General features: G+C 35.8%; 58 protein-coding genes (2 of these 58 cut by a window edge). 20 read left to right on the top strand and 38 right to left on the bottom strand.

Going from position 1 to position 57,671, the window contains the following annotated elements; translation table 11 throughout:
* On the bottom strand, positions 1–723 hold the 5' portion of the coding sequence (locus L1S35_RS08630; RefSeq protein ID WP_236399429.1) for an HU domain-containing protein. Its footprint begins 216 nt before the window's first position; only the first 723 of its 939 coding nucleotides appear in the window; its start codon is at positions 721–723; the stop codon falls past the left edge of the window.
* A gap of 101 nt (positions 724–824) precedes the next feature.
* Between L1S35_RS08630 and dprA the strand changes: the two genes are divergently transcribed.
* Positions 825–1,937 carry a DNA-processing protein DprA gene (gene dprA / locus L1S35_RS08625; RefSeq protein WP_236399427.1) on the top strand — a complete coding sequence of 371 codons (1,113 nt, stop codon included), beginning with the start codon at positions 825–827 and terminating at the stop codon, positions 1,935–1,937.
* A 2-nt stretch (positions 1,938–1,939) separates the two neighbouring features.
* Here the strand turns inward: dprA and trpS are convergent, their stop codons facing one another.
* From trpS to L1S35_RS08600, 5 genes are all read right to left on the bottom strand, one after another.
* Positions 1,940–2,917 carry a tryptophan--tRNA ligase gene (gene trpS / locus L1S35_RS08620; RefSeq protein ID WP_236399425.1) on the bottom strand — a complete coding sequence of 326 codons (978 nt, stop codon included), beginning with the start codon at positions 2,915–2,917 and terminating at the stop codon, positions 1,940–1,942.
* A gap of 120 nt (positions 2,918–3,037) precedes the next feature.
* Positions 3,038–3,985 (bottom strand): transglutaminase family protein, encoded by a 948-nt coding sequence (locus tag L1S35_RS08615; protein ID WP_236399422.1) that lies wholly within the window; start codon positions 3,983–3,985, stop codon positions 3,038–3,040.
* 4 nt (positions 3,986–3,989) lie between these two features.
* Positions 3,990–4,943, bottom strand: coding sequence for an alpha-E domain-containing protein (locus L1S35_RS08610; RefSeq protein WP_236399420.1), 954 nt, complete (start codon positions 4,941–4,943; stop codon positions 3,990–3,992).
* Positions 4,944–4,979: 36 nt separating this feature from the next.
* Entirely contained in the window at positions 4,980–5,156 is a 177-nt protein-coding gene (locus L1S35_RS08605; RefSeq protein ID WP_236399417.1) for a hypothetical protein, read from the bottom strand.
* Between the two features lie 28 nt (positions 5,157–5,184).
* A complete protein-coding gene (locus L1S35_RS08600) occupies positions 5,185–6,618 on the bottom strand; it encodes a circularly permuted type 2 ATP-grasp protein (protein WP_236399377.1) in 1,434 nt (477 codons plus the stop codon).
* Between the two features lie 261 nt (positions 6,619–6,879).
* Here L1S35_RS08600 and L1S35_RS08595 point away from each other — a divergent pair, with 261 nt between their 5' ends.
* Complete coding sequence (locus L1S35_RS08595) at positions 6,880–7,620, top strand: lysophospholipid acyltransferase family protein (RefSeq protein WP_236399374.1); 741 nt, start codon at positions 6,880–6,882, stop codon at positions 7,618–7,620.
* 87 nt (positions 7,621–7,707) lie between these two features.
* On the opposite strand, the gene L1S35_RS08590 is transcribed toward L1S35_RS08595, so the two are convergent.
* From L1S35_RS08590 to recA, 4 genes are all read right to left on the bottom strand, one after another.
* Positions 7,708–9,357 (bottom strand): porin family protein, encoded by a 1,650-nt coding sequence (locus L1S35_RS08590; RefSeq protein WP_236399372.1) that lies wholly within the window; start codon positions 9,355–9,357, stop codon positions 7,708–7,710.
* On the bottom strand, positions 9,354–9,905 hold the full coding sequence (locus tag L1S35_RS08585; protein WP_236399369.1) for an RNA polymerase sigma factor: 552 nt from the start codon (positions 9,903–9,905) through the stop codon (positions 9,354–9,356). The genes L1S35_RS08590 and L1S35_RS08585 overlap by 4 nt, the downstream gene beginning before the upstream one ends.
* 21 nt (positions 9,906–9,926) lie before the next feature.
* Positions 9,927–10,340: a hypothetical protein gene (locus L1S35_RS08580; protein ID WP_236399366.1), complete on the bottom strand. Its 414-nt coding sequence runs from the start codon at positions 10,338–10,340 to the stop codon at positions 9,927–9,929.
* A 104-nt stretch (positions 10,341–10,444) separates the two neighbouring features.
* Positions 10,445–11,449 (bottom strand): recombinase RecA, encoded by a 1,005-nt coding sequence (gene recA / locus L1S35_RS08575; RefSeq protein WP_236399363.1) that lies wholly within the window; start codon positions 11,447–11,449, stop codon positions 10,445–10,447.
* Positions 11,450–11,684: 235 nt separating this feature from the next.
* On the opposite strand from recA, the gene L1S35_RS08570 reads away from it, so the two are divergent.
* From L1S35_RS08570 to L1S35_RS08560, 3 genes are all read left to right on the top strand, one after another.
* Positions 11,685–12,419 carry a lysophospholipid acyltransferase family protein gene (locus L1S35_RS08570; RefSeq protein WP_236399360.1) on the top strand — a complete coding sequence of 245 codons (735 nt, stop codon included), beginning with the start codon at positions 11,685–11,687 and terminating at the stop codon, positions 12,417–12,419.
* 3 nt (positions 12,420–12,422) lie between these two features.
* A complete protein-coding gene (locus tag L1S35_RS08565) occupies positions 12,423–13,412 on the top strand; it encodes an acyl-ACP desaturase (RefSeq protein WP_236399355.1) in 990 nt (329 codons plus the stop codon).
* 74 nt (positions 13,413–13,486) lie between these two features.
* On the top strand, positions 13,487–14,131 hold the full coding sequence (locus L1S35_RS08560; protein ID WP_236399352.1) for an HD domain-containing protein: 645 nt from the start codon (positions 13,487–13,489) through the stop codon (positions 14,129–14,131).
* Positions 14,132–14,165: 34 nt separating this feature from the next.
* Here the strand turns inward: L1S35_RS08560 and L1S35_RS08555 are convergent, their stop codons facing one another.
* From L1S35_RS08555 to L1S35_RS08530, 6 genes are all read right to left on the bottom strand, one after another.
* Entirely contained in the window at positions 14,166–15,857 is a 1,692-nt protein-coding gene (locus L1S35_RS08555; RefSeq protein ID WP_236399349.1) for a hypothetical protein, read from the bottom strand.
* Between the two features lie 5 nt (positions 15,858–15,862).
* Positions 15,863–16,645 (bottom strand): enoyl-CoA hydratase/isomerase family protein, encoded by a 783-nt coding sequence (locus L1S35_RS08550; protein WP_236399346.1) that lies wholly within the window; start codon positions 16,643–16,645, stop codon positions 15,863–15,865.
* Positions 16,646–16,657: 12 nt separating this feature from the next.
* Positions 16,658–18,070 carry a sensor histidine kinase gene (locus L1S35_RS08545; RefSeq protein WP_236399825.1) on the bottom strand — a complete coding sequence of 471 codons (1,413 nt, stop codon included), beginning with the start codon at positions 18,068–18,070 and terminating at the stop codon, positions 16,658–16,660.
* A gap of 129 nt (positions 18,071–18,199) precedes the next feature.
* Positions 18,200–18,742 (bottom strand): CopD family protein, encoded by a 543-nt coding sequence (locus L1S35_RS08540; protein ID WP_236399344.1) that lies wholly within the window; start codon positions 18,740–18,742, stop codon positions 18,200–18,202.
* 6 nt (positions 18,743–18,748) lie between these two features.
* Positions 18,749–19,762, bottom strand: a complete 1,014-nt coding sequence (hemH, locus tag L1S35_RS08535; RefSeq protein ID WP_236399341.1) for a ferrochelatase — start codon at positions 19,760–19,762, stop codon at positions 18,749–18,751.
* A gap of 54 nt (positions 19,763–19,816) precedes the next feature.
* A complete protein-coding gene (locus tag L1S35_RS08530) occupies positions 19,817–20,689 on the bottom strand; it encodes an AraC family transcriptional regulator (protein WP_236399338.1) in 873 nt (290 codons plus the stop codon).
* Between the two features lie 229 nt (positions 20,690–20,918).
* Between L1S35_RS08530 and hemA the strand changes: the two genes are divergently transcribed.
* From hemA to L1S35_RS08485, 9 genes are all read left to right on the top strand, one after another.
* Positions 20,919–22,178, top strand: a complete 1,260-nt coding sequence (hemA, locus tag L1S35_RS08525) for a glutamyl-tRNA reductase (protein ID WP_236399335.1) — start codon at positions 20,919–20,921, stop codon at positions 22,176–22,178.
* 11 nt (positions 22,179–22,189) lie between these two features.
* Positions 22,190–23,116 (top strand): hydroxymethylbilane synthase, encoded by a 927-nt coding sequence (hemC, locus tag L1S35_RS08520; RefSeq protein WP_236399334.1) that lies wholly within the window; start codon positions 22,190–22,192, stop codon positions 23,114–23,116.
* A complete protein-coding gene (locus L1S35_RS08515; protein WP_236399330.1) occupies positions 23,116–23,784 on the top strand; it encodes a uroporphyrinogen-III synthase in 669 nt (222 codons plus the stop codon). Before hemC ends, L1S35_RS08515 begins: the two co-directional genes overlap by 1 nt.
* A gap of 42 nt (positions 23,785–23,826) precedes the next feature.
* On the top strand, positions 23,827–24,852 hold the full coding sequence (hemE, locus tag L1S35_RS08510) for a uroporphyrinogen decarboxylase (RefSeq protein ID WP_236399327.1): 1,026 nt from the start codon (positions 23,827–23,829) through the stop codon (positions 24,850–24,852).
* 66 nt (positions 24,853–24,918) lie between these two features.
* A complete protein-coding gene (hemF, locus tag L1S35_RS08505) occupies positions 24,919–25,827 on the top strand; it encodes an oxygen-dependent coproporphyrinogen oxidase (RefSeq protein ID WP_236399324.1) in 909 nt (302 codons plus the stop codon).
* A gap of 116 nt (positions 25,828–25,943) precedes the next feature.
* Positions 25,944–26,939 (top strand): porphobilinogen synthase, encoded by a 996-nt coding sequence (hemB, locus tag L1S35_RS08500; RefSeq protein ID WP_236399321.1) that lies wholly within the window; start codon positions 25,944–25,946, stop codon positions 26,937–26,939.
* A gap of 159 nt (positions 26,940–27,098) precedes the next feature.
* A complete protein-coding gene (locus L1S35_RS08495) occupies positions 27,099–27,479 on the top strand; it encodes a c-type cytochrome (protein WP_236399318.1) in 381 nt (126 codons plus the stop codon).
* Between the two features lie 60 nt (positions 27,480–27,539).
* Positions 27,540–28,010 (top strand): methylated-DNA--[protein]-cysteine S-methyltransferase, encoded by a 471-nt coding sequence (locus L1S35_RS08490; protein WP_236399316.1) that lies wholly within the window; start codon positions 27,540–27,542, stop codon positions 28,008–28,010.
* A gap of 66 nt (positions 28,011–28,076) precedes the next feature.
* On the top strand, positions 28,077–28,790 hold the full coding sequence (locus tag L1S35_RS08485; protein ID WP_236399313.1) for a 3'-5' exonuclease: 714 nt from the start codon (positions 28,077–28,079) through the stop codon (positions 28,788–28,790).
* Between the two features lie 38 nt (positions 28,791–28,828).
* Here L1S35_RS08485 and L1S35_RS08480 read toward each other — a convergent pair whose 3' ends face one another.
* Positions 28,829–31,780: a S8 family serine peptidase gene (locus L1S35_RS08480; RefSeq protein ID WP_236399312.1), complete on the bottom strand. Its 2,952-nt coding sequence runs from the start codon at positions 31,778–31,780 to the stop codon at positions 28,829–28,831.
* Positions 31,781–31,973: 193 nt separating this feature from the next.
* Here L1S35_RS08480 and L1S35_RS08475 point away from each other — a divergent pair, with 193 nt between their 5' ends.
* From L1S35_RS08475 to L1S35_RS08465, 3 genes are read left to right on the top strand one after another with little or no spacing between them, the layout of a single operon-like run.
* Positions 31,974–33,413 (top strand): spore maturation protein, encoded by a 1,440-nt coding sequence (locus tag L1S35_RS08475; protein ID WP_236399309.1) that lies wholly within the window; start codon positions 31,974–31,976, stop codon positions 33,411–33,413.
* 8 nt (positions 33,414–33,421) lie between these two features.
* A complete protein-coding gene (locus L1S35_RS08470; RefSeq protein WP_236399306.1) occupies positions 33,422–34,192 on the top strand; it encodes a hypothetical protein in 771 nt (256 codons plus the stop codon).
* A 32-nt stretch (positions 34,193–34,224) separates the two neighbouring features.
* Positions 34,225–34,614, top strand: a complete 390-nt coding sequence (locus L1S35_RS08465; RefSeq protein WP_236399303.1) for a hypothetical protein — start codon at positions 34,225–34,227, stop codon at positions 34,612–34,614.
* Here L1S35_RS08465 and L1S35_RS08460 read toward each other — a convergent pair.
* The 5 genes from L1S35_RS08460 to L1S35_RS08440 all read right to left on the bottom strand — a co-directional run bounded on the left by L1S35_RS08460 (position 34,604) and on the right by L1S35_RS08440 (position 40,237).
* Entirely contained in the window at positions 34,604–35,263 is a 660-nt protein-coding gene (locus tag L1S35_RS08460) for a 3-oxoacid CoA-transferase subunit B (RefSeq protein ID WP_236399301.1), read from the bottom strand. The two genes, L1S35_RS08465 and L1S35_RS08460, sit on opposite strands and share 11 nt — an antisense overlap.
* Before the next feature lie 2 nt (positions 35,264–35,265).
* The gene (locus L1S35_RS08455; protein WP_236399297.1) at positions 35,266–35,967 is read right to left on the bottom strand and encodes a CoA transferase subunit A; all 702 of its coding nucleotides are present in this window, start codon (positions 35,965–35,967) and stop codon (positions 35,266–35,268) included.
* Positions 35,968–36,122: 155 nt separating this feature from the next.
* Positions 36,123–38,432: a penicillin-binding protein 1A gene (locus L1S35_RS08450; protein WP_236399294.1), complete on the bottom strand. Its 2,310-nt coding sequence runs from the start codon at positions 38,430–38,432 to the stop codon at positions 36,123–36,125.
* A 4-nt stretch (positions 38,433–38,436) separates the two neighbouring features.
* Complete coding sequence (locus L1S35_RS08445; RefSeq protein ID WP_236399290.1) at positions 38,437–38,922, bottom strand: gliding motility lipoprotein GldH; 486 nt, start codon at positions 38,920–38,922, stop codon at positions 38,437–38,439.
* Positions 38,906–40,237 (bottom strand): PSP1 domain-containing protein, encoded by a 1,332-nt coding sequence (locus L1S35_RS08440; protein WP_236399288.1) that lies wholly within the window; start codon positions 40,235–40,237, stop codon positions 38,906–38,908. Before L1S35_RS08440 ends, L1S35_RS08445 begins: the two co-directional genes overlap by 17 nt.
* A 167-nt stretch (positions 40,238–40,404) precedes the next feature.
* On the opposite strand from L1S35_RS08440, the gene L1S35_RS08435 reads away from it, so the two are divergent.
* Positions 40,405–40,818 carry a lipocalin-like domain-containing protein gene (locus tag L1S35_RS08435; RefSeq protein WP_236399285.1) on the top strand — a complete coding sequence of 138 codons (414 nt, stop codon included), beginning with the start codon at positions 40,405–40,407 and terminating at the stop codon, positions 40,816–40,818.
* Positions 40,819–40,857: 39 nt separating this feature from the next.
* Here L1S35_RS08435 and trhO read toward each other — a convergent pair whose 3' ends face one another.
* The 12 genes from trhO to L1S35_RS08375 form a co-directional block, all read right to left on the bottom strand.
* Positions 40,858–42,216, bottom strand: coding sequence for an oxygen-dependent tRNA uridine(34) hydroxylase TrhO (gene trhO, locus L1S35_RS08430; protein WP_236399282.1), 1,359 nt, complete (start codon positions 42,214–42,216; stop codon positions 40,858–40,860).
* 212 nt (positions 42,217–42,428) lie between these two features.
* Positions 42,429–42,839, bottom strand: a complete 411-nt coding sequence (locus L1S35_RS08425) for a BrxA/BrxB family bacilliredoxin (protein WP_236399280.1) — start codon at positions 42,837–42,839, stop codon at positions 42,429–42,431.
* Between the two features lie 132 nt (positions 42,840–42,971).
* The gene (hisIE, locus tag L1S35_RS08420) at positions 42,972–43,565 is read right to left on the bottom strand and encodes a bifunctional phosphoribosyl-AMP cyclohydrolase/phosphoribosyl-ATP diphosphatase HisIE (RefSeq protein WP_236399278.1); all 594 of its coding nucleotides are present in this window, start codon (positions 43,563–43,565) and stop codon (positions 42,972–42,974) included.
* A complete protein-coding gene (gene hisF, locus L1S35_RS08415) occupies positions 43,562–44,314 on the bottom strand; it encodes an imidazole glycerol phosphate synthase subunit HisF (RefSeq protein ID WP_236399275.1) in 753 nt (250 codons plus the stop codon). The genes hisIE and hisF overlap by 4 nt, the downstream gene beginning before the upstream one ends.
* Entirely contained in the window at positions 44,308–45,021 is a 714-nt protein-coding gene (hisA, locus tag L1S35_RS08410) for a 1-(5-phosphoribosyl)-5-[(5-phosphoribosylamino)methylideneamino]imidazole-4-carboxamide isomerase (protein ID WP_236399272.1), read from the bottom strand. Before hisA ends, hisF begins: the two co-directional genes overlap by 7 nt.
* Positions 45,018–45,596, bottom strand: a complete 579-nt coding sequence (gene hisH / locus L1S35_RS08405) for an imidazole glycerol phosphate synthase subunit HisH (protein WP_236399269.1) — start codon at positions 45,594–45,596, stop codon at positions 45,018–45,020. The genes hisA and hisH overlap by 4 nt, the downstream gene beginning before the upstream one ends.
* A complete protein-coding gene (gene hisB, locus L1S35_RS08400) occupies positions 45,593–46,684 on the bottom strand; it encodes a bifunctional histidinol-phosphatase/imidazoleglycerol-phosphate dehydratase HisB (RefSeq protein ID WP_236399266.1) in 1,092 nt (363 codons plus the stop codon). The genes hisH and hisB overlap by 4 nt, the downstream gene beginning before the upstream one ends.
* Positions 46,681–47,694 (bottom strand): histidinol-phosphate transaminase, encoded by a 1,014-nt coding sequence (hisC, locus tag L1S35_RS08395; protein ID WP_236399264.1) that lies wholly within the window; start codon positions 47,692–47,694, stop codon positions 46,681–46,683. Before hisC ends, hisB begins: the two co-directional genes overlap by 4 nt.
* Positions 47,687–48,976, bottom strand: coding sequence for a histidinol dehydrogenase (gene hisD / locus L1S35_RS08390; protein ID WP_236399260.1), 1,290 nt, complete (start codon positions 48,974–48,976; stop codon positions 47,687–47,689). Before hisD ends, hisC begins: the two co-directional genes overlap by 8 nt.
* 14 nt (positions 48,977–48,990) lie before the next feature.
* The gene (hisG, locus tag L1S35_RS08385) at positions 48,991–49,848 is read right to left on the bottom strand and encodes an ATP phosphoribosyltransferase (RefSeq protein WP_236399257.1); all 858 of its coding nucleotides are present in this window, start codon (positions 49,846–49,848) and stop codon (positions 48,991–48,993) included.
* A 252-nt stretch (positions 49,849–50,100) separates the two neighbouring features.
* Positions 50,101–51,237: a lycopene cyclase family protein gene (locus L1S35_RS08380; RefSeq protein ID WP_236399254.1), complete on the bottom strand. Its 1,137-nt coding sequence runs from the start codon at positions 51,235–51,237 to the stop codon at positions 50,101–50,103.
* Positions 51,238–51,978, bottom strand: a complete 741-nt coding sequence (locus L1S35_RS08375) for a transporter (protein ID WP_236399251.1) — start codon at positions 51,976–51,978, stop codon at positions 51,238–51,240. It lies immediately after the preceding gene.
* A 76-nt stretch (positions 51,979–52,054) separates the two neighbouring features.
* On the opposite strand from L1S35_RS08375, the gene L1S35_RS08370 reads away from it, so the two are divergent.
* Together L1S35_RS08370 and L1S35_RS08365 are read left to right on the top strand one after the other, a co-directional pair.
* Entirely contained in the window at positions 52,055–53,926 is a 1,872-nt protein-coding gene (locus tag L1S35_RS08370; RefSeq protein ID WP_236399248.1) for an Nramp family divalent metal transporter, read from the top strand.
* Between the two features lie 75 nt (positions 53,927–54,001).
* Positions 54,002–54,655: a metal-dependent transcriptional regulator gene (locus tag L1S35_RS08365; protein WP_236399245.1), complete on the top strand. Its 654-nt coding sequence runs from the start codon at positions 54,002–54,004 to the stop codon at positions 54,653–54,655.
* On the opposite strand, the gene L1S35_RS08360 is transcribed toward L1S35_RS08365, so the two are convergent.
* The 4 genes from L1S35_RS08360 to L1S35_RS08345 form a co-directional block, all read right to left on the bottom strand.
* Complete coding sequence (locus tag L1S35_RS08360; protein WP_236399242.1) at positions 54,652–54,777, bottom strand: FeoB-associated Cys-rich membrane protein; 126 nt, start codon at positions 54,775–54,777, stop codon at positions 54,652–54,654. The two genes, L1S35_RS08365 and L1S35_RS08360, sit on opposite strands and share 4 nt — an antisense overlap.
* On the bottom strand, positions 54,777–56,882 hold the full coding sequence (feoB, locus tag L1S35_RS08355) for a ferrous iron transport protein B (protein WP_236399239.1): 2,106 nt from the start codon (positions 56,880–56,882) through the stop codon (positions 54,777–54,779). Before feoB ends, L1S35_RS08360 begins: the two co-directional genes overlap by 1 nt.
* A gap of 6 nt (positions 56,883–56,888) precedes the next feature.
* On the bottom strand, positions 56,889–57,125 hold the full coding sequence (locus L1S35_RS08350) for a FeoA family protein (protein ID WP_236399236.1): 237 nt from the start codon (positions 57,123–57,125) through the stop codon (positions 56,889–56,891).
* Positions 57,126–57,195: 70 nt separating this feature from the next.
* A protein-coding gene (locus tag L1S35_RS08345) for an SCO family protein (protein WP_236399823.1) crosses the window boundary here: on the bottom strand, positions 57,196–57,671 show its 3' portion. Its footprint extends 202 nt past the window's final position; 476 of the gene's 678 nt are visible here — the last part of the coding sequence; the start codon falls outside the window, past its right edge; its stop codon occupies positions 57,196–57,198.

The following is a 57,671-nucleotide window of genomic DNA, read 5'->3' as shown; positions in this document are numbered from 1 at the left end:
AACGACACAATAAGGCATTTTTTCAGAGGCAACTGTTAGTGTAACTGCGGGTAACGGATTTGAAATATAAAAAGTAGCTTCCTGAATTTTTTGATTTACTTTTTTCTGAACATTGGCTTGCACCATAAGCGTTTCCTGCTCAATTTGATTTTCATAATATTTATAACCAAAAGTTCCGGTAATTCCCGCTGACAATAAGAAAACAGCAGCATATTTTAAAATGGAATAATTTTTCTTTTTCTCTGGTGTGAAAGCAATTGGTGCTTTTTCTTCCAGTTGTTCAACTTGTTTTTTATAAACTTCACGCTTAACAGAAGGCGAAACAAAAGAACTCAATCCGAAAGAAGCAGTTAGATAATTGATTTGATCTACCGGAACAAAAACAATATTCTTCTCAGAATTCAATGTAAAATCACCGACATTTTTTACCGAAAAACTTCCGAATTCCTGAATTTTAGTTTTCCAATGTGATACTTCGTTTTGAATAATATTTACTGCAATTTCATAAGATATTTTCTCAGCTTCCGCCAAATGATTTGCCAACAATCCATCGTTGTTTTTAATAAACGGATTAAAAGAAACCATCTTTTTTGGAGGATAAAACGAATGCGAGTTTTCGTCCAATTGTGCCGACTGAAATTCAGTCAGAAACGCACCAAATCCTGGTACGGTAACACATTGATAACGATATAATAATTGGGAAATGTATTGTTCAATCTTCATATCAACAAATTTAGATAAACAATAACACTATCAAAAAATTATTCACAATATTTATTAACAATCCCCACAAAAAATAATTATTTTTGTAGTAAAATGAGCACATGAATTCAACAGAACTTTTTAACCTTTTAGCACTATTAAAAGTAGATGGCGTTGGAGATGTTGTTGCCAAAAAACTCATAAATCATTGCGGTTCAGCTGAAAATGTGTTTAATGCTAAATCAAATCAGTTAAAAGCAATTGATGGGATTGGTTCGGTTTTGATTAAGAATTTAAAGGATAAGACCGTTTTCGAAAAAGCAGAGCAGGAATTGCGGTTTGTAGAAGAGGAGAAAATAGCCGTTTTGAATTATCAAAATGAAGATTATCCAAACAAGTTAAAACATTGCAGCGATGGACCTGTTTTGCTTTTTGGCTCGGGAAATATAAACTTAGAAAACAGAAAAATAATCAGCATCGTTGGTACGCGTGAAGTCACGTCACATGGCGCAGATTTTTGTAGAAAACTAATAGAAGATTTAGCTGTTTTTAATCCAATAATTGTTAGCGGTTTTGCCTATGGTGTTGATATTGTTGCGCATCAGGCAGCGATTGAAAACAAGCTGCAAACCATTGGAGTTTTGGCTCATGGTTTAAATCAGGTTTATCCAAAACCGCACAAAAAATACGTTGCCAAAATGGAAAATAACGGTGGATTTCTAACTGAATTTTGGAGCAATTCCAATCCCGAAAAGGAGAATTTTGTGCGTCGCAATCGCATCGTTGCAGGAATGAGCGAAGCTACAGTCGTCATTGAAAGTGCCGAAAAAGGCGGTTCTTTAATTACTGCAATAATGGCAAATGAATACAATCGCGATGTGTTTGCTGTGCCGGGAAGAGTTTCGGATAAATACAGTCAGGGATGCAATACTTTAATTAAAACTCAACGGGCAAATTTGATGACATCCGCAGCCGATTTGATTTATATTCTGAATTGGGAGATTGCCTCGCAAATTCGCAATGACAAATCGGTTATTCAAAAACAATTGTTTGTCACTCTTGATAATGAGGAACAAAAAGTCTATGATTATCTGCAAAAAAACGGAAAGCAATTGTTAGACATCATTGCTCTCGATTGTGATTTCCCGATTTTTAGAATTTCCTCCTTACTCTTGAATATGGAATTAAAAGGCGTTATTCGACCTTTGCCTGGAAAATTGTTTGAAGCGGTTTAGGTTTATTCAAATCCCAATTTCACTCTGACTTTTTTCAAAACAACATCGGCAATTGATCCGGCTTTTGCGGCACCTTGTTTTAGTAACGCATCAACTTCCGGAAGATTATTCATGTAGTAATTGTACTTTTCTCTTTCGGTTTTGAAGTTGGAAACGATTAACTCAAACAATTCCTGTTTGGCATGACCATAACCAAAATCTCTGTTGAGATTGGCATATTTGGTTTTCATTTGAGCAATTTGAGTTTCGTTTGCCAACAATTTATAAAGTCCAAATATTTTGCACGTATCCGGATTTTTTGGTTCTTCCAATGGTGTGCTATCTGTTTCAATGCTCATGATTTGTTTGCGCAACGCTTTATCATCCAGAAAAATATTGATGATGTTTCCACGTGATTTGCTCATTTTCTGTCCATCAGTTCCGGGAACATACATAGTGTTTTTTTCAATTTTTGCTTCCGGAATTACAAAGGTTTCTCCCATTTGATGATTAAAACGGGAAGCGGCATCACGCGTAATTTCAATATGCTGCAATTGGTCTTTTCCAACCGGAACAAAATTCGCATCATACAATAAAATATCAGCAGCCATAAGCATTGGATACGAAAATAAACCCGCATTCACATCTTCCAATCTATCGGCTTTGTCTTTAAAAGAATGTGCCAATGTCAAACGTTGAAAAGGGAAAAAGCAACTCAAATACCAAGACAATTCAGCAGTTTGAGGCACATCGCTCTGACGGTAAAAAATCACTTTATTGACATCCAATCCACAAGCTAACCAAACCGAAGCAGTGCTATACGTGTTGTGGCGAAGTTCATCTCCGTTTTTAATTTGTGTAATTGAATGCAAATCGGCAATAAATAAATACGATTCGTTACTTGGATTTTTTGACAGTTCAATGGCTGGTAGAATAGCGCCTAATAGATTTCCTAAATGTGGCGTTCCTGTGCTTTGAATTCCGGTTAGTATTTTTGACATGGTTTTTTTTCTTGCCAACAAAGTTCGCAAAGTTTATAGAGATTTTAGCAAAGTTTGTAAAGTTTTTATGCAGTACAAATTAAGCGCAGCCAAAAGGAGTGTTTTTGCTAAAATTATTTATTACTGCTGTTGCTGATGAAGTAGTTCCATGCTGTCTAATTGTTCCTGAAATTCTACCGAAACTTCCTGTAGCTGCACATCATTTATCTCTTCAAATTGGCGACCGTCTTCATAACCTATTGAAACGCAAACGGAAAGTGTTTGCTTGGCAAGTCCTTTAAATATTCCTTTTACGGGAGAACAGTCATAAAAATTTCTCCCAACTGAAAGTTTTACATGATTATCCATTGTCCAGATATTATTAGTTGGATCAAGTCCAAGCCAACCTTGATTTGGCGTGTAAATTTCTACCCAGGCATGAGTTGCTCCTTCGCCTCTGAAACCACTTTTATTCGGACAGATATAACCACTCACATATCTGGCAGGAATTCCGGCAGTTCGAACAAGTTGCAATAAAAGATGCGCAAAATCCTGGCAAACGCCTTTTTTCATTTCCAGAATTTCATCTACAGTAGTTTCAATATTTGTGATTCCTTTAGTGTATTCAAAATTATTGAAAATGTATTCGTTGCATTGTTGGGCGATTTCTATAATAGGCTTATCAGCACAACCAATTTTATCTAAAATAGAAAGAATTTCGTTTTGTTTTGTTATGGTTTCAGGATAGCTAAGTCTTAATAGTAAGATGTTTTTTTCGTAATGTGGAATTAAATCTTCAACCTTAGTAGCATCTATATCGGGAATTTTTAATGAATGATTTACTCTTACCAGCATTCTTGATTCGATGATCATTTCGGTATGTGCTTCATAATAATTGAAATTCCCAACCCGATTTCCATAATAGTCTTCAGAAATTATTACGTCAGGATTATTGGTTATCAAAAGATGGTATTCTAAAACCTTTTGATTATCAAAATTGTGAGGAAACAAACGAATTTCGTTTATACTTTCTTTTATGGGCCAGTTGTATTGGTATTTTGTAATGTGAACTATTTTAAAAACTGCCATTATATTATGTATAAGAGAAAAATAATTTAGAAAAATCGAACGAAAATTGATTTAATTGTGATTTGGTATTATTCAAAACTTCTTCTAATTGATGATTGTTAAGATTATGATAATCGGTGTATTCAACATAGCTTTTTAATCTTCCAAATTGGTTATTTAATGTTCGTGCTTCACTTAATGTGTTGTCTTTAAATAGATAATTTAAAGAAGTATCAATCAAATCTAAATTGTAAATCACAGAGTGTGCAAAATCTCTGTTAAAGATAACTTGTTGCACTACTTTGCGATTGTGAGGAATATTGCTATAGCTTTTCAAATACATTTCATAACCCGAAAGTGATAATAATAATCTTCTCCAATAGAGTAAATCTTCGTTTCCGTCAAGATTATAAGAGATAGTTGAGAAGTAAGCCTGAGTAAGCGAAATTGTTTGTAAACATCTTTCGATATGTTTACCAATTCCGGAAAAACACCAACCTAATCCTCTTGGCATCGTAACCTGAAGAATGCCATTATAAAGCAGAAAATCTTTATTTAATTTGGTAACAATTTTTAATGCATTAGATGATTCCAATTGTTTTGGTAAATCGGGAGAATTCATAAAATGGTACAAAGAATTGATATGTTCCCAGAGCTCTTTGGTTATTTTGTCTTGAGAACCTCGGGCATTTTCACGTGCTTTAATCACTAAATTTTTAACCGAATTGTGATTTTGATTGTCACAAATGATATATTTCAGCACAAAATTCGTGTCGTATTGCACCGCATTAATTTTTTCAGGAGACAAGTCTGTATAGTAGTCCAATAGAGGCTTGTATCCCAGAGAATCATTCATTTCTTTATCAAAAGACAGAATGTAAAACGTGTTTAAAGTCAGTAACATCCCGTCAGTTCTTTCCATATATCGGTCAAGCCAAAACATTCCTTCTGCTACCCGACTGAGCATATTTGGTTTCATTTAAATCGATATAATTAATTTTATCCCTTCTCTATTTTAACATTTATAGATAATAGGTTCTACAATAGTTTCAATAATTGATTCAATAATTGAAACTTCAGATTCAGCTTGAGTCAATTTCCCTCTTTCTATGTTAGAATCTTCTATTGATTCTGTGTTCGTGTAGAGCCAGAATTTACCTTCTGTAACTCTGTTTGTCATAAGTGTTTTCATTTGTATTGATTTAAAAGTTAAATTAAAATTATTTTAAAATCCAGGTGTCCTTGCTCCCTCCTCCTTGAGAAGAGTTTACTACTAATGAACCTTCAGTTAATGCAACGCGAGTTAATCCTCCAGGCACAATTTCAACTCCATTAGGGCCGCATAAGGCATAAGGTCTCAAGTCAACATGGCGTAATTTCAATTGCCCATCGATTAAACAGGGAACTGTACTGAGTTGAATAATAGGTTGTGCAATAAAATTTCTTGGATTGGCCAGAATAGCAATTTTCCCTTTTTCAAGCTCTTCTTCAGTAGCTTTATTTCCCATTATCATTCCGTAACCACCACTTTGATTGGTTTCTTTGATAACCATATTTCCCATGTCGGCAAATACAAGTTCTCTTTCCTCTTTATTTTCCATTTGATACGTGGGAACATTTTTAAGGATTGGCTCTTCATTCAGATAATATTTTATCATATCCGGCACGAAGGCATATACTGCTTTGTCATCTGCAACACCATTTCCAACAGCATTTACTATAGCTACATTTCCTTGTTTATATGTGCTTATAAGTCCGGGAACACCTAGTGTGCTGTCTGGTTTAAAAACTAATGGATCAAGATATTCGTCGTCTAATCGTCTATAAATTACATCAACCTGATATAGTCCTGATGTAGTTTTCATATACACTTTATTGTTGTTCACTATCAGGTCTCTGCCTTCAACCAATGGAATTCCCATTTGCCTTGCCAAAAAAGTATGTTCGTAATAAGCGGAATTATAAACTCCGGGAGTTAGGAGTACAACATTTGGGTTTGAGACATTTCTTGGTGATAAGGAAACTAATATATTATGAAGTATTATAGGATAATTGCTTACCATGCTTACATAATTTGAAGCAAGCATTTCCGGGAATATTCGCTTTGTAATTTCACGATTCTCAAGCATATAACTAACACCGCTCGGACATCTTAGATTATCTTCGAGAACATAAAATTCTCCTTTTGCTCCCCGAATCAAATCTATTCCGGCAATATGAACATGAATATTATGCGGCAGTTTTATACCATGTACTTCTTGAATATAATGAGGACATGATGCAATCAACGAAGCCGGAATTATACCGTCTTTTATAATGTTTTGATCAGTATAGATGTCTTCTAAAAACAGATTCAACGCTAATAATCGTTGTTTAATTCCGGTTTCTACTTCTAACCAATCCTTCTTTGTGATAATTCTTGGGATAATATCAAAAGGGAAAATTCGTTCGATGCCTTGGTTGTCATCACTATAAACGGTAAATGTAATTCCTTGATTCATAAAAGAATCTGAAGCCTGTTTTTGTTTGGCTTTGAGACTTTCGGGATTTAAGTTTTGTAACGTATCTAATACTTGCCGGTAAGAATCGCGAACTCCTTTAGTAGAAAACATTTCATCCCAACCATTACCATTTAATTCGGGCATCATCGTCATTGTATCTCCATTATTAAAAAGTTAAACTTTCGATTATTTTATTGAAAATAATAATAAGTAAAAGCTAAAATATAATTTTATTCTCTGTATAATTGTCATTTTATTAAATATTTGACAACTATTATGCTTTTCTTTTTTTGACAATTATTTTTTGATAAATGTCTTTTTTTAGGGTGCTGTTTTTAATAATTTCACATTTCGAACTTTATATATTTTTGGCTGATTTATAAAAATCACTTGCGATTTATTACATTTGACAATATGAGAGCACTGAAAATTGTTTTTTGGACACTTTATCGCGTTTGGTTCTATGTTTTAATGGCGGTTCCCATAATTGTCATGTTTCCGTTTCTTTTTATTTCTATTCTTTCCGAGAAATGGTATCCTTATTTTTTTGTGATGGCCAGAATTTGGGCAAAAGTCATTTTATTCGGAATGGGTTTCAGAGTTGCATTGGAAACAGAAGAAGAAATCATTGAAGGGAAAAGTTATATGTTTGTTGCCAATCATACTTCTATGACTGATATTATGCTGATGCTTTCAGTAGTAAAAAATCCTTTTGTATTTGTTGGTAAAAAAGAGTTAGCAAAAATTCCGCTCTTTGGGTTTTTCTATAAACGAACTTGTATCATGGTTGACAGAAGCAGTTCTAAAAGCAGAATGGCTGTTTTTGAAAGAGCTCAAAAAAGACTAAATCAAGGTTTGAGCATTTGCATTTTCCCTGAAGGCGGGGTTCCTGATGATGAATCAATAGTTTTAGATGAATTTAAAGACGGTGCTTTCCGATTAGCGATTGACCATCACATTCCGATTGTTCCGATTACATTTGCCGATAACAAAAAAAGATTTTCATATACTTTTTTCAGCGGAAGTCCTGGTTTGATGCGTGTAAAAATTCATCCTTTTTTTGATACAAAAGATAAATCTTCGGAATATAAAAAAACACTGAAACCTTCAGTTAGAGAAGTTATTTTAAAACAGCTTCAAGAATATAATCCATAAAAAAAGAGTTCCGTATTCCAGAACTCTTTCTTGCTATTACTCGAAAGCAATAACACCATCTAACTAATTTTAAAACAAACCTTTTTATTAAAATCGATAGCTGATTCCGCTGTAAATTCCAAAGATGTAAGGTTTGAAATTCCCGGAATTTGAGCTAAAGGTGTTCAATTGATATTTTACTGTTGGCTCTAAATTGAATTCAAAAGATTTCATAAAACCATATTTTATTCCCAATCCCAAATTGGTACTGAAATGCACATCGTTTAAATTACTTGCTTTTCCGAGCAATACATTGCTGTCTTTTGATACAATTGAAATACTGTTGTCTTGTAAAAAAAGCGAGCTAAATCCGCCAATAATTTTCAAGCCGAATTTTTTATCAAAAAGCGAATAAGTCATCTCGACAGGCATTTCAATATAACCGATTTCCTGTTTCAGATAGCCACTGTTTTCATGAGCAATCGAACTCTCAAAAGGCAAAAATCCGTTTTCTGAAGTTGCACTTACTGCTCTATTGCTTGGTGTTTCTACGTGTATCATCGAACTCGAAGCTGTTGGCGAAACATTGGCTAACATCTTAGCCTGAAGTCCGGTAAAGAACACAATGTCATTTGTATTATAGCTTATATTAACTTTATTTAATCCGGTTCTGACGGATAATTTTTTATTTACAACATAACTTACACCAAGTCCGAAACCAATATTGGTGTTATATGATTTTGAATTGTTGGTAAGTGTTGAATCAATTGGCGAGCCATTTGAAATTGAACCCAAAAAAATAGGGGCAACATTTGAGGTGAGTTGCCACCTATTTCTTTTAGATTCCTGCTTTAATTTGCTTTCTTTTTCATTAAGCAATTCTTCCAATTCATTATTAGCGACACTATTTTTGGAAGCTGTGTCGTTTACTTTCTTTTCAATTTCTTTTGTATCAATTTTGGATATGGCATTCCCTTTTAAATCATCAAGATTGATGTTTTTATTTTCAATTGACGTTTTATTTTTTTGGTCAATGGCGGTTAGTGCATTCTGTTTAGCTTGTTCGTCTTGTTTCAGAATAAGATTTTGGTCTGTTTCAGCTTTCGATTTATTGCTGTTGGTTTTGTGAGCTACTTGGTTTTGAGCTTCTTCAAAAACAGATTCAGCCACAGCACTTTTATTTTGATCAGGATTTGATTTGTTTTTCAATGAACGATAGTTGGAAGGCTTTTTATCGGCGACGGCAGATTTTTGGGAATAGATAGTTCTTTTAGTTTTGTTTTCTGAAGCGGTATTGTTTCTTGCTTTTTCATCAGTATTCGCGACAGCGTCAGAAACGGAACTATTATTTTTTAATTCCTTTTTATTTACATCTTCTGTATTTGTATTGCTGGAATTATTTTCACTAACAATAGCATCTCCGGCTTTAATTTCAGCAGCATTTTTATTTATATCTTTCTTATTTGGGCGCTCTGTTTTGTTTGGATTACTTCCATTTACAACCGAATTTTGCTGCGCCGGTTCGCTAAAGCTCGGGTCGGTACTAATTCCCGGATTGTAAATGGATTTGGTGATGAAAAATCCAAGTAAAAATACCGCAGCAACACCCGATAATTTCCACCAAAACGGAATTACTCTTCTTTTCTTTTTTTGATCGAGTTTTGCTTCAATATTTCCCCAAATTTCATCCGAAGGCGTTACTTCGAAATCTTTGAATTTTTCTTGAAAGAGACGATCTATGTTTTTTCTTTCACTCATTTTGCTGAAGGAAACGTTTTATTTGAAACGTTTTTGTATTGTTCTATTTTTTCTTTTAAAATCATTCGTGCACGAGACAAATTCGATTTTGATGTTCCAATATTTATGGAAAGCATCTCGGCAATTTCGGCATGCGAATAATCATCATTTACATAAAGATTGAAAACTAATCGATACCTGTCTGGTAATTCCTGAATAATCTTTAGCAAATACTCTAATGATATATCCTCGTCATCAATTTCAATCTCAGTATCTTCAGGAACATCTTCGTTTACTAAACTTAAAAAAGTCTGATTTCTGTATTGCTGTAAAACATTGTTAATCATAACACGTTTAAGCCAACCATCAAAAGAACCTTTAAACGAATATTGTTCTATTTTATTAAAAATTAATATAAATCCATCTTGTAAATTGTCTTGCGCCTCAGTATAATTGCGTGAATATTTTAAGCAAGCCGCAAACAGTTTTGGTGAATACAATTTGTATAACTGTTCTTGTGCTTTTCTATCATTGTTTTTGCAATCATTTATGAGTTGATTTAAATCCAATTTTCAAAAATTGCTTGTTATTTAATGCGTCACAGGCACTTCATATTCTAGAAAAATATCATTTCCCTGATCATCTTTTCCTTGATAAAATTTAAAAATATAAGTGCCATTACTTGTTACATAGAAATTAAATGTTTCAGTACGAGCACCATCCACAGCACTCAACTCCTGACAATTGTTTCTTGTCTCTACAAGAGTTTCAACAGCTATAGTTCTTATGTTTAAATTTTTATCATAATACAATGAACTAAAGTGATAGCAACTTGTCGGTAAAGTATAATGAACAGTTATCGGATAGGTTTCTCCTAAAGTAAATTCGGTAGGAATCTCAACACTTTCTATTGGTATTAATCTATAAGAATATTGTGTATCGTCACCAGGAGAACAAGAATTTAATATAAAAAACAGCACTAAAAGCGAAATTACATTCTTCATAATTATAATCGATTTTGTTGTTAGGATACTTTTTTATATAAAGGGTTGCGTTAAGGTACTAAAAAAAAGCATCCCGTTAAATTTTAACGGGATGATATAGTTTATTATGAATCACTTTCTTTAATATAATCTTTAATTTTTTGTTCCAGTTCATCTGCCAATTCAGGATTGTCTTTTATCAGGACTTTCACAGCATCTCTTCCTTGTCCTAGTTTTGTATCGCCATAGCTAAACCAAGAACCTGCTTTTTTGATGATTTCAAACTCAACAGCCAAATCCAGAATTTCTCCTGTTTTCGAAACACCTTCACCATACATGATATCAAATTCTGCCGTTTTGAAAGGTGGTGCAACTTTATTTTTTACCACTTTTACTTTGGTTCTGTTTCCAATTACGTTTTCACCATCTTTTATTTGTGATGAACGACGAATGTCTAAACGAACGGAAGCATAGAATTTCAAAGCGTTTCCACCTGTAGTAGTTTCAGGATTTCCAAACATAACACCAATTTTCTCTCTCAACTGATTGATGAAAAACACAGTACAATTTGTTTTGCTTATAGTACCTGTTAACTTTCTCAGAGCCTGAGACATCAAACGTGCATGTAATCCCATTTTAGAATCCCCCATTTCGCCTTCTATTTCACTTTTCGGAGTCAAAGCGGCAACCGAGTCGATTACAACAATGTCTATTGCACCGGAACGAATTAAGTTCTCTGCAATTTCCAAAGCCTGTTCTCCATTGTCGGGCTGTGAGATGATTAAATTCTCAATATCGACACCTAATTTTTCTGCATAATTTCTGTCGAAAGCATGTTCAGCATCAATAAAGGCGGCAATTCCACCTGCTTTTTGTGCTTCGGCTATGGCATGCAATGTCAAGGTTGTTTTTCCTGAAGATTCCGGACCGTATATCTCAATAACTCTTCCTTTTGGGTAACCATTTACGCCCAAAGCTAAATCTAAACCAAGCGAACCGGATGGAATAGTTTCTACTTCTTCGACCGCTTTGTCGCCCATTTTCATTACGGTTCCTTTTCCGTAAGCTTTGTCTAATTTATCTAGCGTTAATTGTAATGCTTTTAATTTGGCTTCTTTTTCTGAACTCATTTTTTCTAAATTTTGTGGCATAAAAATAATGCTTTTTTTGATGTCATAAGATACAAATCAGAGGAGTTTTGAACAAAATATTTTGACCCTTTGATTAGCAATAAAGATATAGGGATTTGATTTTAAACAGGTATATTAAAAGTGTATATTTTTAAAAGTTTAAAAAGAGTTTTTAGTTTCTTTTTATATTTCATCCCCTTGATTTTTTGTATTTTTGTCCTCTATTTTTTAAATCATGGAAAAACTTATTTCATATCCAATTTCAGTCGTATACTATCTTTGTTTTGGATTGTGTTTGGTAATTTTTCATCCCATTCAATGGATTTGCTTCAATGTTTTTGGCTACCAGGCACACAAAAAAAGTGTTGATTATTTGAATTTTTTCCTGACCAAATGCACCAACATTTTAGGAACACGTTATACTTTTGAAAACAGGGATACAATTCCAAAAGGTGTCCCGATAATCTTTGTTTCCAATCATCAAAGTCTTTATGATATTGTAGGAATCATTTGGTATTTGAGACGTTTTCACGCCAAGTTTGTCAGTAAAAAAGAATTAGGGAAGGGTATTCCAAGTGTTTCCTATAATCTTCGCCATGGTGGTTCTATTCTTATCGATAGAAAAGACCCAAAACAAGCCATTCCACTAATAAAAGAAATGTCGGAGTATATCGAAAAACACAAACGCTCTGCCGTTATATTTCCGGAAGGAACCAGAAGCAAAAATGGAAAACCGAAAGAATTTGCTCAAAGTGGCCTAAAAATCTTATGTAAATACGCACCTTCTGCATATGTTGTGCCAATAACTATAAATAATTCGTGGAAAATGGTTAAATTTGGTGCCTTTCCAATGGGTTTAGGAAACCATTTGCAATTTATAATTCACGAAGCGATTGCTGTAAAAGACTTTCCTTTTGAAGAACTGATGGAGAAAACAGAAAAAGCAGTAATCCAATCTATTAAAAACTAAACAATGTCAACACATAATATTCGTCTGGAAGTAATGCAGTTTCTGGAAAATAAGATTGAAGGTTACATGAATGAGTATCTTATTCCTATTGAAACAATTTGGCAGCCATCAGATTTTTTACCTAATTCTGAAGATGAAAATTTCTTTGAAGATGTAAAAGAATTGCGTGAAATAGCCAAAGACTTACCTTACGATTTTTGGGTAACTCTTGTTGGCGATATGATAACCGAAGAAGCTTTACCAACCTACGAATCCTGGTTGATGGATGTTGACGGAGTTGGTCAGGTAGAAAACAATCCGTGGAGCAAATGGGTTCGTCAATGGACAGGTGAAGAAAACCGTCACGGTGATTTACTTAATAAATATCTTTATTTGTCTGGTCGTGTGAACATGCGCGAAATTGAAATTACAACCCAACATTTAATCACCGACGGATTTGATATCGGAACAGGTCGTGATCCATATAAAAACTTTGTTTATACCAGCTTTCAGGAATTAGCAACTTACGTTTCACACAATAGAGTTTCGCAGATTGCAAAGCAATACGGCGATAAAAAATTGGCAAAAATCTGTAAAATGATTGCAGGTGATGAAATGCGTCATCATCATGCTTACAGCGAATTTGTATCTCAAATTTTTAAAGTTGATCCAAGTGAAATGCTTTTGGCATTTAACTTTATGATGAAGCAAAAAATTGTAATGCCGGCTCAATTCTTAAGAGAATCAGGCGAAAAAATAGGTGAAGCGTTTTTAAATTTTTCAGATTCTGCGCAACGAATTGGTGTTTACACTGCAGCTGATTATGTTGATATTATGCAAAAGTTGATCAATAGATGGGAAATAGATAAACTTTCCGGTTTGACTGACGAAGCTGAAAAAGCCAGAGATTATCTAATGAAATTACCGTCTCGAATGGCAAAAGTTTCTGAAAGACTAGTGATTCCGGCTGAATCTACAATTTTTAAATGGGTTGAACCTGCCATGATTAGATAATTTTAAAAATTCCAATAACTAAAAATCCAAATTCCAAAACGTATTAGAATTTGGATTTTTTTATAAATATAAAAATGAGATTGATAGATAATGCCATAACATTTGTAAAAGAAAAACTGGAAAATGCCGAAGGCGGACACGATTGGTTTCACATTGAACGCGTTTACAAAAACTCACTTTTAATTGCCAAAGACGAAGATTGTGATATAACTGTTGTAAAACTTGGCGCGCTACTTCACGATATTGCTGACAGTAAATTTCACGATGGCGATGAAACCGTTGGTCCAAGAACTGCCCGCGCTTTTTTAGAAAATGAAAATGTTTCTGAAGAAACAATCGCTCATGTCATCAACATTATTGAAAACATTTCGTTTAAAGGTGGAAATTTTGAAAAGAAATTCAACTCCAAAGAACTAGAAATTGTCCAAGACGCCGATAGATTGGATGCTATTGGCGCTATAGGAATTGCCAGATGTTTTAATTACGGTGGCTTTAAAAACAGAGCGTTATACAATCCAGAGATTACTCCGAAATTCAATATGAGCAAGGAAGAATATAAAACTTCCGAATCGCCTACATTGAATCACTTCTACGAAAAACTCTTATTGTTAAAAGACAAAATGAATACGTCTACAGGCAAAAAAATAGCCGAAGCACGTCACCAATATATGGAAAATTTCCTTTCGCAGTTTTATGCCGAATGGGAAGGCAAAAAATAATGTTCAGTTTGTAGTCACAGTCTGCAGTTGAATTTTACAAAGTAACTTTTAAAAGTTGTTTGTCTTTTCCTTTTCTTCCTAGGAAATAAACACTGTTTTCAATTAAGGCTCCTTTTGAAACCATGAAAGGCACTTCGTTTTGTTCGTCATCAAGTATTTCCTGATAGTCAAAATCACCAATAGCATTAACTTCAATGACGTTAAGGTTGGATTTGTTTTTTCTGATTTGCCCAAATTCAATTCGGTCGTTTTTTAGCTTTTTGATTTTGTCTTTGGTATTGATAAAAAAGTATGTTTTATCATTTCTGACCGTTGAAGTATAGGAAAGATAGGAAGTGTCATCATCAGTTGTAGATTGTCTTTTGTTAATGTTTCTCGCCCACATCATATCACCATCATAATTTAATTTGGCAATAACAATGTCATCAAAACTATAATGTGTTGAGGAGCTTATCGGGCCAGCAGCACCGTTAATTCCGGCTCCGGCTCCGGCTCGTTCCGTTTTGTCGTATTCTTCAGCATTCAGAATGATCTCATTATTGGTATTAAAAAACACTTTTCTGAAAGTCAAAAACTTTACGGCTTTTTCGGTATTCTTGCCATATTTATCAAAGAAAAACTGTTCGGTAAATAGGTTGTATTTTGATTTTTTTGGTTCTAATGAATTAGCATCAAATTTAAAACAGCAAATTCCTTTATAACGATAATCTGTCAACTCAGAATAAAATCCGATGCAAAACAATTCATCATTATGAAAAAAGGTTTTCAATGAACCAATAAAGTTTTCATTTGGGTCAATTTTTTGAGTAAATTGATTTTTAGCATCAATCTTGGTGAGTTCAAAAAAGTATTTTCCGCCTTCTTTTTTATTCCGCAAATCAGTATCATACGATTTGGCGAGTAAGTAAACAGCATTGCCATCATTCGAAACCTGAATGTTCTGAAAAATATAATTTCGGTCTTTAATTTCTTTAGTGAAAGTGTTGTCAATTATCTTTTCAAGCTTGTTGTTAAAGACATAAATCTTTAAACCATCGGAAGTCTTTTGATTTAAATCCATGGCAATGGCAAATGCATTTTTGGTTTCATTTACCACAACCGTTATGTCGGAAGCATCACCACCGTCTTTAGCCGAATCTCTTTTAAGAAAAACATCTAAAAAAGTTCCTCTTTTGATGTTGCTGTCTTCGGCATTAATTGTTCCTGAATTATCGTTTGTCCACATTTCATCAACTCTGGCGTAAAACTTTTTTTGAAGATTGAATGTCCCGACAGTTTTCATTTCCTCTCTTGAAATTGTGAAAAGTGTTGTTTTTTCAACCGTATTTTCATCTAAAATTTTATTGTCGAGACAGACGAACGATTTCAAATTTAAATCATAATATATTTCTATAATATGAACCATTTTCTCTAAAGTGAAAACGCTTAAAACCAAATTATACTTTTGATAATTTGGATGTTTCATATCGTATTCAAACTCTTTTACCAGTTTTAAATCAGTGTTGTATTTTTCAATATAAAAACCTTCTCCCGGTGAAATACCGCCTCTTTTATAGGAGCGAACCAGAAGAAAGCCATTGTTATCAATTTTTTCGGCTAAGATTATTGAAGTTTCCTTATAGTCGTCCTGAAACAAATCACTTTTTTTGATGGAAAAAGGGATGTTTTGGGAATAAGCAAAAGAGCTCAGACCATAAAGGAACAGAAAAAAAATGTACTTTTTCATTAAGGTTATTTTCCTTTAAATTCAGCTTTCCTTTTTTCTAAAAAGGCAGTTGTTCCTTCTTTAAAGTCTTCGGTACCAAAACATTTTCCAAAGTTTCTGATTTCGGTTTCATAACCGTTTGTGCCGTCTTTGAAGTTGGCATTAACACATTTTATGGCTCTGCCAATGGCGAAAGGAGAATTTCTCATAATTCGGGTTGCGATGCCTTTTGTAAAATCTAAAAGTTCAGCCTGTGGCACAACATGGTTGACTAAACCGGCACGAAAAGCATCTTCGGCAGAAATCATTCCGGCTGTCATAATCATTTCCATAGCGCGGCCTTTTCCGATTAATTGGGGCAAACGCTGCGTTCCGCCATAACCCGGAATTACACCAAGAGAAACTTCGGGTAAACCCATCTTGGCATTATCGGAAGCAATTCTGAAATGACATGCCATCGCTAATTCTAATCCGCCACCAAGTGCAAAACCATTAACGGCAGCAATGGTTGGTTTTTTTAAATTCTCTACAAAATCAAAAAGCAATTCTTGCCCTTGTGCTGCTAATTGAGCACCTTCTTCTATTGTGAAATTTGCAAATTCTGAAATATCAGCACCGGCAACAAATGCTTTTTCACCTTCGCCTGTAATGATAATCACCAGAACATCATCATTGGTTTCAAGCGATTCCAAAGCATCGTGCAATTCCTGAATTGTCGCCACATTGAGCGCATTTAATTTTGAAGGGCGATTGATAGTGATTTGTCCAATGCCGTTTGCTACAGCAACAAGTATATTCTCGAAGTTCATGATTATGATATTTTATTTGACAATAGGCAGCGAAACAAAAAAGGTTGTTCCTTTACCGAGTTCAGTTTCAAATGTAATAGTTCCTTTGTAATTTTCTATAATGTTTTTTATAATTCCCAATCCTAATCCCATTCCGCTTGTTTTGGTGGTGAATTTTGGTTCAAAGACATGTTCAATATTGTCCGATTCGATTCCGATTCCGTTGTCTTCGACAGTTATGATAACGTCGTTTTCTACTTCATTAACCGAAACCAAAACTTTCTTTTCTTCCTGTTCATCCGGAATGGATTGAATCGCATTTTTAACCAAATTAGTGATAATCCGAATCAATTGGGTTCGGTCTAGTTTCGAGATTACATATTCTTTATTGCTTTTAAAAACGATAAAATCTTCGTTGAAAATATCCAAAGCTAATTCCACCACCTGAACCACATTCAGCGTTTCATTTTGTTGAGCAGGCATTGAAGCAAAATTTGAAAACGCTGAAGCTACGGCACTCATCGTATCAATTTGTTGGATTAATGTCTTGGAATAATCGTTGAGTTTTTGTTTGAGTTCCGGATCATTGGCATCAAATTTTCGTTGGAAACTCTGCACAGTCAAACGCATCGGCGTCAAGGGATTTTTGATTTCGTGTGCGACTTGTTTTGCCATTTCTCGCCAAGCCTGTTCACGTTCACTTTGGGCAAGCATTGAAGCACTATCTTCAAGTTTATCCACCATTTGATTGTAAGCGTTTATCAACGAATTGATTTCTCTGCTATTGGCTTCAATAACGATTTTCTCGTTTTTTTGATTCAGGCTTGTTTCATAGATTTTATCTGAAATAGTCTTCAACGATTTGGTAATGTAACTCGCCAGGAAATAGGCCAAAGCAAAAGCAATAATCAACATAAAAGAATATACCTGACTCAAGCGCAGTAAAAATTGCTGTAATTCTGTTTCATAATAACCATCATCTTCAACATATGGGATATTCAAAATGCCGAGCGGTTTGAATTTATCATCCTTGATTTGACTATACGAAGAGCGGTTTTTTAATCCATTAACTGTTTTAATATCTACATACCTTTTCTCTACCGATGACTGAACAAGTTTTAAAACATAATTCGGAATAGGTGGCGCTACTTTATCAACAGAAAAGGAGGCTTTAGAAGATTTTAGCAATTTCCCGTTTAAGCCATAAATATTGATTTCGAGGTTATGAATATCTGCTAATTCGTGAATTTTATCTTTAAAAATCAGCGGTAGATTTTTCTCTGTCAGCGGATAAGTGGTATTGGCAAGCACATAATTGATGTGTTCTTTTATGGCAAACTCTTTCTGATCTAAACGTTTTTGATGATAATCTTTGGCTTCGTTTTTAAACTGAATAATAGAAATAGAAGCCATCAAAAGTGATGCAATCAATATCAATATAATCATCGATAGGAAAATCCTAATTCGAAGTGAAAGCATTGACATTTTGAAGCCGTTAAGCATAGTGTTCAGTGTTCAGTCGCAGTGTTCAGTCGCAGTGTTCAGATTTTTCTCTGTAAATTGAGACTTAGACTGTCAACTATTTCTTTCGCGAATACGTTTATAAAACTTAAATCCAAGCATTATCAAAACCGAAAATAAAACGATTCCGATGACGCCATAAATCCAGTTGAAAGCATTTTTTAAAATTACTAAAAAAACAACGGCAAACAAGATAATAGTTGCCCCTTCATTCCACAACCGCATGAAGTTAGATGAATGTTTGAAAATATCATTTTGTAATTCTTTATAGATTAAATGACACTTTATTTGGTAAGCAACTAGTAAAACTACAAATCCTAATTTGACCTGCATCCAAGGCATTTGCATCCAAACCGGCATTATCAATAATAACCAAAGTGCAAAAAATACAGCTAAAAAAGCGCTTGGCCAAGTGATGATATACCACAGGCGATACGCCATTATTTTGTATTGTTTTTGCAAAATTTCTTTCTCAGGCGAAGGCTTGTCATTGGCTTCAATTTGATATACAAACAAGCGAACGATATAAAACAAACCTGCAAACCAAGTAATGACAAAGATTAGGTGCAATGATTTTATGTAGTTGTATAGTTCCATTTTACGCTATTTCGACCAGTCTTTTACCCAATTAGCAACCACGCCACACCATTCGTCTTCATCATTCATACACGGTACGGCAAAAAACTCTTCACCACCATTAGCTTTAAAATCTTCATTGGCACGCATCGCTATTTCTTCCAAAGTTTCCAAACAATCAGCAACAAAAGCCGGAGTGACAACGGCCAATTTCTTAATTCCTTTTTCAGGCATTTTATTGATTTCAACATCGGTATATGGCGTTAACCACTTGTCACCGGCTAAGCGTGATTGGAATGTCTGGCTGTATTTGCCTTCCGGGATTCCTAATAATTCCACAACTTGTCTTGTGGTTTCATAACATTGATGGCGATAACAAAATTCGTGCGCCGGAGAATCGGTAATACAACATTTGCCGTCAATCGTACAATGCGATTTGGTCACATCAGTTTTACGAATATGTCTTTTTGGAATTCCGTGATAAGAAAACAATAAATGGTCGTATTCAAAGTTGCTCAAATGCTTTTTGATAGAATTGGACAAAGCCTGAATAAAATCGGGTTTGTTATAAAAAGCCGGAACTTTGGTGATTGTCATTTCCGGAAAATGCTTTTTTTGTAATTCATCGGCCAAAGCCCAAATGGTAGTTGTTGAAGCCATTGCGTACTGTGGATATAAAGCCAGCAACATTACTTCGGTAACGCCTTTATCTTTTAGTTCCTGTAAGCCTTTTTGAATGGTCATCGTGCCGTATCGCATGGCTAAAGCCACAGGAACATCAACCAGTTTTTCAACTTTTTGGTGCATTTTTTTTGAAAACACTATCAGCGGTGAACCTTCAGGCGTCCATATTTGGCTATAAGCGTGAGCTGAATTTTTAGGACGCGTTTGCAGAATAATTCCTCTAACTAATAATGCGCGCAACAAATACGGAACGTCAATCACGTATTTATCCATTAAAAATTCATCTAAATAAGGTTTTACATCCTTTGGCGTTGGACTTTCGGGCGAACCCAAATTGACTAATAATACTCCTTTCATTTGGCAATTTTATGTTTTATTTTAATAATTGTTTGATATACGAAATCTATTTGATTAAGTATTTTGATTTAAGGACATCAAATATTTCTTTGGTGTTGTGGCAAACTTTTTCTTGAAAGCTGCAATAAAATGACTTCCGGTGCTGTAGCCAATTTTTAGACCAACTTCGTTTACATTATACGAACCCGAATCCAATAATTGTCGGGCATAATCCATTTTGTAATCAAATAAATAACCATAAACCGTATCGCCGTAAATTTGCTTAAAACCCATTTTTAGTTTTTTCAAACTTAAGCCAACTTGGTCTGATAGCTCTTCTAAACCTGGTGGTTCCGACATATTGGTAATTATGATTTCTTTGGCTTTTCTTATTTTTAATACATTTTCTTCATCAATCAGAAACGGACATTGTTCTGCATCTGGATCTTCTGAACGATTGAAATACAAGCTCAATAATTCATATCCTTTTCCTTTGTAATACAGGTTTTTTATTTGTGGATTTAAATTGTAATGAAATAGTTGGCTAAGAACAATTGCCATTGACGGACTTATATCGTTCTCTTTGTAATATTTACGGTCTTTGTTTTCCTCGCTTAAAAACGGAATATGATTAGCGTCTTTAGAGAACAAGCCATGAAATTTCTGTATCGAAATTATCACCGAAATCACCCAGGAATTTGGCGCTAATTCTAAATTTAAGGGCAATTCTTTCTGCGGATTATAAAATAGCAGTGACTTTTCTTCTCTTAAATCTAGAGCATAATTCCCTTCATTAAACACAAATTTTGCTTTGCCTTTAATTCCAAAGTGAAACTGTATCAACCCTTGATTGATGTGCTTTTTCACATGAAAACTTTCATTTTCATCGCTTTGAAAACGAATTAAGGTGAAATCATTTTCAATTGTTATTATCTCTTGAGAACCCATAGCGATATTTTTTCGTATATGTTTTTGAAGTCAGGTGAAATTATTATTTAGAATCAATCTACATAAAGAAATTATGAACACTTGATTTCACTGCAAATTTATAATAAATAACGCTAAAAAGATATTTGGGAAACAAAATATCTCATAGCGACATAAAAAGTCCTTTAAGCGTTACTTTTATAAATTAGATAATAATAGTTTTGTTGAACTTTTTAAGGAAAGTATATACATGGAAAATTTTAATATGACGAAGCACACTTCTTTTTACGCCATAGGATTGAGTTACAAAAAAGCGGATGCTGAGGTAAGAGGCAAATTTAGTTTGGATACCAATGCTAAATCGACCTTGTTAATGCAGGCCGAAGCTGAAGGAATTGAATCGCTAATCGTTACTTCAACTTGCAATAGAACCGAAATATATGGCTTTGCCAATCATCCATATGAATTAATCAAGTTGCTTTGTGAAAACAGTCTGGGAACAGTAGAAGAGTTTCAGGAAGTTGCTTATATCTACAAAAATCAGGACGCTGTTAGTCATATGTTCCGAGTTGGAACTGGTTTAGATAGTCAAATCCTTGGTGATTTTGAGATTATCAGTCAATTAAAAACTGCTTTTATTCAAAGTAAATCTAACGGATTAGCAAATTCCTTCATGGAAAGACTTGTGAATTCTGTTATTCAAGCCAGCAAAAAAATTAAAACTGAAACAGAAATTTCTTCAGGCGCCACATCGGTTTCTTTTGCCTCTGTTCAATATATTATCAGAAACGTAGAAGACATTGCCAATAAAAACATACTGCTTTTCGGAACAGGAAAAATTGGTAGAAATACTTGCGAAAATTTAGTAAAACATACCAAACACGATCACATAACTTTAATCAACAGAACAAAAGATAAAGCGGAGAAACTCGCTCAAAAACTCGATGTAATCGTAAAAGATTACGCCGATTTACAACTGGAATTGCAAAAAGCAGACGTTGTAGTAGTAGCAACCGGAGCTCAAAATCCAACGATTGACAAAGCGATTTTGAATCTAAAAAAACCATTGTTGATTTTAGATTTGTCGATTCCGAAAAATGTAAATGAAAATGTAACAACTGTTGAAGGCGTTACTTTAATTCATCTCGATCATCTTTCTCAAATTACGGATGAAACTTTAGAAAACAGAAAACTACACATTCCGGCTGCTGAAGCAATTATTGAAGAAGTAAAAGCAGAGTTTATGGAATGGACAAAAAACAGAAAGTTTGCACCGACCATACAAGCGTTAAAAGAAAAACTGAATGCTATTAAAGAAAGCGAGTTAAATGTTCAGCGTAAAAAAAATTCCAATTTTGACGAAGAACAAGCCGAACTAATCAGCAACAGAATCATTCAAAAAATCACGAATCATTTTGTGAATCATCTAAAAGATGGAGATTCAATGGACGAAGGAATCGAATGGATTGAAAAAGTATTTCAATTAGAACAAGAGAAATCATTCTTTTAAAAAGCATCAAAGTGGCCGAAAAAACCATTCGCATAGGAACCCGCGACAGCCAATTAGCACTTTGGCAAGCCAATACGGTTCAAAAACAACTCGAAGATTTAGGATATAAAACCGAAATTGTTGCCGTTAAATCAGATGGCGATATCATTTTGGATAAACCGCTTTACGAACTCGGAATAACCGGAATTTTTACCAAAACCTTAGACATTGCGATGATAAATGGGCAAGTAGATATTGCGGTGCATTCGATGAAAGATGTGCCAACCACTTTACCAAAAGGAATCGTGCAGGCAGCAGTTTTAGAACGCGCCAATGTATTGGATATTCTGGTTCACAAAGGCAATCTTGATTTCCTTAATTCCGAAGCGACAATCGCCACCGGAAGTTTACGTCGTCAGGCACAATGGTGGAATAAATATCCAAATCACACTGTTGTAGATTTACGCGGAAACGTGAATACAAGAATGCAAAAGTTACATGATAATGATTGGAGTGGAGCCGTTTTTGCCGCAGCAGGTTTGGAACGGATTAATCTAAAATCGGATAATTTTATCAATTTGGATTGGATGGTTCCGGCGCCTGCACAAGGTGCAATGGTTATAGTTGCAATGGAAAATGATGTATTTACTATTGACGCAGTTTCGCAACTCAACGATATCGAAACAGAAATTTGCACGTATATCGAAAGGCAATTTTTGCGAACACTCGAAGGCGGTTGTACAGCACCAATCGGAGCTTTAGCAAAATATAATGAACATGACGACACGATAGATTTCAAAGGAGTTTTGTTATCCATCGATGGAAAACAAAAACTTGAAATCGTCAAAGCTGTCGATATTTCGGAATGGAAGAAATTAGGATTCAATGCAGCTCAGGAAATTTTAAAAAATGGAGGAGCTGAATTGATGAAAAAAATCAAAAACGAATTGAAAAAGTAATGCAAAATCAAATTCGCATAGTATCAACAAAGAAGCTTTCAGAAAGACAAAAGCAACAACTGTTGAGTGCGGATTTTTCAGTTTTTGAAGCGGATTTTATCAGCATTCAAAACAAGGATTTTAAAATTGAAACAATAAACGACTATCTGATTTTTACAAGTCAAAATGCAGTCGAAAGCGTTCTTACAAATAAAAAGTTAGCTGAAATAAAAAGCAGAAAGTGTTTTTGTGTTGGTGAAAAAACGAAAGCTTTATTAGAAGAAAATGGTTTTGAAGTTGTCGCCGATGCTGATTATGCTGCCGAATTAGCGTCACTTATATGTAACCAATATTCGAAAAACAGTTTCACCTTTTTTTGCGGAAATATCCGCAGAGACTTTTTGCCCGATGCATTGCGATTGGTTGAAATCAAGTTAGATGAAGTTGAGGTCTACGAAACGGTTTTGACTACGCACAAAATTGCTTTCGAACCAGATGCAATATTGTTTTTCAGTCCATCCGGAGTTAAAAGTTATTTGCTGGAAAATAAAATTGAAGATGAAAATTGCTTCTGCATTGGCAACTCAACAGCCGAAGCATTAAAATATGTAACGCCAAACCGAATTATAGCCAATCAGCCAACAATCGAAAGCGTGATAATGAAATGTATAGAAAATTATAAAAACTAAATAAATGCTGACAGCTAACAGCTGACAGCTTAAAGCTAAAAGATGATTAAAAACGACCTTTTTTTAAGAGCCTTAAATAACGAAACTGTAGAACGTCCACCAGTTTGGATGATGCGTCAGGCAGGAAGATATTTACCTGAATTTCGTGCTTTGCGCGACAAATACGATTTCTTCACCCGTTGCGAAACTCCTGAATTAGCTGCAGAAATTACAGTGCAGCCAATCCGAATTGTAAAACCGGATGCCGCAATTTTGTTTTCGGATATTTTGGTCGTGCCAAGAGCGATGGGAATTCACGTTGAACTTAAAGACAATTTGGGACCAATAATTCCAAACCCAATCCGAACCATGGAAGATGTGAATAAAACCTTTGTTCCGGATGTTAACGAGACTTTAGGTTACGTTTTTGACGCCATAAAATTGACGAAAGAAATGCTGAATGATGAGGTTCCGTTAATTGGTTTTGCAGGTTCACCTTGGACGATTTTTTGTTATGCTGTCGAGGGTAAAGGTTCCAAAAGTTTTGATACAGCCAAAGGATTTTGCTTTTCGAATCCGGTTGCTGCTCATACTTTATTGCAAAAAATTACAGATACCACAATTTTATATTTAAAAGAAAAAGTAAAAGCGGGTTGCAACGCAATTCAGGTTTTCGATTCGTGGGGCGGAATGTTATCACCTGTTGATTACAACGAATTTTCATGGCCCTATATCAACCAAATCGTTGAAGCTTTAGCCGAAGACACAAAGGTTATCGTATTCGGAAAAGGGTGTTGGTTTGCTCTAAATGATATGGCAAAATCAAAGGCATCAGCACTTGGTGTTGACTGGACTTGCTCGGCAAGAAATGCAAGATATTTATCAGGAGGAAGAATTACACTGCAAGGAAATTTCGACCCGAGCCGTTTACTATCACCAATTCCAACCATCAAAAAAATGGTGCATCAAATGATAGACGAATTCGGGAAAGACAATTATATCGTAAACCTTGGTCACGGAATTTTACCAAACATTCCGGTAGATCACGCGAAAGCGTTTATCGAAGCGGTTAAGGAATATAATCAGTAGGCAGTCCCAGTCCCAGTTTTCAGTTTCAATTCTGCGACTGAATACTGCGACTGAAAACTAATTATAATGAAGAACAAATTTTATACATACATCCTCCAACTCCAAGACCAAATCTGCTCCGGATTAGAAGCAGTTGATGGTGTTGCCAAATTTCGTGAAGATATTTGGGAACGTCCCGAAGGCGGTGGCGGAAGAACACGTGTGATTGAAAATGGGGAAGTCTTTGAAAAAGGCGGCGTAAACATTTCAGCAGTTCATGGCAAATTACCCGAAGCCATGCAAAAGATGTTCAACGTTGGCGAAGCCGATTTTTTTGCCTGTGGATTAAGTTTAGTAATTCATCCTAAAAGTCCAATGGTGCCAACAGTGCATGCTAATTGGAGATACTTTGAAATGTATGATGATAATGGAAATGTAATAAACTCTTGGTTTGGTGGCGGACAAGATTTAACGCCTTATTATCTGTTTGAAGAAGATGCGAAACATTTTCATCAAACCTGTAAAACAGCTTGTGACAAACATAATCCTGATTTCTATCCAAAATATAAAAAGCAATGCGATGGCTATTTCTGGAACGCACACCGGAACGAAGCACGCGGAGTAGGTGGTTTGTTTTTCGATTATTGCAAAGAAACAGAAAGCATGAAAATGTTAGATTGGTACAACTTTGTAACTGAAGTCGGCAACAGTTTCCTCGAAGCCTATCTTCCTATAGTTGAAAGAAGAAAAGATTTAACCTATACAGCAGCACAAAAAACCTGGCAGGAAATCCGTCGTGGTCGTTACGTCGAATTCAATTTGGTTCACGATAAAGGAACTTTATTTGGATTAAAAACAAACGGCAGAATCGAATCTATTTTGATGAGTTTGCCACCATATGTGCAATGGGTTTATGACCATCATCCGGAAGCAAATAGCGAGGAAGAAAAATTAATTAAAGTATTAGAAAATCCAGTTGATTGGATAGCCCCCTAACCCCCGAAGGGGGGACTTCGAAAAACTAAATAATATGCAGAGTAATTCAAAATAATAACTAAAAACCTATTGACCCCTAATAGGAATTCCCCCTTCGGGGGTTAGGGGGCTTAATTATGTTCCCATTACAAAGAGGCAGAAGATTACGCGTTAACGAAAGCATTCGTTCCTTAGTTCGCGAAACAACATTAAGTCCAAGCGATTTTATGTTCCCAATGTTCATCGCCGAAGGCGAAAACTATAAATCAGAAATTCCATCCATGCCGGGAATATTTCGTCGTTCATTAGACTTAACCGTTGAAGAAGTAAAAGAAATTTACGCTCTGGGAATCCGTGCCGTAAACATCTATGTAAAAGTCGATGAAAGCCTAAAAGACAACACCGGAAAAGAAGCGTGGAATCCAAACGGATTGATGCAGCAAGCTATCAAAGCCATCAAAGCCGCTTGTCCCGAAATGATTGTTATGCCTGATGTAGCTCTCGATCCATATTCAATTTACGGTCACGACGGAATTATAGAAAACGGTGATATTGCCAACGATGCAACCAACGAAGCTTTGGTAAAAATGGCTGTTTCGCACGCACAAGCCGGAGCCGATTTTGTTGCACCAAGTGACATGATGGATGGACGTGTTTTACGATTGCGTCAAGGTTTAGACGCAGCCGGATTTTCGAATGTTGGTATCATGAGTTATTCTGCTAAATATGCTTCAGCGTTTTATGGTCCGTTTCGCGATGCTTTAGACAGTGCGCCAAGAGAAGCTGATGTCGAAGTTCCAAAAGATAAAAAGACCTACCAAATGGATTACGCCAACCGCATCGAAGCTGTCAAAGAAGCGCTTATGGATGTAGAAGAAGGCGCCGACATGGTCATGGTAAAACCCGGAATTGCGTATTTAGATATTGTTCGTGAAGTCAAAAATGCGGTCAATGTTCCGGTAACGGTTTTCCATGTTTCGGGCGAATATGCTATGATTAAAGCGGCTTCCGAAAGAGGTTGGCTCGACCATGACAAAATCATGATGGAGCAATTGATGTGCATTAAACGTGCAGGTGCCAGTTTGATTTCGACCTATTTTGCCAAAGAAGCAGCAATTTTATTGAACAAGTAAAATCATCCTGAGCTAGCCTTTACGGAGTGAAGAAGAAGTATCGAAGGAAGGAGCGAAAGGCTCGGGCTTTATCAGTTATCCATATTCCTGCTGTCCGCACTACAAGGTAGTTCGCTCCCATCGGGGCTAATTAAAAAACGTATTGAATTTTTGTAATCCATGAAAAACATTTATTTACTATTAATTATTGCAATGTTCACATTCGTGTCTTGCAAAAATGACAATCAGGAAAGTTTTGACAAACCAACCAATAACGAAGTAACCAAAAAAATTTCGGGTCAGGAACTTTTTGAAGGCGAAGGAAATTGCATCGCCTGCCACAAACCCGACCAAAAAATAATCGGACCAAGTCTGCAGGAAATTGCTAAAATCTACAAAGAAAAAAACGCAAGCATTGTGCTATTCCTAAAAGAAGAAAGCGACCCAATTATCGACCCAAGTCAGTACGACATTATGAAAACCAATTTCGCCATCACCAAAAGCATGAGCGATGACCAATTGAAAGCCTTAGAGGATTACATCTATACTTTTTCGAAATAAATCTTTGTGAACTTTGTGCCTTCTTCGTGTTCTTTGTGGTTAAATAACTAACTTTATCCAATGGAAACAGCTTTCATAGAATCACCACTCGGAATCACCAAAATCGTTGGAGACGAAAAAGGCATTTCCGAAATTTCTGTTTTAAGCGAAGGCACAGTTTCGAAAAAAATTCCACCACAACTCAAGGAATGCGTTTCCCAACTTAAAGAATATTTTAATGGGCAACGAAACCAATTCGACTTCAAACTAAATCCACAAGGGACCGATTTTCAGCAAAAAGTTTGGCAGGAATTGTTGAATATTCCTTTTGGGAAAACCATATCCTATCTCGATTTATCCAAAAAAATCGGCGATGTAAAAGCCATACGAGCAGTGGCTTCAGCCAACGGAAGAAATCCGCTTTGGATTGTTGTTCCATGTCATCGCGTAATTGGAACCGATGGTTCGTTAACCGGTTATGCCGGCGGTTTGTGGCGCAAAAAATGGTTGTTAGAACATGAAAGTCCATCACAACAGCAATCACTTTTTTAAAATTTTTCTTTCATATTTGAATTACATTATTTAATTTTAGTCGGTAAATTCCTAAATTTATTCAAAATGATAGAAAAAATAAATCTCAATAACATCCTTTTTCTCGATATTGAAACTGTTCCCGAAGAAGAAAACTTTCTTTCTTTGGATGATGATATGAAACAGCTTTGGGAACAAAAAACACAGTACCAAAGACGTGACGAATTTACTCCGGATGAGTTTTACGACCGCGCCGGAATTTGGGCTGAGTTTGGAAAAATTGTCTGTATTTCGGTTGGCTATTTTGTCAATAAAGGCGATATTAGAAATTTTAGAGTTACTTCATTTTTTGGTGAAGAGAAAAAGATTTTAAAGGATTTTTCTAATTTATTGGACAATCACTTTAATCAGGCACAGCATGTTTTGTGTGGCCATAACGCCAAGGAATTTGACATTCCGTTTATTGCCCGAAGAATGATAATTAACCAAATTGCTATTCCGAACAAACTGAATTTATTTGGTAAAAAACCATGGGAAATTCCACATTTAGACACATTGGAGTTGTGGAAATTTGGCGACTACAAACATTTCACTTCATTAAAATTATTAACTAAAATTCTCGGAATTCCATCACCAAAAGGTGATATCGACGGAAGTCAGGTGGCATACGTTTATTATGTCGAAAAAGACATTGACAGAATTGTAATCTATTGCGAGAAAGATGTTATTGCCGTAGCACAAATCTTCCTCCGACTGCGACGGGAAGATTTATTGATTGACGATGAAATTATTCATGTATAAAAAAAGCCTCGATTTAATCGAGGCTTTTTTACGTAGTTTTAGTTTCTTCTCAAGACTATCTTTTTAGTAATCGATCCCAAATCATTTTGTATAGTAACTAAATAAATTCCGTCCTGAAGATTTTCAATTCCAAATGAAGTAGTCACTTGGTTGGTATCTTTTGAAAGAATTTGTCTTCCCTGCAAGTCGTATAAATTTATAGTTGCTTTATCTGTCAATTCCGGAATCGAAACATTCACGATACCTTTAGTTGGGTTTGGATAAACACTACTATTCAAAATTGGATTCGTAGCAACGGATAACGCGACTTGAACCCGGCATAAGTTAATGCTGAAGCTATCAATAGTTCCACCATCTTCATTGTTGTGATCAAAAACTTTTAAAATCCATTGACCATCAGCAGGCAAAGTGTTTAAATCGCTTAAAGGACTAACAGGCGAAATATTTCCTGACACAGCCGGAATTCCGGTACAAGCCGGAGCATCACCATCATCATCCATAGTACAAACGATATCTTGATTATCCCCACATGGAATATCCAATAAAGTAAAAACAGGACTTCCAATAGCAGCAGGACCTTCAAGGGTTACGGTTATATCTCCAATCCACGTATGTGTAATACCCATATTTACATTAATGTCTCCAATGGTATAGCCTCCGGTAATTGTTAACGGAACACTTGCTTCTGAGTTTGGAATAGTATCAATAAAATTATTTGAAAAATCAGTTGCCGTAAACGTTTGGTCACATGATAATGTTCCGGTGTCAAATGAGTAAACAGTCGCATTCGCCGCGGAACCGGTTCCACAATCATTAGAAGGAATTACTCTCCAATAATATCTAGTTGCCTGACTTAGTCCGGTAATTTGGTATTCATTAGCAGTTACAAAATCTTCAGTTACTAAAGTTGTAAAGATTGGAGATGTTGAAACCTGAATCCTATAGAGTTGGGCATTTGGTTGACTATTCCACTCTAAATTTGTAGTAGTTGACATTCCGTTTTGACCATTTGTTGGACTTTGCAAAGCTACCGGTTGGAAAGTTGCATTGAATACGCGTAACGACTTATATCTGGTTTCGGTTTCAGTAGCACCTGTTCCTCTGATTCCAACAAAATATTCATTAGGCGTAACATTTGTCAGGCCTGAAATTGTCATAGTAACTGTTCCGTTAGCACTTAAAGTAGCCGGAGAAAACGAAGCAGTTGCTCCACTTGGCAAATCAACTGCTGAAAATGATGTTGTCCCTGAACCTGTTTGAGAATAGTTAAAAGTATAAACGGCATTTTGACTAGCACAAACAGTTAAATTATCTGAGGTTGAATTAATTGCAAAAGCTGAGCTGATACCGGTAATAACCAAAGAATATTTTTGACTTCCAGTCACTAAAGTTCCTTTAGAAGTTACAGTAATGGTATATTCTCCGGCAGTTGGTGTGTTAATTTTTACCTGTTCAACATTATCTACAGCATTATCTCCTGTTCTTACTGCCGGTAAGCTTGGATCAGAATTTAATTTCCAAGGGAAATAGGTTGTGGCGTTTCTTGTTATTCTAATATCTAAATCATTTACTAAGGCAGGAGTTGGATCATTTGCAGGTAAACCTCCACTTCCGTTGTTTACTTCACCAGGTAAATCTGTCCAGGTAATCGAGGCAATTAAAGGAGTAGTTCCGTTTGAATTCACATTCATAGTGAAAACTTGTCCCGTGTTTAAATTTTCTTCCGAAATCCATGAAGTTAATCCGTTAGAAGTAATTGTTTCAGCTGCCTTTTTAGCATTTAATAATCCCCATCCAAAATTAGCATCAGGACCTGGATTTCCTGCGTCATCAGCAGTATGACAAGCTAAACCTTTTAGTGTAGCAGCACGCATAAAGCTATTGGTTACATTTTTATAATGTTGCTGAATTAAAACTAAAGTTCCGGCAACATTTGGCGAAGCCATAGATGTACCAGACATAATAGTTGTAGCTGTGTTGCTTGTATTTGATGTTGAGGTTAAACTTGATCCGTTCCCTGTAATATCCGGTTTTACTCTAAAATCATCTGTTGGTCCTTGGCTGCTAAATGAACTGATGGTTATGGTCGAGGTATCAACTGTCCCGTTGCTTTGCGTAGAAACATCTTCGCAACTGGCGACAACTAAATTATTTTTAGCAGTTTTATTAGAAGTTAGTTTGTCATATTCAAATAAAATTGGTTCAGCATTATTCTCATTTTGACCATCATTTCCTGCCGACATTACTGGTAAAAAATAGGGCGCATTGTAAGCAAGTTCATCCCAAACATAAGCTTCAGAAGTATAAGCACCAATGAACCATGCAGGCAATGTTTCACCGTTACTTGTGATAGGAACACCATAAGAGTGATTAGAGATAAGCATTCCAAGTTGTGCTTCTGAAATAGCTTCAGAATCGTCAGAATTCCAGTCGAATGTTCTGGCATTAGCTTGATACGCCATGCCTTTTACAGAAGCTGGGCTAGCAGCGGCAACCATAGTTCCACAAACGTGTGTTGCATGTGCAACAGTTGATGTGCTTGTCGGGTTGTCAATTACAGCAACCCTTCCGCCAAAAGCAGTATGGCTAGCTCTAACATTTCCACCGTCCCATACTCTGGCAACCATTCCCTGGCCATTTAAAGTTAAACCTAAAGAACCTCCTGAATTTAAGTGATTGGCTCTGGTAGATCTTGCGGCATTTACATTTTGTGTGGAATAATAAAGAGGGAAACCATCTGCAGTAAGTCTCATTAATTCAGAAAAATTTCCATCAGCATCTTTGATAATAAGTGGCCAATTTTTACTTAAAGCAACAGCAATGGCTTTTCGCTTATCAGCCTGTTCTTTTTTTCTGTAAAAGTCTTCTGTTTTTTTCAATTTTACCAAATCATAGTTGGCAATAATTTTTTTGACATCTTCCTGTGATTGCCCAAAAACAGTACACGAAACAAAAAAAATTGTTAGGAATAAGAAGTAATTCTTTTTCATAATTTTATAGAAATGAATATTTTATAACTAAAAGTCAGCAAATATATAAACACTAGGTTAATATTAATGTTTTATTGAAAAATAATCAGATAAATTTAGCTTTTGTTTAATAGGTTGTAACTGCAGCAATAAAATTTGAACTTAATTTTTTAATTCAAAATCGATAAATGCTATATTTACAAAAAAACAACTTATGGTTTTAAGTAGATTTTGGCTGGCTATTTTTGTTTCCTCTATAGCTTTTGTAATATTCAGTTTGTCTATCGGAAGCAGCTATACTATTGACAATGTTCTCAATGGAAAAAAAGATGATCCGATTTTAATTTCCGAAAAGTATTTGGAACAACTGCCAAAATTTATCATGGACAGCATCAAAAAAGCGCCTGAACAGACCATGATTATCAATAGGGATACTCTCAATGCAGATACTACTTATGTTTATAAAGCTAAGACTGTTAAAATTTATTCGGGCATTCAAAAATCGGATGGATTGTTGCCAACCTGCAAGAGCAGTTTACTCGATTTAATCCTTCCATTGATTGCGTATTTGGCATTTTTCTGCGGATTAATGCAACTCTTAATCATTTCAGGAGCCTCAGAAAAATTGGCTAAAGCATTGAGTCCGGTTTTTGTAAAAGTGTTTCCGAGTATTCCAAAAGACCATCCATCTATATCCTACATGACCTTGAATTTTGCAGCAAATTTCCTTGGATTAGATTCCGCTGCAACACCATTTGGATTAAAAGCAATGGAAAGTTTACAAGAAATAAATCCTGAAAAAGACAAAGCAAGTGATGCACAAATTATGTTTATGTGTTTGCACGCTTCGGGACTTACCTTAATAGCAACTTCTATTATTGGTTACAGAGCTGCGGCCAACGCAACGAACCCTGCGGATGTAATGTTGCCGTGTATTATTACCTCTTTTATAGGTACAATTGCGGCGTTTCTTATTGTTGGAATCAAGCAGAAAATTAATTTCAAAAGTGCCTCTTTGGTTGTGGTCCTGATGGGATTAATTGCGGCTATAGTTGGTTTGTTGATGTACGTGAACCAGTTGGATTTAATTGGAAAAAATTATTTTACCTCTAATCTTTCGGCTTTGATATTAGTGGTGATTATTGCTTTTACTTTGATATTTTCCTTTGTTAAAGAGAAGAAATTTGTTGAAGCAAAAACTACTGTTTTTGATGCTTTTGTTTCGGGAGCGAATAATGGCGTTAAAACAGGAGTTACTATTTTCCCTTATGTATTGGGAATGTTAGTTGCCATATCTTTATTTAGAAACAGCGGTTTATTTGAAATTATTAGTAATTGGATAGCGTTTGGTTTTTCTAATATGGGAGTGAGTAAAGGAATTACGGATGCGTTACCCGTTGCCATCCTTCGTCCTTTTAGTTCCGCAGGATCAAGAGGCTTTTTGATTGATTCGATGAATACATTTGGAGCCGATTCCTTAACGGGAAGATTAAGCAGTATTTTTCAATGTAGTGCCGAAAGCACATTTTATGTAATTGCGGTTTACTTTGGAAGTATCAATGTGAAGAATACACGCTACACACTTGGAACCATGCTTTTGGTAGATTTGATTTGTGTGATTACCGCAATCTTCGTAGCAATCTGGTTTTTTTAAATAGTAAAATGGAAAAACTCCTTTTCTTAGCGCTAATACCATTTTTGTTTTCCTGTAAAGATGGTAAGAACCCAATCAATGAAATTCCTGATCAGTTTCACAGCACAGGTAAATTAGCGGGTATTGATACTTTGCACCTATATGATAATGTATTAAAAGTAGATACTTTAGTCTTTGAAAAATTTAAGAAATTAAATATTGCAGACAAGGTTTTAGCGGTTGCACTGAAAACGGGATATTCAAAAGACAGTATTGAAATTACTTCATGCAGGCTTGATTTTTATCTTAAGAACAAGTTATTGCAATGTATTCCGGTGAATACCTACACCAGCCATGAAGATCCAATGTGGTCGCTATATGAAGATGTTTTTATAAATGGAAAAAGCAAAAAAGCAGATAATCGTTTCTTTGAAATATCTTATGGTGTTCCAGCTTGTGGCTTTACTCAGTCTAACTTTTTACTCTTTGTAGAAAACCATGATTTTCAATTGGTCTCAAAATATGACTCAGTAGGAGATGGACCGTATAGTGACTATTTCGGATTTGAGCCGCATTTTGTTGGTGATACTGTTTTGTATTTTACTTCAAAGAGAATTGTAGTCAGTGGTGATGAGTCAAAACCCTATAATGAGGAAAATGAGGATTTCGTAATTGCATTTTCAGATTCAACTCTTTACACATTAAACCATGGCAAATGGTCGGGTAAGCTCAAAACGCCTAAAGGCAAACCTTTTAGAAAAGAATTCAAAACATACAGGGAACTGTTTCCGCCGGAATAAGTAATTTTACAGCTTAATAATTTATTCAAAATATGTCTTTCAACGAAACCTTTTCCGATTTTTATAACAATGTCAAGTCGAGTTTGGCTGATGGAACTTTTGCCAAATTAACCTTAGCAAAAACTATTGGGAATACCGATTTGATGAATATTTATGTTCGCCCAATTGTAGAAGGCGGCATTTTGAAAATGGAACTTAAATACAAATTCCAGCAAGAGGAAGTAGTCGAAATTAACACTATTGATGCGGCTCGCGATAAGTTGGTTACTTACATAAATAATCCATTTATGTCGGCAATATTATTCACCACCGAATTTGATTTGACCTATAAACTGAATAAAAAACGAGCAGTCAGCATCACTGAAAAAGTGAATACTTTTGGCAATGCTTCAGAAGTTTTATTGGATTATCTTAATCGATAACCATCTCCGGAATTTCTCCTTCAATGATTAAATCGGCTTCAGTCGAAGCGATAATGTGTTCTACAGAAACGCCTGGTGCGCGTTCTAAAAGTTTGAACCCTTTTGGCGTTATTTCTAAAACGGCAAGTTCAGTAACCACTTTTTTAACACAGCCAACACCGGTTAATGGCAACGTACAACGTTTTAATATTTTGCTTTCTCCGGCTTTGTTCACGTGCATCATGGCAACAATTATGTTTTCGGCAGAAGCCACTAAATCCATTGCGCCGCCCATTCCTTTAACCATTTTTCCCGGAATTTTCCAGTTGGCAATGTCGCCGTTTTCGGCAACTTCCATCGCACCAAGAATGGTTAAATCTACTTTTTGACTGCGAATCATACCAAAGCTAAAAGCCGAATCAAAGAAACTTGCTCCGGGTAAAGTCGTGATTGTCTGTTTTCCGGCATTGATGATATCGGCATCTTCTTCACCTTCAAAAGGAAATGGCCCCATTCCGAGCACACCGTTTTCACTTTGAAATTCAACAGATATATCGGTACGAACATAATTGGCAACCAAAGTTGGGATACCAATTCCAAGATTTACAAAGTATTTATCTTTTACTTCTTTGGCTATTCTTTTTGCGATGTCGTTTTTATCTAAAGCCATGATTAGTCTCTTTTTCTTGTGGTACGTTGCTCAATTCTTTTCTCAAATTTTTCACCTTTGAAGATTCTTTGAACCATAATTCCGGGAATGTGAATTTGATTTGGGTCTAATGATCCAACAGGGACTAATTCTTCTACTTCGGCGATGGTTATTTTTCCGGCACCGGCCATACAGGCATTGAAGTTTCGGGCGGTTCCTTTGAAAATTAAGTTTCCGGCTTCGTCGCCTTTCCAGGCTTTTACGATGGAGAAGTCGGCTTTATAGGCTAACTCCATTATGTGCATTTTTCCGTTGAATTCACGAGATTCTTTTCCTTCGGCGACTTCGGTTCCGTAACCCGCTGGTGTGAAGAAAGCCGGAATTCCGGCTTGAGCGGCGCGGCATTTTTCGGCTAAAGTTCCTTGTGGCGTCAGTTCGACATCTAATTCTCCTGAAAGCATTTGACGTTCGAATTCGGCGTTTTCTCCGACATAGGAAGAAATCATTTTTTTGATTTGTCTTTTTTGAAGCAGTAATCCAAGTCCAAAATCATCTACACCTGCATTGTTTGAAATACAGGTTAATCCGGTAACTTCTTTTTTTACCAATTCGGCTATACTGTTTTCGGGAATTCCGCAAAGACCAAAGCCACCGAGCATGATAGTCATGTTGTTTTCGATGCCTTGCAGTGCTTCTTGAACAGAATTTACTTTTTTGTTAATCATGATTAGTTGTTTAATCTGAACTGGTTCAGATTCTGTTGTATTTTATGCTTGTTTTTTTCTAGCCCGGATTCCTTCGGCAGTCACTTCGTTCGTGTGGAACGGCATCCTTTTGCGAAGCAAAAGATACAGTGGAAAGCCGGATTAGCTCCTAATTTTTACAATCCGAATTCTTCTGTGTTTTGTTCATCTTCAGGTGCAACCGCTGTAGAGTCATTTTCAACTTTTGGCGGAGACCAACAATCTACTTTTATGGAGAGGTTGTCGGGTCTTTGGAACGGATCTTTTGAAACCTGGAGGTCTTTGTCTTCGTAACATTTTTTCATCATATAACCCCAAATAGGTAAGGCTGCTGTTGCTCCTTGGCCATAAGTAATCCCTTTGAAACGCGCTGAACGGTCTTCGCAGCCTACCCAGACACCTGTTACCAGATTAGGCACCATCCCGATAAACCAACCGTCAGATTGATTTTGTGAGGTTCCCGTTTTTCCTGCAATTGGGTTGGTAAACATGTACGGATAGCCCGTCCATCGATTGTCACCGCTTCCTCCACCTTGGGTTCGCAAGCGCACACCTGAGCCACTTTCGGTCACACCTTCCAACAGTTTAATAACCGCATAGGCAATGTCTTTATTCAGAACATCATGGGTTTCAGGAACCGGTTCGTAAAGTACTACACCATTTTTATCCTCAATTCGGCTGATGAATTGCGGCTTAATATAAACGCCCTGATTGGCAAACGTGCTGTAGGCCGCAACCATATCTTCCACAGTAATTTCTACGGCACCTAACGCAATCGAAGGCTGGTTAGGAATATCTGATTTCACGCCTAATTTTTTAGTCAAAGAAGCAACGGCTTCAGGGCCGGTTTTGTCAATTAATTTAGCCGAAACCGTGTTGATGGAAAGAGCAAGTGCTCTTTTCAAAGTTACCATTCCACGGTATTGATGGTCAGAGTTTTTAGGTTCCCAATCTTCGGTTACATTATGTCTTCCTTTGTGAATCATAAATGGGCTGTCGATGATGGAATCGCATGGTGACATTCCTAATTGTTCAATGGCGGTAGCATATACAAACGGTTTGAAAGTCGAACCTACTTGTCTTGCACCTTGTCCAACGTGGTCGTATTGAAAATATTTATAATCGATTCCGCCAACCCAGGCTTTGATGTGACCGGTTTGCGGTTCCATAGACATCAATCCTGCCTGAAGGAAATGTTTGTAATAACGTATGGAATCCATAGGTGTCATCAAGGTGTCAATTTCACCTTTCCATGAAAAGATTTTCATTTTGGTTTTGACATTAAACGAAGCGATGATTTCCTCTTCTGTTTTGTCCATATCCTTCATCACTCTCCAACGCTCAGAATTTTTCATAGCTTGGTTGATGATGCGTTTGGTTTCCTCGGGAGTAATATTTACAAAAGGAGCATTTTTATTGTCTTTTTGCTGAGCGAAAAATTCCTGCTGCAGATTTTTCATGTGCGCCTGAACCGCTTCTTCGGCATGCTCCTGAATTTTTGAATCGATGGTGGTGTAGATTTTTAGACCATCGCTGTAAATATCCCAATCGCTTCCGTCTGGTTTTTTATTTTCTTTCGCCCAATTTTTCATGTATTCGCGAAGGAATTCACGGAAATAAGTAGCTGTTCCTTCTTTGTGACTTTCGGGATGAAAGTGTAAAACGATAGGTTGAGCAGCTAATTTATCCTTAGTTGCTTTATCTAAAATTCCGTTTCTAACCATTTGGCCTAAAACCGTGTTTCTTCGCAAACGCACTTTTTCCAATCGGCGTAACGGATTGTATAAAGATGGATTTTTAAGCATCCCAACGAACATTGCGGCTTCGTCTACAGTTAAATCGCGTGGTTCTTTTCCGAAATAGACTTTTGCTGCTGAACGAATTCCGACTGCTGTATTTACGAAATCGGCTTTGTTTAAATACATGGCAATGATTTCGTTTTTGGTGTATTGACGTTCTAATTTAACGGCGATAATCCATTCTTTTACTTTTTGGATTACACGGAAAAGTTTAAAAGTTGAGCCTTCGCCATGGAATAAAAGTTTAGCTAATTGCTGGGTTAATGTACTTGCTCCACCATCTGAACCTAATTTTAATACAGCGCCCAAAGTTCTTTTGGCGTCAATTCCCGAGTGCTCATAAAAACGCTCATCTTCGGTAGCGACTAATGCTTTTACTAAATGTGGTGGTAAATCTTCGTATTTTATTGGCGTTCTGTTTTCGTTGTAAAATTTCCCAATCGTTACACCGTCAGAAGAAATAACTTCGGTTGCCAGGTTTGATTCCGGATTTTCTAAATCTTCAAACGAAGGCATGTTTCCGAAAAATCCCCAGGAAGCCAAAGTGAAAAATAAAGCCATTACTCCAAGTCCATAAAAGAACAATTTCCAAAATTTCTTTTGGTAATACTTTATGTCTTTAATCGGAGTGTTATTTTTTTGTGCCATAATTTTATTCTGTAGATTCTATTCTAAAGCCAACATCCGAAATTCCGGGAAGCGCTGTTACGCCTTCAATTTTTCCGGTTTGTCTGGTTGCCTGTTGGATGTGAATTTTATAAATTCCTTTTTGGGTAAAGTTTACTTTGTCTTTATAAAAAAGCTTACTTTCCTTGATATCCGAAAAGCCTTCGCCAAGCAATGTGCCGTCAGGATTTGTCATTTGGTATTCGAGTGTGTCGACTTTTACCTTTCTGTTAGGCTGCTCCAAAGAAACAATCAGAAATAAATTATTGAATGGATAATCGTCGTTATCTCTAATATTTACATACAAATTAAAAAACTTTTTCGGGTCTAATTTTGGCAATTCGAAAGTTACGATGCTGTCTTTATGCCAAGCCTTTCCAACCGATTTATACTCGTCAAAAACCCTTTTCTTATCACAAGAAATAATCAAAAGAAGTAGTAAAATAAAAAGGATGCTATTCTTTATTTTCATTCTTTTTTATAATTATAGGTTTTTTGTTTTCCTGTTTAGCTTCGCTCCGTTCGCTTGTGGCTCGGGTCTTGTTTTGATCTTGTTTTGCTTTGTTTGGTTGCGCATTTGATTGTCCTTGTCCTTTATTCTGGGTTTGATTCTGATTTGACTTCGTCTTGTTCGCCTGCTGCTCGGGTGAAACCTTGTTTTTATTTCTGTTTCTGTTTTTATTTTTGCTCTTTTTTGGTTGGTCAAATCGGGTCAGACTTTCTTGTCCCATAGCATTGTTAAAATCTTTTTCGGGTTCAGCTACCGTTTCGATTGCAAAATCTTCTAGAGAACTTACCTTTTTGCCTTGCTTGTTTTCGGCAATTATTTCTTTAACCTGTTCGATATTCAACACATGCCAATTGGCAAAACTATCCGTATAGGCAAACCACATCAGCCCTTTAAAAATATCTTGTTTTTGACAAACAGCGTCGCCTTTTTCAGTTTTTAATTTGGTTTCAAAATCAGGGAAACCTTTTAAAGCATCTAGATAGGTGTCTAATTCGTAGTTCAAGCAGCATTTTAATTTACCACATTGTCCGGCTAATTTTTGTGGATTAAGCGATAACTGTTGGTAACGTGCTGCTGAAGTATTTACGCTTCGGAAATCGGTCAGCCATGTTGAACAACATAATTCTCTACCACAAGAGCCAATACCACCAAGTCGAGAAGCTTCCTGTCGTAAGCCAACTTGTTTCATCTCAATTCGGGTATTGAATACACGAGAATAATCTTTGATTAAAAGTCTGAAATCAACCCGGTCGTTTGCAGTGTAATAGAAAATTACTTTGGAACCATCACCTTGATATTCTACATCTGAAATTTTCATTTCGAGTTTGTGGACAATAGCTAATTCACGTGCTTTTACCTGCATTGCTGCTTCCTTGTCACGTGCATCGCTCCAAATATCGATGTCTTTTTGAGATGCTTTTCGGTATATTTTCGGAATATCGGTGCTGTTGTAATTCACCCCTTTTTTCTTCATTTGAATCTTTACCAATTCTCCGGTAAGTGTTACAATTCCCACGTCGTGACCTGGAGAAGCTTCAGTAGCTACAATATCACCAATGCTTAGAGAGAGTTTTTCGGTATTTCGAAAAAATTCTTTTCTTCCGTTTTTGAAGCGTACTTCAACACAGTCGAAAGCGGTTTCTCCGTTGGGCAAACTCATATTGGCCAACCAATCAAAAACCGTTAATTTGTTGCAGCTATCGGTGCCGCAAGTCCCATTATTTTTGCATCCTCTTGGTGCACTACCGTCAGATGTTGAACAACTTTGACAAGCCATAATTATATATAGAGCGTTGCGAAAAGCAACTTATAATTCATATAAACGTTAAAAGTGTAAAGATAGTATTTTTTGAAGTTTTAAAAATTCTTTTCTCAGAATTTGATTCTATTTGTTTTGATAGAGAAAAAGCCTTTATTTTGGCATTCAACTTTAAAATCTTTTAAATGAAAAAAATTAAATTAGCGATATTGGCTATTCTCTCAGGCTTTATGTTTTCTTGCTCTTCAGATGATGGCCCAACTACTTCCGGAGAACTAACAGGGAAATGGTACTACAAAGAGTATCTAGTAGCTGGTGAAACTATTCCCTATGATGACCATGAAGTATGCGGAAAAGATTATATTCAATTCAATGCCGACGGAACAGGTCTTAATGTAGATGTTTGGAGTTGTACAGAGGATGTAGCATTTTTTACTTACACTAGATCAGGTAACAACATTACCGTTACTTCTGATGGACAATCAGATACAGCTAGAATTACGGAGCTTTCGTCAACTACTTTAAAAGTAAAAGTCACTTATGATTTTGATGGTGATGGAGATGATGAATCTGTAATTGAAGTATTTACTAAGAGCTAAATAAAAAGCCGACTATTTAAGTCGGCTTTTTTAATGTAATTATTCAAGAATCTTAAATAATTTATCAGATAAGCGAATTCTAAAAGGTAAATTCATGGTGACTTTATCACCAACTTTTGCATGGGTATTTTCACTTCCGTTGACAAACATTTTTTCAACAACAATTTCCTGATTTCCTGTAGTTGGCCCCGAAATTAAGATTTTATCACCAATGGTTAATTCCTGATTTTCGATACTAAAAAGCCCAACTTGCGCTTTTACATAGTAATGTTCGGCTTTGCCTATCAGTGTTTTTTTGATTTTAATTTTTTGACGAATATCCTTGGGTTTTTCTACTATTGCCAAAGATTTATCTGAAAGTTCGCCCGAATGTTTAAATAATAATTTATCCGATTTCCCTTTTCTGAAAATCATGTTGCCGTTTTTTACGCCACGTCTTAATTTCACTTGGTCAGCCAATGACATGTGAATGATTTCCTGACATTCGGTTGAGCAACAGTTTTCCATTGCTGCTTTGCATTCATCACATTGAATAAATAACAAATGACAACCTTCGTTTTCACAATTAGTGTGATTGTCGCAGGGTTTTCCGCATTGATGGCATTGCGAAACGATATCGTCGGTAATTCTTTCGCCTAATCTATGGTCGAAAACGAAATTCTTTCCAATGAATTTGCTTTCAAGATTTTCTTCTTTTATCTGTTTGGCGTAATTGATAATTCCACCTTCCAACTGATAAACATTCTTAAAACCTTGATGTTTGAAATAAGCCGAAGCTTTTTCGCAACGGATTCCGCCAGTGCAATACATCACAAGATTTTTATCTTCTTTAAAATCTTTTAATTGCTCGTTGATAATTGGCAAACTTTCTCTGAAAGTCTCAACATCGGGAGTAATCGCACCTTTAAAATGACCAATTTCACTTTCGTAGTGATTTCTGAAATCGACCACAATTGTATTTGGATTTTCCAAAATCTCGTTGAATTCTTTTGCTTTTAAATGTACGCCAATATTGGTAACATCGAAGGTTTCGTCATTCAAACCATCGGCTACAATTTTGTCTCGGACTTTTACCGTCAGTTTCAAAAAAGAGTGGTCATCTTGTTCTACGGCAACATTAAGGCGAATGCCTTTCATAAAATCATAAGCTTCTAAAGTTTTTCTAAAAGCTTCAATATTTTCTGCCGGAACAGACATTTGAGCATTGATTCCTTCTTTGGCTACATAAGTTCGCCCAAGAGCATCGAGCTTGTTCCATTCGATAAATAAATTGTCGCGAAATTGTTTTGGGTCTTCAATTTTGGCATACGCATAGAAAGACAAAGTAAGTCTTTGTTTGCCGGCTTGGTCAATAAGTTCGGCCCTTTCTTCTGCGCTTAAGGTGTTATACAGTTGCATGCTATAAACGTTTAAGTGAGAAATAATGATGAACTCTAAATGGAAGAATTCGCGGCAAAGATAATAAAATAAGTTAAAAGGGATTAGGGACAAGGGATAAGTAAAATCAATTCCTTATCCCTTATGCCTCTTCCCTTATCCCTTAAAAAAATTAAATTAAATAACCTTTTAGAACTATATCCAAAAGGTTTCTTTAGATTTTTTTTAACAGATTAACAGAATTCCGCGTAAGCGTCTCTTAAGTTTTCGGCAATCATTTCTGCAGGACGACCTTCTATGTGGTGACGTTCTAACATGTGCACCAATTCGCCGTTTTTGAACAAAGCCATACTTGGCGATGATGGTGGGAAAGGAAACATGTGCTGACGCGCTGCATCAACAGCTTCTTTGTCAACACCGGCAAAAACCGTTACCAAATGGTCTGGTTTTTTAGCGCCATCTAAACTCATTTTTGCTCCAGGGCGAGCGTTTCTTGCAGCACAACCGCAAACTGAATTTACAACTACTAGTGTTGTGCCTTCTGCTTTTATTGCATTTTCTACATCATGAGCAGTATGTAATTCTTGAAAACCAGCTTGTGAAAGCTCGGCTTTCATTGGTAATACCATTTCTTCTGGATACATATTTTTTTATTTATGAATTATGAATTGCTAATTAGGATATAAAAATCCATTACAAAGATAATGAGAATTCTATTTTTAATTTTTAAAGAAATCATAAAGATTTGTTATTCTTAAATAGCCTTAAAGCTAATCTTATCTATTTTTCGTTCTGTCTTTTAGAATGGCTTCTACATTTTCCAATCCAAAACCTTTTGCTTTTAGCAAAACTAAATAATGAAACAGCAAATCGGCGGCTTCTCCTAAAAACAAATCGGTATTGTTGTCTTTGGCTTCAATGACTAGTTCTACCGCTTCTTCGCCTACTTTTTGAGCTATTTTATTTATTCCTTTCTGGTAAAGTGAAGTTACATACGACTCTGAACTTGGGTTTGAAATTCTTTCTTCAATTACATTTTCCAATTCATTAAGGAAAGAGATTTGAGGTTTATTCGCAAAGCAAGAAGTAGTTCCATTATGGCAAGTTGGTCCATTTGGAATGACTTGAATGAGTAAAGAATCATTGTCGCAATCTTCTTTTATAGAAACTACTTTTAGAAAATTACCCGAAGTTTCGCCTTTGGTCCATAACCTGTTTTTGCTTCGGCTGAAAAAAGTTACTACATTTTCTTCTTCTGTTTTTTGTAGCGCTTCTTGGTTCATATAACCCAACATCAACACTTGTTGCGTCTCGTTGTTTTGAATAACTACTGGAATTAATCCGTTATTTTTTGAAAAATCTAAAGTCATCTGATGGGAATTTTTTGTGTTTTTAAAACGTTTTTTAAAGTAGAAATCGGCACTTCATTAAAATGAAAAATACTGGCAGCTAATCCGGCGCTGATTTCTGTTTTTTGGAATAATTCTGTAAAATGATCTGCAGTTCCTGCACCGCCGGAAGCAATTACAGGAATGCAGACCGCTTGACTTATAGCATTTGTAATTTCTAAAGCAAATCCGTTTTTCGAACCATCGTTATTCATAGAAGTGACTAATAATTCTCCGGCGCCTAATGCTTCTGCTTTTTTGGCCCAATCAATCGCTAAAATTCCGGTGGATTCGCTTCCGCCTTTGATAAAAACATACCAATCGTTGCCTGTTTTTTTGATGTCGATGGCAACTACCAAACTTTGACTTCCGAAAGCGTCAGATATTTGGGCAATCAAATTTGGATTCAAAACAGCAGCCGAATTAATACTCACTTTATCCGCGCCAGATTGCAACAATAATTTTGCGTCTTCAACGGATTGAATGCCGCCGCCAACAGTAAACGGAATGTTGATTTCTTTGGATAATTGCGTTACCATTTCGGCTAAGGTTTTCCGTTTTTCTAAGGTTGCGCTGATGTCTAAGAATACCAATTCATCAGCGCCGTTTTTTGAATAAAACGAGGCCAATTCAACAGGATTTCCGGCGTCTTTGAGTTCCAAAAACTGAACTCCTTTTACGACGCGACCATCTTTAATATCCAAACACGGAATGATTCTTTTCTTTAACATAATTCACGTAGATTTTCGATTTTGATTGTACCTTCATACAAAGCTTTTCCAATGATGGCACCTTCACAACCAATGTTTTTCAGCAATTCTAAATCGGATAAAGTCGTTACTCCGCCACTCGCAATTAGATTCACTTTTGTCTTTGTTAAAATATCAATATACAATTCGTTGGAAGTTCCCTGCAGCATTCCGTCTTTTGAAATATCTGTACAGATTACGGTCGAAATTCCTTTGGAAACATAGTCAGAGATGTAATCAATCACATCAAGTCCTGACGTTTCTAACCAACCATGAGTGGCAATTTTTCGATTCAGACAATCAGCACCTAAAATGATTTTGTCGTTTCCGAATTCGTTTAACCATGCTAAAAATTCAATTGGATTTTTTGCTGCTATACTTCCGCCGGTAACTTGATTGGCGCCGTTTTCAAAGGCAATTTCCAAGTCTTTACGTTGTTTTAATCCACCACCAAAATCTATTTTCAAATTGGTTTTTGATGCAATTTGATACAAGACTTTGTGATTAACAATCTGGTTTGATTTTGCGCCATCCAAATCCACTAAATGTAAATATTGTATGCCATTGTCTTCAAAATATTTAGCTATTTCCAATGGGTTTTCATTGTAAATTTTTTGTGTAGCATAATCGCCTTTGGTCAATCGGACACATTTTCCGTTGATGAGGTCTATGGCTGGAATGATTCTCATAATTTCAAAAAGTTAAGTAATAGTTGTTCCCCTAAACTCGATGATTTTTCGGGGTGAAATTGAGTTGCGAAAAAATTATCCTTTTCCATCGATGCGCTAAACGGAACTATATAGTTACAAATGGCTGTCGTTTCTTTACCTATTTCGGCATAATAACTGTGCACAAAATAGAAATCATCTTGGTCTGAAATGCCATTATATAATACTGAATTTAAATCTGAAATGTTGTTCCAACCCATATGCGGGACTTTCAATTTTGGTTCAAATCTTTTTACTGTTGCATCGAAAATCCCTAAACATTCAGTGTTTCCTTCTTCCGAAAATTGACACAATAATTGTTGTCCGAGACAAATGCCTAAAACAGGCTGTGTCAGATTTTTGATTACCTCGTCCAATCCTTTTTCTTTTAAATAATTCATGGCCGTACTCGCCTCACCAACACCGGGAAAAATAACTTTATCGGCTTGTTTTAAAAGGGTTTCGTCATCGGTTACTACGCATGAATAACCCAATCGTTCAACCGCATTTTTAACCGAAGTGATGTTGCCTGCGTTATATTTTACAATCGCTATCATAAGATTCCTTTAGTGCTTGGGATGCCGTTAGTTCCGTCTTTTTGAACTGCCATTTTTATAGCTTTGGCAAAGGCTTTGAAAATTGATTCTATTTTGTGGTGTTCGTTTTCGCCTTCCGCTTTGATGTTCAAATTGCATTTGGCACCATCACAAAAGGATTTAAAAAAGTGAGAGAACATTTCAGTTGGCATTTCACCAATTTTTTCTCTGCTAAATTTAGCTTCCCAAACTAACCAGGAACGACCTCCAAAATCTAAGGCCACTTGTGATAAACAATCATCCATTGGCAATAAAAAACCATAACGATTAATTCCTTTTTTAGAACCTAATGCCTGCGAAAAAACTTCTCCCAAAGCAATACCAACATCTTCTATTGTGTGGTGTTCATCGACATATAAATCGCCATTGACATTGACGTTTAAATCGATGTTTCCGTGTTTGGCAATTTGGTCGAGCATGTGGTCAAAAAAGCCTAAGCCGGTGTTGATGTTACTTTTGCCGTTTCCATCCAAATTAATTTCAACGAAAATTTCAGTTTCTTTTGTGGCTCTAATAAGTTGACCAACTCGAGGTTGTTCCTTTAAAAATTGGTAAATGGTTTCCCAAGAAGTTGATGATAAAACCGCTCGCTCATCGGCTACAGCCGAAATAAAGATGGCTTGACTTCCTAAATTTTCGGCCAATTGAATATCGGTTATTCTGTCTCCAATGACGAAGGAGTTTTTCAAATCATAATTCCCTTTTAAATACTGTTGCAGTAACGCTGTCCCCGGTTTTCTGGTAGGCAGATTTTGCTCCGGAAAAGACACATCAATAATCACATCTGAAAACTGAATTCCTTCGTTTTCGAAAGCTTTTATCATTTTGTTTTGAGCAGGCCAAAATGTATCTTCGGGAAAGGAATCCGTTCCCATTCCGTCTTGATTGGTCACCATGACTAACTCGTAATCCAATTCTTTGGCGATGCTTGATAAATATTGAAAAACCTGTGGATAAAACTCCAGTTTTTCTAAACTATCGACTTGAAAATCGATAGGAGGCTCGATGATTAAAGTGCCATCTCTATCTATAAATAATACTTTTTTCATGACATGACTAATTGAAGTGCATTAATTAATTGTTGGTTTTCCTGTGGTGTTCCAATGGTAATTCGAATGGTATTTTCAACCACTGAACTTCGGTTTCTGGTGATGATTTGTTGTTCAATTAAACGGTTGTAAATGGCGATTGCATTTTCCATTTTGACTAGCAAAAAATTGGCATCTGATGGATAAATTTTCTTGACAAAATCTAATGTTAAAAGTGATTTTTTTAGCAATTCACGTTCTGATTTTATCAATTGAATGTTGGATTTGAAATTATTTTCATCAGCAAGTGATTGCATTGCCGCTTGTTGATTTAATTCGCTCACATTATACGGTGGTTTTACTTTATTCATAACCGAAATAATGTTTTCATTGGCATAGGCAATTCCAATTCGAACTGCTGCCAAACCACGTGCTTTACTAAAGGTTTGCGAAACAATTAAGTTGGGATATTCTTTGATTTTAGAAACCAAAGAAGGCGTATCACTAAAATCGATATAGGCTTCATCCAAAAAGACAATTCCACTGAAGTTTTCTATAATATATTCTAGATTTTCTAATGAATTTCCTGTCGGATTATTTGGAGAACACAAGTATAAAATTTTGGCATTTTGTTTTAAAATTTCATTTGCATTCAACTGAAAATTTTTGGTTAAGGGAACCGAAATTACTTCTAGATTATTGATGTTGGCATAAACTTCATACATGCCGTATGTCGGGGGACAAATGATGATTTTGTCTTCCTTCGGTTCACAAAAAACACGTTGCACCAAGTCGATAATTTCATCGCTTCCGTTTCCGATTAAGATGTTTTTAATTTCCACATTATTTTGAATGCTTAAGATTTTTTTCAATCGCCATTGATACGGATCGGGATAACGGTTTAAACTCCCAAACGGATTTTCATTAGCATCCAGAAAGATACCCTGATTGCTTTTATACTCGTCACGTGCACTTGAATAGGGCGTAAGCGAACGAATGTTTTTTCTAATTAAATTATTGATATTATCCATTTTGCAATTTTTTTAATCGGATGGAAACTGCGTTTTTGTGCGCCTCTAATTGTTCGGCAGCTGCCATTAATTCTATTGTTGGTCCAAGGTTTTGAATGCCTTGTGAAGTCAGTTTTTGAAATGTAATTTTCTTTACAAAACTGTCTAACGAAACGCCACTGTAATTCTTGGCATAACCGTTTGTTGGCAAGGTGTGATTTGTTCCGCTAGCGTAATCACCGGCGCTTTCGCAACTGTAATTACCAATAAAAACCGACCCGGCATTTTCTATTAAATCGATTTTATTTTCAGCATCTTTTGTGGCTAAAATCAAATGTTCCGGAGCATAAAAATTACTGAATTCAATGGCAGTTTGAATACTTTCAAAAACCAAAGCGCGACTGTTTTTCAAAGCCTCTTCAACTACATTTTGTCTTGGTAAAAGAGCTTTTAGATTTTCGATAGCCAAACCAACTTTGGTGACAATTGCTTTTGAAGTAGCCACCAAGATTACCTGACTATCGCCACCGTGTTCTGCTTGTGAAAGTAAATCGGAAGCAACAAATTCTGGGTCGCAAGTCGCATCCGCAATCACCAATAATTCACTTGGTCCGGCAGGCAAATCGATTGCCAAACCTAATTGCTGCGCATATTGTTTGGCTGCGGTTACATATTGATTTCCGGGACCAAATAGCTTGGACACTTTCGGGATTTCATCCGTTCCAAAAGTCATTGCAGCAACAGCTTGAATACCGCCTACTTTATAAATTTGAGTTACGCCCGTCAATTGTGCAGCATATAGAATGGCAGGATTGATGTTGCCATTTTTATCTGGTGGCGAACATAAAATGATATTTTGGCAACCTGCTATTTTAGCCGGAATAGCCAACATTAAAACCGTTGAAAAAAGCGGTGCTGTTCCACCCGGAATATAAATCCCGATGGTATCAATAGCACGGCTTTCTCTCCAGCAAAACACACCAGTTGTCGTTTCGATTTTAGTTGGAATTTCCTTTTGGGATAAGTGAAAAGTTTTGATATTATCGGCTGCTATTTGAATGGCATTTTTTAAATCAGACGGAATTGTCGCAACTGCTTTCTCAATATCAGAAGTCGTTACGACAACATTTTCTATCGACACACCATCAAAAAAACCGGTATATTTTTTTACGGCTTTACTTCCGTTTTTCCGAATATCATTAAAAATGGTTTTTACGGCTTCGTTCAAATCGGCTGTAGCGACAGTATTGCGTTTAGCCAGTTCAGGCCATTGTTCAGGGTTTGGATTTATGTATGTTTTCATGGTTTCTATTTAAATTATCGAATCATTTTTTCTATCGGAATGATAAGAATGCCTTCAGCGCCAAGTGATTTCAGTTGTTCAACTACATCCCAATAGTCATTTTCTTTCACCACCGAGTGCAGACTGCTCCAGCCTTCTTCAACCAAAGGCAAAATGGTTGGCGATTTCATTCCGGGCAAGATTTCACAAATGGGTTTTATAGCTGTATTCGGAGCGTTGAGAAGAATGTATTTGTTTTCTTTTCCGTTGCGATACGATTCTATTCTGAATAATAATGTACTCAAAATTTGTTGCTTTTCTTTAGATAAATCAGTGTTAGAAATCAGAACGGCCTGGCTTTTAGAGATTACTTCAACTTCTTTTAATCCGTTCATAATTAGGGTGCTTCCTGAACTTACTATATCGAAAATTGCATCAGCAAGACCAATTCCGGTTGCGATTTCAACACTTCCACTTATTTCTTCAATGATTACAGGGATGTTTTTAGTGTTAAAAAAATCGGATAAAATTTTGGGATAACTTGTTGCAATTTTTTTGTTTTTGAAATAATTCAAATCTGTATAAACTTCATCTTTTGGAATGGCCAATGATAGTTTGCAGGAAGCAAATCCGAGTTGAGAAATTATAGTGACATTTTTGTCTTTTTCCCAAACTTCATTTTCTCCCAGAATGCCAATATCGGCAACACCTTGTTCGACATATTGCGGGATATCGTCGTCGCGCAAATACAAAATTTCGATAGGGAAATTATTGGCAACGGCTTTTAGTTTTCGCTCTCCGTTAGAGATTTGAATGCCACACGATTCTAATAATTGAAGTGATTTTTCACTAAGGCGACCGCTTTTTTGAATCGCAATTTTTAAAGTACTCATTTTTTTAATTGGTATAAAAATCTGAATGTACTGTGATGGAATGAAAAACAAAAAACCCGTCTAAGTACACTCAGACGGGTTTTTATTTAGGGATATATTCAATACATCATTAACTCGCCTGGCTGCAAGAATGATGATGATGGATTTGTGAAATTAAGTTTTTCATTTTCTAATGGTAACTGAGACAAATCTATGTAAAACTTTTTAAATCAGCGTTGTTTTTGTAAAAATTATTTATTTTTTGTGCAATTATTAGGTAATTCTACTGAATAAGGCTTTAATAAAAAGCCCTTTTGGGCATTTCCAAATTACTTGTAAATCTTCCCAAAACGTGGTTTCTTCATCGAGGAATTTTAAGATTAAAGATGGATTTCCTTTTTTGAAAAGTGCTGAAAAAACTTCGGAACCTTTGTCGTTTCTTCGATTCAAAACATCCAAAAACAATAAATCATAAAACCAGAATTTATCTTTTTTATGAAATTTTCTAAAGTCATTTTTTGTTTGTAGAAATCGTACTAACTCTTTAGATTTCTTAGTGGTGCTTTTAAAAGTATAACCTGTACTTGCTTTTGTCCAACCACCGGAAGAGCCAATATTGATGATGTTTTTCGAATTGTGGTTCCAAAATTTATAGGAAGTCATCGGAATATTTCCAAGTTCTTTTTCACGTAATTCGTAATTCGTAATTCCTAATTGATTAATGTAGTTTTTGATTTCGTTTTCGTATTCTGTTTTCGGCAATAAATCTTTGGAGAATAAAGTATATTCAATCAAAGCTTCGGTTTCAGAAGTTGGTAAAACATACATAAACCGAGTGTTGCCTTTTTGTTCAACAGAAAAATCCATGAAAGTGGCACAATCCGGATTGAAAACAGCTTCATTACTTTTGATAAACCAACCAATAAAGTGTTGGTGCAGAAAAGGATATTTGGTTTGATTTTTTACAATTTCAGGATTGAAAATAGAATTGAAAATTTTATTGCAGGTATAACTTTCCACATCAGTTTTTACCACACAATGATTTCCTAATTCCTGAAAATCGATTACTTTTTGATTGACAAAATGTATGTTATTTTGTTTGGAAATTGTATCGAAAACCAAATTATAAAAATCCAAACCTTTGACCATTTTGTATTGATATGGATCCAGATTCAATTCTCTTTTGAATTTTTTATCAGCAAAAAGTGCTGAGTTCCATTTTTTTGAAACGATTTTTTCAAACAAGTTGTTTTCATCCCAAAAACACCAGGTTCTGTCATTGGTTTTTTTAGAATCTTCATCAATCAGCAAAATCGATTTATCCTGAAATTTTCCGGAAAGCGCCATTTCATAAACGGTCACCAAAGCCGATAAACCCGAACCAGTGAAAATGTAATGGTAGTGTTTCATTTATATCCGGAACGAACAACCGAGCGCCAAATAATAGTCGGGCGCATTCTCGGTGATACCAACTCCTGAAGACAAATCTACCATAAAATTGTTGTTTATCAAATAGGTAAATCCGCCATCAAAACTGTGGTCTGCTTTATTTTTTTCGGGTGCAAAGCCGAACAATTCGGCATAAAAACCGAGTTTTTTATTTATAGAATATCCTGTTGTCAGTGTATAAATGAAAGTTGTTTCGGGCGTCATTCCATCCCATTCACAGCCTAAGTTATAGCTTAAAGAAAACTTTTCGGAAAGCGTATGCTGCATCGTAAACCTAAATTCAGGAGCGACAAAATCGTTTTTGTATTTTGACGAAGCCACATTTGGCAAGCCAAGATGACCAATAAAAGATGTTTTCGGAACGATTCCTTTTTCCTCACAAAGTTTAACTTTAAAACCAATCAGAACTGGAGTAAAACCGTTTGTTTTTTCATCAAAATTTTTTTCAGAAACAAATTCGGTAATCAAACGCAATTCAAAATTTTCGTTCACACCATATTTCCATAATACGGTTGGTAAACTATTCGAATTGCTGCTTTCATCATTTTTTTGAAATGTAAATCCCGTTTCTACTTGAAACATTCCTCTCGGAACAATCGCAGGAGTTTCGGTTTGGTCAGGTCGGTCAGCCTGAATTGGTTCGGTTTGCGCCTGAATTGTTGTGAATCCAAATACACAAAGCAACAGCAGTTTATTTTTCATAAATTATTTTTAGACAAAACTAAAAAAATATTTACTCTAATCAAATTATTTTTATATTTGTGAAAATATTTTTAAAATGGGAAAGTCATTAGAAGAAGTAAATCAGTCGGTTGCCACCGAAAACAAAAAAACTGGTTTTAGAAAAATATTGGCATTTCTTGGTCCGGCCTACTTAATAAGTGTTGGTTATATGGATCCCGGAAACTGGGCAACTGATATTGCCGGCGGAAGCCAATTTGGCTATGCTTTGCTTTGGGTTTTATTGATGAGCAACATTATGGCGTTGCTTTTACAAAGTTTGAGCGCACGATTAGGAATAGTTACACAGCGCGATTTGGCACAGGCATCACGAGAAACGTATTCAAAATTCATAAACTATATTTTATATTTTCTTGCCGAAATTGCCATCGCAGCCTGTGATTTGGCCGAAGTCCTCGGAATGGCAATTGGACTGAATTTATTATTCGGAATTCCGCTGCTCGAAGGTGTACTCATTACTGTTTTAGACACTTTTTTATTGCTGTTTCTAATTAATAAAGGCATTAGAAAAATGGAAGCTTTTATCATCGCATTGGTAGCTATCATTGGATTTTCATTTGTTTTTGAAATGATTTTTGCTCAGCCCGAAGTAGGAAGCGTTCTTAAAGGATTAATTCCGAGTATGCCAAGCAAAGAAGCTCTTTATATTGCTATTGGAATCATTGGTGCTACTGTAATGCCACACAATTTATACCTGCATTCGTCCTTAGTTCAAACTCGAAAATTCGACCGAAGCAAAACCGGAATAAAGCAAGCGTTGAAGTATAATTTTATAGATTCGACAATTGCCCTGAACTTGGCATTTTTTGTAAATGCAGCCATTTTAATTTTAGCTGCGGCTACTTTTTACAATAACGGATTATTTGAAGTTGCCGAGATTCAGGATGCACATCGACTCTTAGAACCTATGTTGGGAACACAATGGGCACCAATTTTATTTGCAGTTGCTCTGATTGCAGCTGGGCAAAGTTCAACAATTACAGGAACATTGGCGGGTCAAATTATCATGGAAGGTTATTTAAATTTACGAATTCAACCTTGGGTCCGACGCATCATTACCAGATTAATTGCGATTGTTCCGGCTGTAATTGTTATTTCAATTTTTGGCGAAAGCGTAACTGGAAAAATGCTGATTTTGAGTCAGGTGATTTTGAGTTTACAATTGGGTTTTGCTATCATTCCATTGATACATTTTGTGAGCGATAAGAATAAAATGAAAGGATTTCAAATCAGTACAGCTACACAAATTGCCTCATGGATTATTGCCGTAATTATTGTTTCATTGAATGCCAAATTGGTTTTTAACGAAATTCAAGGCTGGCTCCAAACTTCAGAAAATCCGATTGTTTTGTGGCTCACAGTTGTTCCGTTAGCGTTTGGGTTTTTGCTTTTGCTTTTATATATCATATTCAAACCATTTGTCACCGAGGCAAAAGGCGTAATCTCAAATCATTCGCCTCACAACATGATTGTAAAGCTTAGTCCGGAACGGAATTATGACAAGAAAAGCATAGCTATTTCGGTAGATTTTTCAGATGCCGATGAAAAAGCGCTAAACCATGCGTTCGACATAGGAAGTAAAGAAACAAAATATACATTGATACATGTGGTTGAAACTGTAGGAGCCATGATTTACGGCAGCAAGACTAGTGACCTCGAGACAACGATAGATGAAAAATTATTAATGGATTATAAAAGATTATTAGAAGAAAAAGGATTTCAAATAGAAGTCAAATTAGGATTTGGGAAGCCTGGAAAAGTCATCCCGAAAATTATTAACGAAGGCAATTACGATTTGCTAATTATGGGAACACATGGGCACACCGGTTTCAAAGACTTGATATTCGGAACCACGGTTGACAACGTTCGTCATAAAATAAACATACCTTTGTTTATTGTTAAAAATTAATTTTAGAATTTATCCTGAATTTATTTCAGGAGCTATTTCCACTGCTTTCGGGGCTAAATCAGATTATCAAGCACTATGACTTTTTCAGAAGAGAATTATCTAAAAACCATTTACCATATTACTGCCGCTTCCGGTGTCGAAGTAAGCACCAATGCCATAGCCGAAAAAATGGAAACCAAAGCGTCTTCAGTAACAGATATGCTAAAGAAATTGGCTGAAAAAGAATTAATCGTTTACAAAAAATACCAAGGTGTTTTATTGACCGAAAAAGGAAGCCATTTGGCAAAAATGATTGTCAGAAAGCATCGTTTATGGGAAGTTTTTTTAGTAGATAAATTGCAATTCTCCTGGGATGAAGTTCACGATATTGCCGAACAATTGGAACACATAAAATCGGAAAAACTAATTAATAAACTGGATAACTTTTTAGGCAATCCAACCGAAGATCCACATGGTGATCCAATTCCCGATGCGAACGGAAAAATCAATAAAGTAGAGAAATTAGTATTGGCCGAACTCAAAGAAAACCAAACCGGAATTTGTATAGGTGTCAAAGATTCGTCAGCGCAATTTTTGAAATATCTGGATAAAAATCAAATTACATTAGGATCTAAAATTGTCGTTATAGCCAAAGAAGAATTTGATTTGTCGTTGCGGATAAAAGTCGAAGAAAATGCCGTTACGGTTTCCAATATAATCGCTAATAATCTTTACGTAAAAATTATTTAGTGACAACCACAATCATCATCACCACAGTTTTTTTTTGCTTTTTTCTTCCAAAAGAACTTTCGGATTATAAAAACCAAAGCTACTGCAACCGTTAGATAAACTAAGATTTCCTGTGTGTTCATTATTTTAAGATTTGATAGGCAATCAATGCGGCGATATAGGCAAATCCGCTCATAAAAATTAACTGAACCATCGGCCATTTCCAGGAATTGGTTTCCTTCTTGGTTATCGCAAGTGTACTGGCGCACTGCATCGCAAACGCGTAAAATAACAGCAAGGAAACGCCAGTAGCAAAGTTGAATACTTTGGTTCCGTCATCATGAACTTCAGATTCCATACGGTTTTTGATGGTTAAGTCATCATCACTTTTACTTCCAACGCTGTAAATTGTCGCCAGTGTTCCAACAAAGACTTCCCTTGCCGCAAAAGAGGTAACCACAGCAATACCAATTTTCCAGTCATAACCCAAAGGTCGAATTACCGGTTCTATAGATTTTCCGATGATTCCAATATAAGAATGTTCTAATTTATACTCAGAAACTCTATCCGGAATCACGGATGGATTTATTTTGAGCGGAGAAGTATAAACTTCTTTTTCGACTATTTGCTGCGCATTTTTAAAATCTTTTCCCGGACCATGTGAACCCAAAAACCATAAGATTATTGAGATTGCCAAAATGATTTTCCCTGCACCAAAAACAAAGGATTTTGTTTTTTCGATTACATTAATCGCCACATTTTTAAAAAGTGGTAATTTGTAATTAGGCATTTCAACAACGAAATAGGATTTGGTTTTAACTTTCAAAACTTTATTTAAAATATAGGCCGAAAAAATCGCCATTCCAAAACCCAAAAGATACAGTATCATCAAAGTTGCACCTTGCAGACTAAAGAGTCCAAACAAACGATTATTCGGAATTATCAGTGCAATTAAAATGGCATAAACCGGTAAACGTGCCGAACAGGTTATAAAAGGTGTAACTAAAATTGTGATTAATCGTTCCTTCCAGTTTTCAATATTCCTAGCACTCATAATCGCCGGAATTGCACAGGCTGTTCCGGAAATTAAAGGTACAACACTTTTGCCCGAAAGTCCGTAACGGCGCATAATTTTATCCATCAAAAAGACAACGCGACTCATATAACCACTTTCTTCGAGCACCGAAATAAAGAGAAAAAGAAACGCAATTTGAGGAATAAAAATCACGATACCGCCAATTCCCGGAATGATTCCTTCGCTTATTAAATTAGTAAATTCTCCTGTAGGAAGATAGTTTTTTGTATAATTTGCCAAATCGGCAAAAGTGGCATCAATAAAATCCATAGGATAACTCGACCAATCAAATATCGATTGAAAGATCAGCAATAAAATTCCAAAGAAAATAGCGTAACCAAATATTTTATGCGTCAGTACTTTGTCTAATTTGGAACGTAAATCGGTGGCGTTTGTTTTATCAATAGTTTGTCCAATTTTCAAAGTGTCGTTGATAAATTGGTAACGTTTAATAGTTTCTTTTTGCTGCAAACGCTTTAAATCGGAATGCGATTTTGTGAAAGTATTTCGGATTTCATTTCGTTCCAAATTCAAAAAATTCACATCCTGTGTAATCACCAACCAAAGTTTGTATAACAATTGATTCGGGAAAGCTTTTCGGAGTTTATCGAAATACTCTTCATCAATACTCGAAGCATTCATGCAAGGTTCGGTTGACAATGATTTGTAATCTATGATTTGATTTTTCAAGTCATCAATTCCAAATCCTTTTCGTGTACTCACCAAAACAACTTTGGTTTTTAATTGTTCTTCAAGATGAGGGATATCGAGTGAAATTCCCTTTGGTTTCATTCTGTCTGCCATATTAATGACCAGAATAGTCGGAATTTCTAAATCTTTTATTTGGGTAAAAAGTAAAAGGTTTCGCTTTAAATTTTCAACATCAGTAATGACAACCGCAACATCAGGAAAGAGTTTGTCGTTTTTATTGAGCAATAATTCGATAACTACATTTTCATCAATCGAACTTGCGTTCAGACTATAAGTTCCCGGTAAATCTAGAATATTGGCTTTGATTGTATTGGTTAATTTGCAAAAACCTAATTTTTTTTCAACGGTAATTCCGGGATAATTTCCAACCTGTTGCTTCAATCCGGTCAATTGGTTAAACACCGAAGTTTTTCCGGTATTTGGATTTCCAATTAAGGCAACATTGATGTTTTGGATGCTCATGTTTACTTATTTCTGCTGTATTTCAACTTCAATTTCACGAGCGGTTTCCTTTCTGATAGCCAAATGAGAACCATTGTTTACATTCAGATAAATCGGATCACCAAGCGGAGCAATTTGGATGATTTCCAAAGTGTTGTTTGGGAAGCAACCCATTTCCAAAAGCTTTAGCGGGATTTTGTCCAAATCAACATTCGTGATTGTGGCAATGTCTCCAATTTGTAATAAATCAACGGTGGTTTTCAATGCTTATTTAGATTGAATTAAGATTACAAAAGTAAGCATAAATTGAGAATATTAAATGATAAATGTCAGTTTACTGCTTTTTATCATTTTCGCAAAGCCAATTGATGTCGTCAATCAGGCGATTGATTTCTTCTTTTTTGGTTCCGTCATAAAAGCCGCGAACTCTTTTTTGTGCATCGACCAAAACAAAATTTTCGGTATGAACCATATCATACAATTCGTTTGGTTTGCCCAATTTTACAGCTAAATAGGATTTCCTAGCCATGCTGTAAATGTCCTTTTTGTCACCGGTAACCAAGTTCCATTTGCTGTCAACAACCCCTTTTTCGAGCGCATATTTTTTCAGAATAGGAACACTGTCAATATCCGGAGTTACCGTGTGCGAAAGCAACATCACTTTCGGATTATTTAAAATTGCTTTTTGAACATCAATCATATTAGTAGTCATAATTGGACAAATAGATTGACAGGACGTGAAGAAAAAATCAGCCACATAAATTTTGCCTTCGTAGTCTTTTTGGGTAATTGTTTTTCCGTTTTGATTGA

It is taken from the genome of Flavobacterium anseongense, from assembly GCF_021608185.1.
GTDB classification, from domain to species: Bacteria; Bacteroidota; Bacteroidia; order Flavobacteriales; family Flavobacteriaceae; genus Flavobacterium; species Flavobacterium anseongense.
This window is presented reverse-complemented; position numbering and strand designations above follow the sequence as displayed.

Excerpts from the sequence above, each read along its gene's own strand:
- L1S35_RS08495 (WP_236399318.1), top strand. The coding sequence starts at position 27,099 with ATGAAAAACATTTATTTACTATTAATTATTGCAATGTTCACATTCGTG.
- L1S35_RS08435 (WP_236399285.1), top strand. The coding sequence starts at position 40,405 with ATGAAAAAAATTAAATTAGCGATATTGGCTATTCTCTCAGGCTTTATG.
- L1S35_RS08515 (WP_236399330.1), top strand. The coding sequence starts at position 23,116 with ATGCAAAATCAAATTCGCATAGTATCAACAAAGAAGCTTTCAGAAAGA.
- L1S35_RS08445 (WP_236399290.1), bottom strand. The coding sequence starts at position 38,922 with ATGAAAATAAAGAATAGCATCCTTTTTATTTTACTACTTCTTTTGATT.
- hisC (WP_236399264.1), bottom strand. The coding sequence starts at position 47,694 with ATGGATAATATCAATAATTTAATTAGAAAAAACATTCGTTCGCTTACG.
- feoB (WP_236399239.1), bottom strand. The coding sequence starts at position 56,882 with ATGAGCATCCAAAACATCAATGTTGCCTTAATTGGAAATCCAAATACC.
- L1S35_RS08600 (WP_236399377.1), bottom strand. The coding sequence starts at position 6,618 with ATGACGATGATGCCCGAATTAAATGGTAATGGTTGGGATGAAATGTTT.
- L1S35_RS08425 (WP_236399280.1), bottom strand. The coding sequence starts at position 42,839 with ATGTATCCAGAAGAAATGGTATTACCAATGAAAGCCGAGCTTTCACAA.
- L1S35_RS08540 (WP_236399344.1), bottom strand. The coding sequence starts at position 18,742 with ATGGAACTATACAACTACATAAAATCATTGCACCTAATCTTTGTCATT.
- hisA (WP_236399272.1), bottom strand. The coding sequence starts at position 45,021 with ATGAGAATCATTCCAGCCATAGACCTCATCAACGGAAAATGTGTCCGA.
- recA (WP_236399363.1), bottom strand. The coding sequence starts at position 11,449 with ATGAGTTCAGAAAAAGAAGCCAAATTAAAAGCATTACAATTAACGCTA.
- L1S35_RS08485 (WP_236399313.1), top strand. The coding sequence starts at position 28,077 with ATGATAGAAAAAATAAATCTCAATAACATCCTTTTTCTCGATATTGAA.
- hisD (WP_236399260.1), bottom strand. The coding sequence starts at position 48,976 with ATGAAAACATACATAAATCCAAACCCTGAACAATGGCCTGAACTGGCT.
- L1S35_RS08590 (WP_236399372.1), bottom strand. The coding sequence starts at position 9,357 with ATGAGTGAAAGAAAAAACATAGATCGTCTCTTTCAAGAAAAATTCAAA.
- L1S35_RS08595 (WP_236399374.1), top strand. The coding sequence starts at position 6,880 with ATGAGAGCACTGAAAATTGTTTTTTGGACACTTTATCGCGTTTGGTTC.
- L1S35_RS08615 (WP_236399422.1), bottom strand. The coding sequence starts at position 3,985 with ATGGCAGTTTTTAAAATAGTTCACATTACAAAATACCAATACAACTGG.
- L1S35_RS08460 (WP_236399301.1), bottom strand. The coding sequence starts at position 35,263 with ATGGCTTTAGATAAAAACGACATCGCAAAAAGAATAGCCAAAGAAGTA.
- L1S35_RS08605 (WP_236399417.1), bottom strand. The coding sequence starts at position 5,156 with ATGAAAACACTTATGACAAACAGAGTTACAGAAGGTAAATTCTGGCTC.
- L1S35_RS08565 (WP_236399355.1), top strand. The coding sequence starts at position 12,423 with ATGTCAACACATAATATTCGTCTGGAAGTAATGCAGTTTCTGGAAAAT.
- L1S35_RS08610 (WP_236399420.1), bottom strand. The coding sequence starts at position 4,943 with ATGAAACCAAATATGCTCAGTCGGGTAGCAGAAGGAATGTTTTGGCTT.
- L1S35_RS08580 (WP_236399366.1), bottom strand. The coding sequence starts at position 10,340 with ATGAAGAATGTAATTTCGCTTTTAGTGCTGTTTTTTATATTAAATTCT.
- L1S35_RS08550 (WP_236399346.1), bottom strand. The coding sequence starts at position 16,645 with ATGAACTTCGAGAATATACTTGTTGCTGTAGCAAACGGCATTGGACAA.
- L1S35_RS08380 (WP_236399254.1), bottom strand. The coding sequence starts at position 51,237 with ATGAAACACTACCATTACATTTTCACTGGTTCGGGTTTATCGGCTTTG.
- trpS (WP_236399425.1), bottom strand. The coding sequence starts at position 2,917 with ATGTCAAAAATACTAACCGGAATTCAAAGCACAGGAACGCCACATTTA.
- L1S35_RS08530 (WP_236399338.1), bottom strand. The coding sequence starts at position 20,689 with ATGGGTTCTCAAGAGATAATAACAATTGAAAATGATTTCACCTTAATT.
- L1S35_RS08570 (WP_236399360.1), top strand. The coding sequence starts at position 11,685 with ATGGAAAAACTTATTTCATATCCAATTTCAGTCGTATACTATCTTTGT.
- L1S35_RS08475 (WP_236399309.1), top strand. The coding sequence starts at position 31,974 with ATGGTTTTAAGTAGATTTTGGCTGGCTATTTTTGTTTCCTCTATAGCT.
- hemA (WP_236399335.1), top strand. The coding sequence starts at position 20,919 with ATGGAAAATTTTAATATGACGAAGCACACTTCTTTTTACGCCATAGGA.
- L1S35_RS08465 (WP_236399303.1), top strand. The coding sequence starts at position 34,225 with ATGTCTTTCAACGAAACCTTTTCCGATTTTTATAACAATGTCAAGTCG.
- hemF (WP_236399324.1), top strand. The coding sequence starts at position 24,919 with ATGAAGAACAAATTTTATACATACATCCTCCAACTCCAAGACCAAATC.
- L1S35_RS08560 (WP_236399352.1), top strand. The coding sequence starts at position 13,487 with ATGAGATTGATAGATAATGCCATAACATTTGTAAAAGAAAAACTGGAA.
- hisB (WP_236399266.1), bottom strand. The coding sequence starts at position 46,684 with ATGAAAAAAGTATTATTTATAGATAGAGATGGCACTTTAATCATCGAG.
- hemE (WP_236399327.1), top strand. The coding sequence starts at position 23,827 with ATGATTAAAAACGACCTTTTTTTAAGAGCCTTAAATAACGAAACTGTA.
- L1S35_RS08470 (WP_236399306.1), top strand. The coding sequence starts at position 33,422 with ATGGAAAAACTCCTTTTCTTAGCGCTAATACCATTTTTGTTTTCCTGT.
- hisG (WP_236399257.1), bottom strand. The coding sequence starts at position 49,848 with ATGAGTACTTTAAAAATTGCGATTCAAAAAAGCGGTCGCCTTAGTGAA.
- L1S35_RS08440 (WP_236399288.1), bottom strand. The coding sequence starts at position 40,237 with ATGGCTTGTCAAAGTTGTTCAACATCTGACGGTAGTGCACCAAGAGGA.
- L1S35_RS08450 (WP_236399294.1), bottom strand. The coding sequence starts at position 38,432 with ATGGCACAAAAAAATAACACTCCGATTAAAGACATAAAGTATTACCAA.
- L1S35_RS08375 (WP_236399251.1), bottom strand. The coding sequence starts at position 51,978 with ATGAAAAATAAACTGCTGTTGCTTTGTGTATTTGGATTCACAACAATT.
- L1S35_RS08370 (WP_236399248.1), top strand. The coding sequence starts at position 52,055 with ATGGGAAAGTCATTAGAAGAAGTAAATCAGTCGGTTGCCACCGAAAAC.
- L1S35_RS08365 (WP_236399245.1), top strand. The coding sequence starts at position 54,002 with ATGACTTTTTCAGAAGAGAATTATCTAAAAACCATTTACCATATTACT.
- hemB (WP_236399321.1), top strand. The coding sequence starts at position 25,944 with ATGTTCCCATTACAAAGAGGCAGAAGATTACGCGTTAACGAAAGCATT.
- L1S35_RS08555 (WP_236399349.1), bottom strand. The coding sequence starts at position 15,857 with ATGAAAAAGTACATTTTTTTTCTGTTCCTTTATGGTCTGAGCTCTTTT.
- L1S35_RS08455 (WP_236399297.1), bottom strand. The coding sequence starts at position 35,967 with ATGATTAACAAAAAAGTAAATTCTGTTCAAGAAGCACTGCAAGGCATC.
- hemH (WP_236399341.1), bottom strand. The coding sequence starts at position 19,762 with ATGAAAGGAGTATTATTAGTCAATTTGGGTTCGCCCGAAAGTCCAACG.
- hisF (WP_236399275.1), bottom strand. The coding sequence starts at position 44,314 with ATGTTAAAGAAAAGAATCATTCCGTGTTTGGATATTAAAGATGGTCGC.
- L1S35_RS08490 (WP_236399316.1), top strand. The coding sequence starts at position 27,540 with ATGGAAACAGCTTTCATAGAATCACCACTCGGAATCACCAAAATCGTT.
- dprA (WP_236399427.1), top strand. The coding sequence starts at position 825 with ATGAATTCAACAGAACTTTTTAACCTTTTAGCACTATTAAAAGTAGAT.
- trhO (WP_236399282.1), bottom strand. The coding sequence starts at position 42,216 with ATGCAACTGTATAACACCTTAAGCGCAGAAGAAAGGGCCGAACTTATT.
- L1S35_RS08360 (WP_236399242.1), bottom strand. The coding sequence starts at position 54,777 with ATGAACACACAGGAAATCTTAGTTTATCTAACGGTTGCAGTAGCTTTG.
- L1S35_RS08480 (WP_236399312.1), bottom strand. The coding sequence starts at position 31,780 with ATGAAAAAGAATTACTTCTTATTCCTAACAATTTTTTTTGTTTCGTGT.
- L1S35_RS08545 (WP_236399825.1), bottom strand. The coding sequence starts at position 18,070 with ATGATTATATTGATATTGATTGCATCACTTTTGATGGCTTCTATTTCT.
- hisIE (WP_236399278.1), bottom strand. The coding sequence starts at position 43,565 with ATGACTTTAGATTTTTCAAAAAATAACGGATTAATTCCAGTAGTTATT.
- hisH (WP_236399269.1), bottom strand. The coding sequence starts at position 45,596 with ATGATAGCGATTGTAAAATATAACGCAGGCAACATCACTTCGGTTAAA.